Source organism: Sabulicella flocculans (genome assembly GCF_045449635.1).
Lineage (GTDB): Bacteria > Pseudomonadota > Alphaproteobacteria > Acetobacterales > Acetobacteraceae > Roseococcus.
The window spans coordinates 1-44339 of record NZ_JBJJBR010000026.1; the positions used below are offsets into that span (position 1 = coordinate 1).

45 protein-coding genes and 1 pseudogene are annotated in these 44339 nt (G+C 69.2%); 20 read left to right on the forward strand and 26 right to left on the reverse strand.

All coding sequences use genetic code 11. The annotated features are described in order from the left end of the window. Window positions 1–117 (forward strand): annotated as a pseudogene (locus tag ACI6QG_RS17260) (IS5/IS1182 family transposase); the annotation flags it as partial. 217 nt (window positions 118–334) lie between these two features. On the opposite strand, the gene ACI6QG_RS17265 reads toward ACI6QG_RS17260, so the two are convergent. The 11 genes from ACI6QG_RS17265 to ACI6QG_RS17315 form a co-directional block, all read right to left on the reverse strand. After that, window positions 335–2683, reverse strand: a complete 2349-nt coding sequence (locus ACI6QG_RS17265; RefSeq protein ID WP_407025832.1) for an AAA family ATPase — start codon at window positions 2681–2683, stop codon at window positions 335–337. Beyond that, entirely contained in the window at window positions 2680–3447 is a 768-nt protein-coding gene (locus tag ACI6QG_RS17270) for a PD-(D/E)XK nuclease family protein (protein ID WP_407025833.1), read from the reverse strand. The genes ACI6QG_RS17265 and ACI6QG_RS17270 overlap by 4 nt, the downstream gene beginning before the upstream one ends. Continuing rightward, a complete protein-coding gene (locus tag ACI6QG_RS17275) occupies window positions 3447–3656 on the reverse strand; it encodes a DUF6511 domain-containing protein (RefSeq protein ID WP_040613988.1) in 210 nt (69 codons plus the stop codon). The genes ACI6QG_RS17270 and ACI6QG_RS17275 overlap by 1 nt, the downstream gene beginning before the upstream one ends. 165 nt (window positions 3657–3821) lie before the next feature. After that, entirely contained in the window at window positions 3822–5498 is a 1677-nt protein-coding gene (locus ACI6QG_RS17280; protein ID WP_407025834.1) for a DEAD/DEAH box helicase, read from the reverse strand. A 17-nt stretch (window positions 5499–5515) separates the two neighbouring features. Further along, window positions 5516–6148 (reverse strand): hypothetical protein, encoded by a 633-nt coding sequence (locus tag ACI6QG_RS17285; RefSeq protein ID WP_407025835.1) that lies wholly within the window; start codon window positions 6146–6148, stop codon window positions 5516–5518. A 16-nt stretch (window positions 6149–6164) separates the two neighbouring features. Beyond that, complete coding sequence (locus ACI6QG_RS17290; protein WP_407025836.1) at window positions 6165–7040, reverse strand: ATP-binding protein; 876 nt, start codon at window positions 7038–7040, stop codon at window positions 6165–6167. Further along, entirely contained in the window at window positions 7040–7582 is a 543-nt protein-coding gene (locus ACI6QG_RS17295; protein WP_407025837.1) for a hypothetical protein, read from the reverse strand. Before ACI6QG_RS17295 ends, ACI6QG_RS17290 begins: the two co-directional genes overlap by 1 nt. Continuing rightward, window positions 7582–7932 (reverse strand): hypothetical protein, encoded by a 351-nt coding sequence (locus tag ACI6QG_RS17300; protein WP_407025838.1) that lies wholly within the window; start codon window positions 7930–7932, stop codon window positions 7582–7584. The genes ACI6QG_RS17295 and ACI6QG_RS17300 overlap by 1 nt, the downstream gene beginning before the upstream one ends. A gap of 24 nt (window positions 7933–7956) precedes the next feature. Next, entirely contained in the window at window positions 7957–8529 is a 573-nt protein-coding gene (locus ACI6QG_RS17305; RefSeq protein WP_407025839.1) for a sigma factor, read from the reverse strand. A 102-nt stretch (window positions 8530–8631) separates the two neighbouring features. Next, window positions 8632–9606 carry a hypothetical protein gene (locus tag ACI6QG_RS17310; RefSeq protein WP_407025840.1) on the reverse strand — a complete coding sequence of 325 codons (975 nt, stop codon included), beginning with the start codon at window positions 9604–9606 and terminating at the stop codon, window positions 8632–8634. Further along, the gene (locus ACI6QG_RS17315) at window positions 9566–10816 is read right to left on the reverse strand and encodes a hypothetical protein (RefSeq protein WP_407025841.1); all 1251 of its coding nucleotides are present in this window, start codon (window positions 10814–10816) and stop codon (window positions 9566–9568) included. Before ACI6QG_RS17315 ends, ACI6QG_RS17310 begins: the two co-directional genes overlap by 41 nt. Before the next feature lie 329 nt (window positions 10817–11145). Here ACI6QG_RS17315 and ACI6QG_RS17320 point away from each other — a divergent pair, with 329 nt between their 5' ends. From ACI6QG_RS17320 to ACI6QG_RS17400, 17 genes are all read left to right on the forward strand, one after another. After that, a complete protein-coding gene (locus ACI6QG_RS17320) occupies window positions 11146–11646 on the forward strand; it encodes a DUF2924 domain-containing protein (protein ID WP_109873311.1) in 501 nt (166 codons plus the stop codon). Next, window positions 11643–12992, forward strand: coding sequence for a recombinase family protein (locus ACI6QG_RS17325; RefSeq protein ID WP_407025842.1), 1350 nt, complete (start codon window positions 11643–11645; stop codon window positions 12990–12992). The genes ACI6QG_RS17320 and ACI6QG_RS17325 overlap by 4 nt, the downstream gene beginning before the upstream one ends. Beyond that, window positions 12989–13387 carry a hypothetical protein gene (locus tag ACI6QG_RS17330; RefSeq protein ID WP_407025843.1) on the forward strand — a complete coding sequence of 133 codons (399 nt, stop codon included), beginning with the start codon at window positions 12989–12991 and terminating at the stop codon, window positions 13385–13387. Before ACI6QG_RS17325 ends, ACI6QG_RS17330 begins: the two co-directional genes overlap by 4 nt. Window positions 13388–13630: 243 nt before the next feature. Continuing rightward, entirely contained in the window at window positions 13631–16042 is a 2412-nt protein-coding gene (locus tag ACI6QG_RS17335) for a DEAD/DEAH box helicase family protein (protein WP_407025844.1), read from the forward strand. Then, a complete protein-coding gene (locus tag ACI6QG_RS17340; RefSeq protein WP_407025845.1) occupies window positions 16039–17193 on the forward strand; it encodes a restriction endonuclease subunit S in 1155 nt (384 codons plus the stop codon). The genes ACI6QG_RS17335 and ACI6QG_RS17340 overlap by 4 nt, the downstream gene beginning before the upstream one ends. A 2-nt stretch (window positions 17194–17195) precedes the next feature. Continuing rightward, window positions 17196–19127: a class I SAM-dependent DNA methyltransferase gene (locus tag ACI6QG_RS17345; protein WP_407025846.1), complete on the forward strand. Its 1932-nt coding sequence runs from the start codon at window positions 17196–17198 to the stop codon at window positions 19125–19127. Between the two features lie 115 nt (window positions 19128–19242). Further along, window positions 19243–20916 carry a DUF262 domain-containing protein gene (locus ACI6QG_RS17350; protein WP_407025847.1) on the forward strand — a complete coding sequence of 558 codons (1674 nt, stop codon included), beginning with the start codon at window positions 19243–19245 and terminating at the stop codon, window positions 20914–20916. 521 nt (window positions 20917–21437) lie between these two features. After that, a complete protein-coding gene (gene mbhE, locus ACI6QG_RS17355) occupies window positions 21438–23714 on the forward strand; it encodes a hydrogen gas-evolving membrane-bound hydrogenase subunit E (RefSeq protein ID WP_407025848.1) in 2277 nt (758 codons plus the stop codon). Further along, window positions 23714–24121: an MnhB domain-containing protein gene (locus ACI6QG_RS17360; RefSeq protein ID WP_407025849.1), complete on the forward strand. Its 408-nt coding sequence runs from the start codon at window positions 23714–23716 to the stop codon at window positions 24119–24121. The genes mbhE and ACI6QG_RS17360 overlap by 1 nt, the downstream gene beginning before the upstream one ends. 105 nt (window positions 24122–24226) lie before the next feature. Beyond that, window positions 24227–24628, forward strand: coding sequence for an NADH-quinone oxidoreductase subunit K (locus ACI6QG_RS17365; RefSeq protein WP_407025850.1), 402 nt, complete (start codon window positions 24227–24229; stop codon window positions 24626–24628). Continuing rightward, window positions 24625–26136 carry a proton-conducting transporter transmembrane domain-containing protein gene (locus ACI6QG_RS17370; RefSeq protein ID WP_407025851.1) on the forward strand — a complete coding sequence of 504 codons (1512 nt, stop codon included), beginning with the start codon at window positions 24625–24627 and terminating at the stop codon, window positions 26134–26136. The genes ACI6QG_RS17365 and ACI6QG_RS17370 overlap by 4 nt, the downstream gene beginning before the upstream one ends. Next, entirely contained in the window at window positions 26133–26474 is a 342-nt protein-coding gene (locus ACI6QG_RS17375; RefSeq protein WP_407025852.1) for a Na+/H+ antiporter subunit E, read from the forward strand. The genes ACI6QG_RS17370 and ACI6QG_RS17375 overlap by 4 nt, the downstream gene beginning before the upstream one ends. Then, window positions 26471–26761, forward strand: a complete 291-nt coding sequence (locus ACI6QG_RS17380; protein ID WP_407025853.1) for an MrpF/PhaF family protein — start codon at window positions 26471–26473, stop codon at window positions 26759–26761. Before ACI6QG_RS17375 ends, ACI6QG_RS17380 begins: the two co-directional genes overlap by 4 nt. After that, on the forward strand, window positions 26754–27956 hold the full coding sequence (gene mnhG, locus ACI6QG_RS17385) for a monovalent cation/H(+) antiporter subunit G (RefSeq protein ID WP_407025854.1): 1203 nt from the start codon (window positions 26754–26756) through the stop codon (window positions 27954–27956). Before ACI6QG_RS17380 ends, mnhG begins: the two co-directional genes overlap by 8 nt. Window positions 27957–27981: 25 nt before the next feature. After that, window positions 27982–29394: a sensor histidine kinase gene (locus ACI6QG_RS17390; RefSeq protein WP_407025855.1), complete on the forward strand. Its 1413-nt coding sequence runs from the start codon at window positions 27982–27984 to the stop codon at window positions 29392–29394. After that, complete coding sequence (locus tag ACI6QG_RS17395) at window positions 29391–30704, forward strand: sigma-54-dependent transcriptional regulator (RefSeq protein ID WP_407025856.1); 1314 nt, start codon at window positions 29391–29393, stop codon at window positions 30702–30704. The genes ACI6QG_RS17390 and ACI6QG_RS17395 overlap by 4 nt, the downstream gene beginning before the upstream one ends. A gap of 12 nt (window positions 30705–30716) precedes the next feature. Continuing rightward, window positions 30717–31703 carry a calcium/sodium antiporter gene (locus ACI6QG_RS17400; protein ID WP_407025857.1) on the forward strand — a complete coding sequence of 329 codons (987 nt, stop codon included), beginning with the start codon at window positions 30717–30719 and terminating at the stop codon, window positions 31701–31703. A 412-nt stretch (window positions 31704–32115) separates the two neighbouring features. Here the strand turns inward: ACI6QG_RS17400 and ACI6QG_RS17405 are convergent, their stop codons facing one another. The 8 genes from ACI6QG_RS17405 to ACI6QG_RS17440 form a co-directional block, all read right to left on the reverse strand. Then, complete coding sequence (locus ACI6QG_RS17405) at window positions 32116–33945, reverse strand: pectate lyase family protein (RefSeq protein ID WP_407025858.1); 1830 nt, start codon at window positions 33943–33945, stop codon at window positions 32116–32118. Between the two features lie 17 nt (window positions 33946–33962). After that, window positions 33963–35975 carry a phage tail protein gene (locus ACI6QG_RS17410; protein ID WP_407025859.1) on the reverse strand — a complete coding sequence of 671 codons (2013 nt, stop codon included), beginning with the start codon at window positions 35973–35975 and terminating at the stop codon, window positions 33963–33965. A 3-nt stretch (window positions 35976–35978) separates the two neighbouring features. After that, window positions 35979–36329, reverse strand: coding sequence for a DUF6950 family protein (locus ACI6QG_RS17415; RefSeq protein ID WP_407025860.1), 351 nt, complete (start codon window positions 36327–36329; stop codon window positions 35979–35981). Then, entirely contained in the window at window positions 36329–36910 is a 582-nt protein-coding gene (locus ACI6QG_RS17420; RefSeq protein ID WP_027286219.1) for a hypothetical protein, read from the reverse strand. Before ACI6QG_RS17420 ends, ACI6QG_RS17415 begins: the two co-directional genes overlap by 1 nt. An 8-nt stretch (window positions 36911–36918) precedes the next feature. Continuing rightward, window positions 36919–37605, reverse strand: coding sequence for a hypothetical protein (locus tag ACI6QG_RS17425; protein ID WP_407025861.1), 687 nt, complete (start codon window positions 37603–37605; stop codon window positions 36919–36921). A 5-nt stretch (window positions 37606–37610) separates the two neighbouring features. Next, a complete protein-coding gene (locus tag ACI6QG_RS17430; protein WP_407025862.1) occupies window positions 37611–39764 on the reverse strand; it encodes a tape measure protein in 2154 nt (717 codons plus the stop codon). Then, window positions 39754–40014 (reverse strand): hypothetical protein, encoded by a 261-nt coding sequence (locus tag ACI6QG_RS17435; protein WP_407025863.1) that lies wholly within the window; start codon window positions 40012–40014, stop codon window positions 39754–39756. Before ACI6QG_RS17435 ends, ACI6QG_RS17430 begins: the two co-directional genes overlap by 11 nt. Window positions 40015–40091: 77 nt before the next feature. After that, window positions 40092–40469 (reverse strand): phage-derived protein YdaY family protein, encoded by a 378-nt coding sequence (locus ACI6QG_RS17440; protein WP_407025864.1) that lies wholly within the window; start codon window positions 40467–40469, stop codon window positions 40092–40094. A 46-nt stretch (window positions 40470–40515) separates the two neighbouring features. Here ACI6QG_RS17440 and ACI6QG_RS17445 point away from each other — a divergent pair, with 46 nt between their 5' ends. Both ACI6QG_RS17445 and ACI6QG_RS17450 read left to right on the forward strand, forming a co-directional pair. Beyond that, on the forward strand, window positions 40516–40812 hold the full coding sequence (locus tag ACI6QG_RS17445; protein WP_407025865.1) for a type II toxin-antitoxin system ParD family antitoxin: 297 nt from the start codon (window positions 40516–40518) through the stop codon (window positions 40810–40812). Between the two features lie 35 nt (window positions 40813–40847). Further along, window positions 40848–41141: a type II toxin-antitoxin system RelE/ParE family toxin gene (locus tag ACI6QG_RS17450; RefSeq protein WP_407025872.1), complete on the forward strand. Its 294-nt coding sequence runs from the start codon at window positions 40848–40850 to the stop codon at window positions 41139–41141. A 3-nt stretch (window positions 41142–41144) separates the two neighbouring features. Here the strand turns inward: ACI6QG_RS17450 and ACI6QG_RS17455 are convergent, their stop codons facing one another. Genes ACI6QG_RS17455 through ACI6QG_RS17485 form a run of 7 tightly spaced genes read right to left on the reverse strand, consistent with a single transcriptional unit; the run spans window position 41145 to window position 44335 of the window. Continuing rightward, window positions 41145–42101 (reverse strand): phage tail tube protein, encoded by a 957-nt coding sequence (locus ACI6QG_RS17455; RefSeq protein ID WP_407025866.1) that lies wholly within the window; start codon window positions 42099–42101, stop codon window positions 41145–41147. A gap of 15 nt (window positions 42102–42116) precedes the next feature. Continuing rightward, window positions 42117–42569, reverse strand: a complete 453-nt coding sequence (locus ACI6QG_RS17460; protein ID WP_407025867.1) for a hypothetical protein — start codon at window positions 42567–42569, stop codon at window positions 42117–42119. Next, a complete protein-coding gene (locus ACI6QG_RS17465; protein WP_407025868.1) occupies window positions 42566–43285 on the reverse strand; it encodes a DUF6441 family protein in 720 nt (239 codons plus the stop codon). Before ACI6QG_RS17465 ends, ACI6QG_RS17460 begins: the two co-directional genes overlap by 4 nt. Beyond that, window positions 43285–43461 carry a hypothetical protein gene (locus ACI6QG_RS17470; RefSeq protein ID WP_407025869.1) on the reverse strand — a complete coding sequence of 59 codons (177 nt, stop codon included), beginning with the start codon at window positions 43459–43461 and terminating at the stop codon, window positions 43285–43287. The genes ACI6QG_RS17465 and ACI6QG_RS17470 overlap by 1 nt, the downstream gene beginning before the upstream one ends. A 9-nt stretch (window positions 43462–43470) precedes the next feature. Beyond that, entirely contained in the window at window positions 43471–43779 is a 309-nt protein-coding gene (locus tag ACI6QG_RS17475; RefSeq protein WP_407025870.1) for a head-tail joining protein, read from the reverse strand. After that, window positions 43776–44177, reverse strand: coding sequence for a M15 family metallopeptidase (locus ACI6QG_RS17480; protein WP_407025871.1), 402 nt, complete (start codon window positions 44175–44177; stop codon window positions 43776–43778). The genes ACI6QG_RS17475 and ACI6QG_RS17480 overlap by 4 nt, the downstream gene beginning before the upstream one ends. Then, entirely contained in the window at window positions 44177–44335 is a 159-nt protein-coding gene (locus ACI6QG_RS17485; protein WP_407025873.1) for a DUF2190 family protein, read from the reverse strand. The genes ACI6QG_RS17480 and ACI6QG_RS17485 overlap by 1 nt, the downstream gene beginning before the upstream one ends. Window positions 44336–44339 lie beyond the last annotated feature (4 nt).

Here is a 44339-nt window from a genome sequence, read left to right on the forward strand (position 1 = left end):
CGCCTCATTTGCAGGCTCAAGAACTGGCGACGCATCGCCACGCGCTACGACCGCCTCGCCCGAAACTTCCTCGCCGCACTCGCCCTCGTCACTGCCGTCACCGAATGGAGCAAATGAGTCCCCAACCTAACCGATTGATCGGGTTGGATGTTTTGAAGTTCCGCAAGACAGTTCCGCAAAGCGGGTTTGCGGAACTTGCGGAACTTGGCGAACCCGTTGATTTGCTTAGGTAAATCAAGTTCCGCAGGGAAGTTCCGCAGCGCTGCGGAACTTGCGGAACTGCCAAGTTCCGCACCAAGTTCCGCACGGTGCGGGAGCGTTCCGATCGGGCCGATCATGCCTCGACCTCCGGGTCGTTCAGCACCCAGACCTCGGGGTTCTCGACCGGCAGAACGGCGCTGTTGGTGTCGGACTGGAAGTGGCTGGGCAGCAGCCGGACCAGCGTGGGCGTGATTTCGCCGGTCTCGGGATCCACTGTCTCTTCGCCCGTCGCGAAGAGCATGTCCTGCACCAGCAGATAGCCCTTGGAGGATTTGCTGGCAGGAATGCCGTGCTCCGGGGCGGCGCGCAGGAACTTGATGTAGCCTTTGTTGGCGAGGACGTTGATGCGGCGCGCGATGGTGTCGTTGCCACCGAGACCGTGGGTGTTCTCGAACTGCGCCGCGAAGGCGCCGCCCGTGAACACGCGCCCTTCGCGGGCCTCCTGCGCGATGATCTGCAGGATGACGTCGTGGCGACGGCTGCGCTCGGCATCGAGTCGGGCGCCGAGGTCACGCCGCACGATGCGCTCGCCCTTGCGGTCGAGCTCGACCCAGGCCCCGCCGCGCTTGTCGATGAGGAGCGGATTGAGGCCGGGCCCGTTGCGCAGCTCGACATGCAGCTCGCGCGGCGTCTCCTCCTCATCAGGGCGGAAGAGGATCATGCCGGAGGTGTAGAAGCCGCGCAGCGCGGAGGCGCCGGAGAGCGACAGGAAGGGATCGTCCTTCACATGCTGCTTGCTGAGCTTTTTCGTGTGGTGCGCCAGGATGATGCCCGCCTCGGGGGCGACCTGGTCGCGCAGCGCCTCGACGCGGCTCTGCAGGAAGAACAGCATCGCCGCGTTGTCGTTCTCGCCCTCGCCGCCCGGGCCGCCATCGAAGAGGTTGCGGATCGGGTCGATGCAGATCACGTCCGGCGGCGCGTCGGGAAAGGCCTGGCGGATGGCGGCAGCCACCAGCGGCACGCCGTGCTCGTCGAGCAGCATGCGCAGCTTGGGGGTGACGACGAGGGTGTCCCGCGCGCGGGCAACGACGGCGCGGTCGAGGCGCAGCTGCTGCAGGCGCTCGCGGAGATAGTGGTACTGGATCTCGGCCTGGAGATAGAACACGCGCAGCGGGCGCGGCGCGGTGAAGCGCAGGAACGGCGCGCCGGCGGCGGCGTGCACGAGCAGGCTGATCAGGAAGTCGGATTTACCGACCTTCGGCGCGCCACCAAGCACCAGCATCCCACCCGGGGTAAGCAGGCGAGGGCCGATCAGATCGTCGGGCATCGGCGAGGTGTCGTCGAGCAGCGCGCCGAGCGTGTGGGTCGGAACAGCGGACGGGGGCGCGGCATCGCTGCGCAGCAGCGGCGGGCCGTTGCGGTCCACATGCAGCGCCCAGATGGCGTCCGCCTCGGCCTTGAGGCGATCGAGCGGCCAGGGCGGACGCAGGCAGGCGGCGTTGTAGCCGCAGATGGCCTCCCAGCCCTGGTCGGGCGTGAGGCGGCCTTCATGCACCTGGCGGACGAAGTGGCCGATCGCGGCGCTCGCCCCCTGGAAGCGCGTCCAACCGTCCTGGGCGCCCTCCCGCACTGGCGTGGTCAGGACGGCGTCGAGACCGGGACGGTTGGCGCCATGGGCGGCCGGCGCCTCCAGGCCCGGCATGGTGGGCATGGCGGCAACGGCCGCGGCGAAGTCGGGCAGCTCGACCTCGACCCTGGGCCGGTGCTCCCGGATGATGACCCGCCGCTGCACGCCATGCTTCTGGTGAACGGTGCCAGGCACGCGGATCGGCTGGTGAGCGGATCGGAAGTGCAGGTCGCCACCGACCTTCTCCGCGATCTTGCCACGCAGCGCGCAGAGCCGCGCCAGGTCGTCGCCCTCGGCCGGCTCGGTGAGCCGCCACCAGGCGTGCAGCTTGGCGGCGCCCTCGGCAGTGCGGCCGCCGCTCTCGACCAGCATGGTCGGCCCCCCGAGGTGGTGGACTAGGTGCGCCAGCTTGGCGGTGATGTCGCCGGCATCGAGATCGACCACCACGGTCTGCATCTGCAGCACATGCTCGGCGCGGGCCTGGCCCTGCTCGGCGACGGTGCCGGGGATGACATAGACGGCGCTGCCTTCGCGCGCGGCCCAGGTGGCATACGCGCTGAGAGATGCGGCGGCGTGCCGATCGGCCGGCACCCAGATGTTGTGCGGCTTGGTGTCGAGCCCCTGGCCTTGGTCGACGAAGCCGCGGACCGGGATCAGCCCGTCGCAATAGCCGAACACCACGTCGAGGAAGGCGGCGATCTGCTCGATGTCCGGCGCGATGGGGCCATCGGCTTCAGGCGTCGACTGCTGAGCGCCGGGAAGTTGATCGAGGGCGATCTGCCCAGCGCCGGGAAGCTCGCTCGCGCTATCCTCCGGCAGTGGCTCGGCATCGTTGAAGTCGCCCCAAGCCGTCATGCAGGCTGCGTCCAACAGCGCTTGGCCCAGGGGCAGGAGCGGCACTCGAAGTGATCGGCCTGGGCGGCAACACGGGGCAGCAACTCGCCAGCATCGGTCGCGGCCAGGATGCGCACCGCCCGGTCTGACATGCGCTGTGCCAGTTCCGCGTTGAACGGCACCAGCTCGTGGTGCAGCTCCGCCGTATCCTTGTTGATGGCGGTGAATAGCGCCGGGTTGTCCGCCACGCCGGGGACGTTGGCGTCCATGTAGGCTTGGTAGACCGCGATCTGCGCCGCGTAGATCGGCTTGCTGGCTGCCACCCCCTTGCTGGACGTCTCGCGCCAAGCCTTGGCGTTCATGGTCTTGCATTCCCACAGCGCGGGGAACGCCATGCCGGGGATGGTCGGGCCTCCGGCGAAGACGCCATCGACATGGCCGCGGATGCGACCACCCGCGACCGAGAAGCCGAACTGCTCGCCGTCCGGTCGATTGCCCTTGCGCGTGTAGAGATCGAAGCCGGCGGCGCGCAGCCAGGCGACGGCGACATCTTCCAGGGCGTGCCCGATGCCAAAGATGCGTAGGAGGCGCCGGTCGAAGTCGGCGCCCTCGTCCTTCGGGGCCTTCACGAACTCGAACTGCAGTGCCCGCTCGCAGGCATGGCCGAGGCGGGAGCCGCCCAGGTAGCTGCGCGGCGGCGCTGCCTGATTGGAGGCGACCAGCGCCGCGTCGATGGCGGCATTCACATGCGCGGAGGTCTGGCTGCGGCTGTTGAAGTCGAGCATCAGAAGGGCACCTCCGCCGCCATGTCCTGACGCGCGATCGCCTGCATTGCCTCCTGGAAGCCGCCGACGGCGACCTCGATCAGGGTGAGCACCTGCGCCTCGCTCAGCTCCTGGAAGCGGGTGCCCCAGCCGATCTCGGCCATGGTCTCCGCGACGCGGCGCATGGCCGCGCGCATCGCGGCCTTTTCCTGCTCGGTGAGGTCAACCATGGCGGACGATCTCCCCGCCAAGCGCGACCAGAAGCCCTGGCAGGCGATGCAGCAGAAGGAGACCGAGGGCCGCGGCTTCTTCCGCGGTGCCGGGTCGAACCAGCCAAAGCCACGCGCCGGGCGGGAGCAGACGGCGCAGGGCGGTTCCGGAGAGCGGGCCACTGATCATGCCGCCTGCCCCAGCGCCGCGGGCTGGGCGCTGCGCACGAGATGCTGGATGGCCTGGCGGTTGAACTTGAAGGTCAGCAGCGCCGAGGCCTGGTACCGGGTCATGCCGAGATCGGCCCGTGCCGCCGGGGGCAGATGGATCAGCTGGCGTTCGGTCGGCGGCTCGCGCAGCCAGCGCCGGCTCTTGTGGGCGCTCTCGTCCGTCTCGTAGGTGTTCAGCCAGTCATCCGCCGCGGCCAGCGCCACCAGCCGCTCCCCGATGGACAGCAGGCGCGGCCGCTCCTCCTTGGCGCCGCCGACGGCGTGCCAGGCCCCGTTCAGGAAGAAGATGCCTGCCCAGCCGTTGAAGCCGTTGGCCAGCAGCGCGGCGTCATCGCCGAACAGATCGCACCACTGGAAGGCCGAGCGCCGGAGGAGGTCTATCTCCGTCATGATGAAGTCGGTGAGCGGCGTCGTCTCTCGCCCGCGGGGCTCGAAGGCGTGGCCGCAGATCGGGCACTCCATCACCGCGATGGGCACCTCTGCCTCGCAGGAGGGGCAGGTCTTGGTGGGCGGCTCGCCCTCCCCGGGCTGGCTGTCGAGATCGACGTCCTGCTCAAGGCAGCCGTGGATCTGCGAGGAGGTGCCGAAGTCAAGCACGATGCAGTCGCGCTTGACGAAGCCGGGATGCTCGGTGGGATCCACGGTGCGCAGCCCGCGGCCGACCATCTGGATCATCGTGCACTTGAAGGAGCTCGGCCGCAGCAGCACGACGCAGGAGGTGGGCGGGTGGTCCCAGCCCTCCGTCAGCACCGCGACATTCACGACGATGCGCGCCTCACCCCGGGCATAGGCGGCCAGGACCGAGCGCCGCTCCCCCTCCGGCATGTCGCCGGTCACCATGACGGTGGGGACGCCGGCCGCGTTGAAGGCGGCGGCGACGTGCTCGGCATGGGCGATGGTGGAGCAGAAGGCCACCGTCTGGCGGCCGCCGGCCTTCTCCTGCCAGTGCTTCACCACGGCGTCGGTGACCGGCACCGTGTCCATGACGCGGGCGACCTCGCCCATGTCGAAATCGTCGCCGCTGCGCCGCACCGCGCGCAGCTCATCCTGGACGCCGACATCGATGATGAAGGTGCGGGGCGGCACCAGGTGGCCGGAGGCGATCAGCTCGCCGAGCCGGATTTGGTCGGCGACGTTCGAGAAGACCCGGCGCAGCCCGATCTTGTCGCCGCGGTTCGGCGTTGCGGTGACGCCGTAGATCCGGCAGTCGGGGTTGCGGTCGAGGGCGCGATCGATGATGCGGCGATAGCTGTCCGCGACGGCGTGATGCGCCTCGTCGATCACGAGCAGGTCCAGCGCCGGCATCGCCTCGAGGTTCGCTTGGCGGGTCAGCGTCGGCACCATGGCGAAGGTGACCTGGCCGCCCCAGGACTTTTGGCCGGCATCCACCACCGAGGTAGTGACGTCAGGATTCACGCGGCGGAGTTTCGCCAGGTTCTGCGCCGTGAGCTCATCCCGATGCGCGAGGACCGCAGCCTTCGCGCCACTGCCGCCAACGTGCTCGCCCACCGCCGCCGACAGCATGATCGTCTTGCCGGCGCCGGTCGGGGCGACGCCGAGGGTGTTGCCGTGCTCGCCGAGCGCACGGAGGCTGCGCTCGACGAAGAGCTTCTGGCGGGGGCGGAGCATCATGCTGGTGCGGCACTCCCTCAGCGCGCCCAGGCGGGACGCGGGTCGGCGCCGGCGGCGGCGGGCTGGGCGGCAGGGAAGGCGCCCTGGTGGATGGCCGGAGCGGCGGGCGGCGCATAGGTCTGGGCGGGCGGTGCATAACCCGCCGGCGCCGACTGTCGCCCCATTAGCTGGGCGTAGTCCCGATGGTCCGGCGTCACCGCCATGCGGATCTCGTTCTTGGTCTCGCCGCCGGCGTCGGTGCCGTGCTCGATCTTCGCTACGAACTCGAGGCCATCGAGGTCGGCGAAGCCGCCGATGCGGCGCGCTGCCTGCGCCTGGGGCGAGACATCCTTGTCGGAGATGCCGCGCGCGGAGTTCAGCATCCCGCGCAGGAAGCTGCGGCCCATCCCCGCCCACTCCGGCCCCTTCGGGCTGTGGAGGCCTATCAGCGTGAAGATCTTCCGCTTGGCGTAGGGTCCCTCCAGCACGGTGAACTCGCCGTTGAGATAGACGGCGCCGGTGCTGCCGCGCGTGGCGTAGCCACCGGTCCAGCCCTGGCTCGGATCGTCGAAGCCGCCGGGGCGGATGGTGAGGCGGACCTTCGCCAGCGTCCCCTTGGGGATCAGGTTCGGGTTGGACTGGGCGTCGTTGTAGTCGTTCCAGGCAGCCATGGTGCTTCTGCTCCGATCAGGTGTTGGGGTTGGCGGCGGGCGGCGCGATCGACGGCGCTCCGTGCGCGTCGATCGGCGGCGATGGGCTGCGGATTTTCTGGAAGAGCTGCCCGAGATGCGGCGGCTCCAGCATGTCGAGCCGGCCGCTGCGATCCTTCGCGGGATAGCCCCAGGGATTCAGCGTCTGGCAGACCAGGCCGCGGAAGGACGCGACCGCAGGCTGGCCGGGAGCGGCGTCCGGCTTGATCTCGGCCAGCGTCATGACCTGATCGACGATGCCGGGCAGCTCGAGGCCGGTCTTGCTGCCGTCGATCTGCGGCACGAAGACGCGGCGATTGAAGTCGTCGAGCTTCTCGTCAAGGATTCCGACGAAGATCACGTTGCGCCCGCGTGCATGCTGCAGGTGCGTGAGCCAGGCGATCATCTCGCGGCCATGCAGCCCGTAGGCGCCGCGGATGTCGGGCTTGCCGGTCTTTTCGGAATGCGCCTCGGGCTGACCGCGGCACCACTGGAAGCAGAGCCGACCGGCGACCGTGATGCTGTCCACGAAGATCGTGGCGAAGCCGTCCATGCGCGCCGGATCGCCATAGGCCTGCAGGACGCGCGCATACTGCGCGGCGGAATAGGGCTGGTCGTCGCGCAGCGCGGGGTTGGGACCGGCCAGGAACAGCGCGAGGTCGCGGCATTCCTCCCAGGTGCGCGGCCGGATGGATGCGCCACGCCAGTGCTGCACGGCGAGATCGCCTGCCTCCAGGTCGATGAACAGCGTGCTGCCCTCATCGAGCGTCAGCAGGAGGTAGGTCTTGCCGATGCCGCTCTTGCCGAAGATCACGGCCTTGATGCCGCGCGCCTCAGCCTGCCGCTCGTCGGCGGTGATGATGCGCAGCGCCATCAGCGGCCTCCCCGCAGCGGGATGACGCCGGCCCCATGCGGGCTGTCGCGCAGCGCCGTCTCGGACAGGATGGCGAGGCGATAGGTGGCGCGACCCGCGCGCACGGTGCGGGCCGGCTCGAAGGCCTGGCGGATGCGATCGGGCCAGGCGCTATAGGCCCGCTCGGAGACCTTGAAGCTGACCTCGACGTACTGGCCGGGATCCTCACCGCCAGCGCGGATCTGCTCGAACAGCGCGGCAAGCCGCGCCTGATCCCAATCCACCTTCTTCGGCAGATCGACCGCGATCTCCACGGCGCCGTCCTGGAAGCGGACCGTGCCGGTGTCCTTGCCGGCAGCGGCACGGGCGCCGATGGCGCGCTGCTCGTAGCGGAGCGCGATCGCGGCCTCGATCCAGTCCTGCATGCGCTTGGCGGCCTCGACCGCCTCGCGCGCATCGGTCTGCAGCAGCGCCAGATGCTCGGCGGGGAGCGCGATGACGTCGCTCACCGGCATGTGGCGCAGCGCGTCGAGGGTGGGGCGGTTGGTGCGGAGCGCGTCCATCACGCGGCCTCCGCGAGCAGCATCGGCAGGATGGCGGAGGCGGCGCGGCGAGGGCGACGGCGGGCGATGATGAGGTACTCGAAGTCCTCCTCGCCGCGGCGGCGCTGCACCAGATGCGCGAGGCCCTGCTCGCAGAGCATCCAGGCGCGGCCGGCGAGGCGGGCCAGGGCCACACGCTCAGCCGGATCCAGCAGGCCGAGCTGCGGGCAGATGCTGCGGGCCAGAGTGCCGCGGAAGTAGGTGATGGCGTCGCCGGGGGCGGCGGCGCCGAGCCAGCGGCAGAGAGCCGCCTCGGTGAGAGGCACCGCGGGCGCGGTGCCGGTGGGGATGGTTGGCTGCATGTCCATCATTACCCAGCTCCCGTCTGATCCGTATCAGGCGGCGGAGGTGACGCCGGCGGCGAGTAGCCGCAGCCGCATCTCGGTGATGCGGCGGTAAATGCGCGCCCGCGGGATCGTGCCGCCCTTGCCCAACTCGTGGGGCGTCTGCCGGGACAGCGCGCCGCACAGTGGCAGATCGCCGGCGTCCATGGCGGCGCCGGCCCGCTCCAGATCCAGGCGGCGCTCCAGCGCGGCGACGGCGTCGGTGGGCTGGCCGCACCAGGCGCTGTAGCCCTCGCCCTCGGAAATGCCGGCGCCCACCGTCACGCCCTCCTGGCCCGGCAACGGGTCGTCGAGGCCGCTGGGGTGGCGGGCTGCGCGGTCGCGCTTGGCCTTTCGCGCGAGGCGCGTCGCGGCGTGCCGGATGCAGACGCGGGCGAAGGCGCCGAACTCACCGCGCGCCGCATCGTAGGACGGCAGGCGGGTCAGCAGGTCGACAAGGAGGTCCTGGCGCAGGTCGTCGCGCTCATCGGGCGGCAGGCCAAGGCTGCGGCACATCGCGCCCGCGGCGGCATCGACCAGGCGGTAGGCGGGGGTGAGGTCAGGGAAGCAAGGGCGCTGGGCCATCGGCGGTCGCTCCATCGAGGTGATGGAGAGACCCTGACGGCTGGACCGTCCGGCAGGGTGGGTGTGGTGTGGGTGCGGTGTGGGCGGGGAGTGGGCCGCCGGTCAGGGCGAGATCGCAATCTCGGACGCGGTGAGGACAAGGCGGTAGCTTGCCGGAGGTCGGTTCGCGATCAGGTCGCGCACCGCTGCGGCCGTCTCCGCAGGTTGGCTCTGCGCCATGCGGTCCTTCAACACGCGCACGACGTCCCGGACAGGCCGAGATTCCGGTTGGAGGGCGTTGCCGTAAACCGCGGCCTCAAGGTCGCGCAGCGGCACGAAACCGGCGTGTTGGCCAGCCGCCCTCGCCAGTGCCAGAAGGAGCGCGAAGGGCTGGTCGGTCAGGTTCAGCCGCCTGCCATCCAGCATGGCGGTTTTCGCCTGTACCTGGATGACCAGGCGGGCCTCGACCGCGACGGAGGGGATCAGGCGATCGGCATCGAGCTTGAGGACGGCGGCCTCCAGCGCCACTGCTGTCCTCACCACGTGGCACCCTGCATCCCTCAGCCGGCGGCTGGCCGCGGGTGCCGTCGCGTCAGGCACGAGAACCGTGGCGGAAGCCAGCGTCGCGAAGCGCCCGAGGAGCGCGATGGCGTCGGGAGACGCGAGAATCGTGTCGTCGAGCACGAGCATGACGGCCCGCCCGCCCGCCGTGGCGCCGAGGTTCCACGTCCCGCGCGCGATCTCCTCCGTCCCGCCCGTCAGACCCGAAGCCCTCGCGAGCTCCTCGACAAGAACGCGGATCGCAATGGCAAAACTGCGCACCTCGTGGGGCAGCAGTCGCCGCGTCCGGTCGGGGAAGTTCGGGCACTCGGCGACCAGCGCGCCGTCCACCTCCAGCACCTCGCGCTCGCCGCAGGCGCCGTCGCACCGATCGCACACCGGCCAGGACGTGGCCGGCGCGCGCTCCACCAGAAGTCCGCTCGCGAGCAAATAGGCGATGGCGCGCTCGTGCTGGGGCAGGATGTCCCCGCCCCATATCACCGGCGCGGGACCAGCCTCACTCCGCTGCAGCAGGCAATGCGGCAGGTTGGCGGACACGGCAGAACCCGTTGCGGCGCAGCAGTTCCATCACCCGGTCTTCAAAGCGATGGCGCTTGAAAATAGCGTGCGAGGGAGGCTTGACCTTCACCGTGACCTTGGCGGCGCGCCTGCCGCCTGTGTCGAAATGCACCCGCAGGGTCATGTGACCGAGGCGATACCGGCCGGGCGCGAAAGCGGGGCGCTCGCCGCTGAACTCGGCGACCCTTGCCAGCGCATTTCCCCGGAAGCAGCGAATCACGAAGCACGCTTCCACCGGGGGCGGCTCGCCATCGCGTTCCGCCGCACCAAGGCGGTCGAGTTGCACCTCGACGATCTCGACCCGGCGGATGCCCGGATCGTGGGCGTGGTTCACTTCGAAGTGGATGCCTGCGCGCTCCACCGCCTCGAGTGAATAGAGGTCCTGGCAGTCCTCACCGGCGAAGAAGCCCGGGCGGTCGAGAAGGTGCGCCGCGAACATTTCTGCCAGTTCCGCGCGCCGCGCTTTCACCACGCCGGCGACGCCGAGACGCCCGGTGCCGGGATGATAGGAAAGCACCGCCTGATCGACGCTGCGGTAGCTGATCACGCGCTCCTGCCCGCCGTCGATGACCGGGACTACGCTGACCGGCGCGCCGTGGGTGACCACGAGGATGTGCAGGGGCCCGTCGTCATACCAGCCGATCCGGCAATAGGCGCCGCGGTGGTCGCGCTCGAACATGGCCTGTGCGGCCTCTTCGAAGGCGCGGCGGGTTTCGTCGGTCAGGTCGGGCGCCACGCCCTCGTCCTCGCCGACGTATTCCGCGAGGGACGACCGCGCCTCGCGCGCCATCATGTCCGACACGGCATCGAAGACGGTCGGCTGCTGTAGGAAGGCGAGGATCGCGAACTGCTTGGGGTCGAGCGGGATGGGCCGTCCGTCCGCGTCGAGCAGAGGATCGATCCGGAGCCCTCGCGCTTCGGCGCGGGCCTGGATCTGGTTCATGCCTTGCTCGGTGCCAAGCTCGGCAATTCGGTGGGGGTCAGCCACGACGCCCTGCGGCATGGCGTCTTCCGGCCCGGCGAACAAAGCGGCAAGGGTGTCGCGGGCTTCAGCGGCAGGACGGTCGAACACGGCGAGGTCGAAGCCGCGAAGCCCTTCCGGCTGGCGGGCGAAGAGCTCGCGGAGGAGTGCAAGGGGGACGGTGCGGAGGAACTTGGGATTGACGAACTTCTTGAGGTCGCTGGCCATCTAAACTCCATGTAATGTTCGCCGGACGTTCTAGCCAAGCTCACGCGGCCGTGTCGAATCAAAAATGCCCTGCCAAATGATACGGATGGCGGCGCCGATGGGTAATGGCTGGTTGTGCCAGCGCCGCCCCGCCTCCCCACAAACCAGCACATCCCGCCGCACCTGCGTGAGGTCTGCTCCATCCTGGCGCGCGGCCTGGTGCGGCTGCGCAGCCGCGCTGCCGAAGACGATGCGCGGGATGCCGAGATAGCTCGGGGGGCGGGAGACCTTCGCCTACACTCCACCGCCCACCAGCGCCTGCATGCGAACCCCAACAGGAAGGGACTCGCATGACCAGACGATCCACGACCGCGCCCGCGCCGGCGCCCACCATCCCGAAGATCCCGCCGACGCAGGTGCTGCCGCGCCTCGCCGCGCTGCAGACCGCGCCCACCGCGGACCTGAAACAGCAGTGGCGAGAGCTCTTCGGCAAGGAGCCGCCGCCCTGGAACCGAGCCTACATCCAGAGCCGGCTGGCGTATCGAATCCAGGAGCTCGCCTATGGCGGGCTGAAGCCCGAGACGGTCGATCGGCTGGTAGCGCTAGGCGAGCAACTGGACGGCGGCAACGTGGTGCTGCGCCGTATCCGCGCCGACAGCCGCCCGCTGGCCGGCACCCGCCTCATTCGGGAATGGCAGGGCGTGCAGCACGTGGTCACTGTCCGTGCCGATGACTTCGAATACGAGGGCCGGCCGTATCGGTCTCTGTCCGCCATCGCGCGGCACATCACTGGGACGCGCTGGAACGGCTGGACCTTCTTCGGCCTGCGCCAGCCAGGCGGTGGCGCATGAAGACGCGAGCCACCACCACGGCGATGCCCGCCAGCACGAAGAAGCTGCGCTGCGCGGTCTACACGCGGAAGAGCACCGACGAGGGCTTGGACAAGGAGTTCAACACCCTCGACGCGCAGCGCGACGCCTGCGAGGCCTACGTGGCCAGCCAGCGCGCCGAGGGCTGGGTGCTGGTCCGCGACCGCTACGACGACGGCGGGTTCTCCGGCGGCACGCTGGAGCGTCCTGCGTTGAAGCGGCTGCTCGCTGACATCGAAGCCGGGCTCGTCGACGTGATCGTGGTCTACAAGATTGATCGCCTCAGCCGCTCGCTGATGGATTTCGCCAAGCTGGTCGAGGTGATGGACGCGCATGGCGTCACCTTCATTTCGGTCACGCAGTCCTTCAACACGACCACTAGCATGGGCCGGCTGACGCTCAACATCCTGCTCAGCTTCGCGCAGTTCGAGCGCGAGGTCATTGGCGAGCGCATCCGCGACAAGTTCGCAGCGTCGCGGGCGCGAGGGATGTGGATGGGAGGCAAGGTACCGCTCGGCTACGACGTCGTAGCCCGCAAGCTGGTGGTCAACGAGGAGGAGGCCCCATGCGTCCGCCGCGTGTTCGAGATCTTCGCCGAGACCGGGTCGGGCATCGAGACGGCGGCCCGCCTTCGGGCCGAGGGCGCCACCAGCAAGTCCGGGCGACCGCTCGACAAGGGTGATGTCTACAAGCTGCTGAACAATCGGACCTACGTCGGGGAGGCCTCGCACAAGGGGCAGGTCTATCCCGGCGAGCACCAGGGCATCGTGCCGCGGGATCTGTGGGACCGGGCACACGCAATCCTGCAGGTCAGCCCGCGAATCCGCGCCAACCAGAACCGGGTGCAGGCGCCGGCGCTGCTGAAGGGGCTGATCTTCGGGATGGACGGACGTGCGCTGTCGCCGACCCACGCCAGGAAGAACGGTCGGCTCTACCGCTACTACGTCGCGCAGCGCGTACTGAAAGGCAGCACGAACGGCGACGACAGCCTCGTGCGGCGCGTCTCGGCGGCCGAGATCGAGGGAGCCGTTATCGCCCAGGTGCGCGCCCTGCTGCGCCAGCCCGAGATCGTGGTCGGCACCTGGCTCGAGGCGCGGGCGGAAATGCCGGACCTAAAGGAGGGCGAGGTCCGCGAGGCGCTGGGCCGGCTCGACCCGCTTTGGGAGCAGCTATTCCCGGCGGAGCAGGCGCGGATTGTGCGGTTACTGGTAGAGCGGGTCGTCGTCGGCCCGGGGGGCGCGGATATTCGGCTGCGGCTGGACGGGCTCGGCAGCCTCGTCCGCGATCTGACCGCCATTCGGCCCGATACACTGAGGGCTGTGGCATGACCGCTGCTACCAGCATTACGGTCCGGGTGCCGCTGGCGATCCGACGCCGCCCGGGTCGGAAGACGATCGTCACGCCGGTGGCGGTGGGACCTGCGGCAGTTACCACAAGGGCGGACCCGGCGCTGGTGAAGGCTCTCGCCAGGGCTTTCCGGTATCAGCGGATGCTGGACGAGGGGCGTTACGCCTCCATCACCGAGCTTGCCGCGGCCGAAAGCCTCGATCGCGGCTACCTCGGAAGCCTGCTCCGGGCGACCCTGCTGGCGCCGGACCTCGTCGAGGCTGCCCTGGATGGCCGGGCGCCATCCGGCATGACCTCGCCGTCTCTGCTCGAACCAACTCCCGCCGACTGGGTCGGACAGCGCGATCATTTCGCCCGTACCGATGCCCACGAATAACGCTTTCTCCTTCTTCACTATTTAGCGCGGGCCTGTTCCGTGGCACCTTTCGTTTGTGAGCGGCCCCGTCATCGACAACCCGATTCTGAACTCCCCCTCTTCGGAACCCAGCCGCCATTGGGACGAGTGTGGCTTTTTGAGGGACGACGGTGCCCGCGTGGCCATATGCTCAAAGATGGACGTGATTCGCGTGCCTTCCGATCAGCAACTGGAAGCGGCCTGGACGGCGGCAGGAGCCGCCCAATGAGCATGAACGAGGCGGACACCCGCTATCATCTCATTGATCCCGTCCTCAGGGATAAGGGCTACGTGAGCCGCGAGCACATCACGCTCGAAACCGTCCTCACCCCGCCGCCGGTTGAACCCACTGGTCCGAAGGGGCGTCGCCGAAAGGGGCCTGGCCGCACCGACTACCTCCTGTGCGTGACGCTGGGCGACGCGCCGAAGCCACTGCCGGTCGCGGTGCTCGAGGCGAAGAAGGAAGCCGAAGATCCGCTGAAGGGCATGCAGCAGGCACGCGGTTATGCGGACACCCTCCGCTTCGATGTGAAGTACGTCTTCTCCACCAACGGCCATCGCTACGGCGAGTACGATCGGTTCACCTCACTGATCGGTGGGCCATTCCAGTTCACCGATTTTCCGACGCACCCGGACCTCAAGGCCCGTTACGCGAAGGACAGCGGCATCGACCTCACGAAGCCCGAAGCTGAGGTTCTGTTCCAGGCCGACAGCCCTGCCTGGTCGCAAAGCCGCTACTATCAGGACGCCGCCATTCGCGCGGCCTTGGAGAATATCCTGCTTGACCGCCAAGCTGGTGCGTCACCGCGTGTGCTGCTGTCTCTGGCCACCGGCGCCGGCAAGACCATCATCGCCACCAACCTGCTGTGGCGCCTGTCACAGGCGGGCCTCCTGCCCAAGCCCGCGCTATTCCTCTGTGACCGGGACGAGCTTCGCGGCCAAGCTTACACCAAGCTGAAGGCTGCCTTCGGGGACAATGCGCGCATCGTCAGGACGGAAAGCGGCGGCAACGCCGCAGCCAATGCCCGCATCCACATCGCGACCTATCAGACCCTTGGTCTGGACGACGATGATGGCTTCGCCAGCTTCCTAACCGAGCACTACGCCGAGGACGCCTTCAGCGTCATCATCATCGATGAGTGCCACCGCTCGGCTTGGGGTCGTTGGTCGGAGGTGTTGAAACGCAATCCCAGCGCCATCCACATCGGCCTCACAGCCACCCCGCGCAAGCTGCGCGAGTCGCCGAAGGCGTCCCATGAGGACCAGGAGATCACCGCCAACAACCGGCAGTACTTCGGCGAGCCGGTCTACGAGTACTCGCTCATCCAGGCGCAGGAGGATGGGTATCTCGCCGCCTGCGAGATCGTGCGGCGAAAGGCCAGCATCGACAGCGCCGTCTTCACCAAGGCCGAGCTTCTGGCGGCGGGCGCACGCGACATCAAGACAGGCAAACTGCTGACGGCCGACGACCTCACCAAGGACGAGTACACCGGCAAGGATTTCGACGACGAGGTGTTCATCGAGCTTCGCACGCCGAAGATGTGCGCCGACCTCTTTCAGCTGCTCTGCGAGAATGGCGGGCCCGAGCAGAAAGTCATCATCTTCTGCAACCGCGAGATCCACGCCGACCGCGTGGCGCAGCAGATGAACAATCTCTACGTGCGCTGGTGCAGGGAACGCGGGCAGACGCCCAAGGACCACTACGCCTTCAAGTGCATGGGCGGAGCGAACAACGGCGCCGACATGATCGAGCCATTGCGAGGCTCGGGTGAGCGAGCCTTCATCGCGTGCACAGTCGACCTGCTCGAAGCCGGTGTGGACATCGAGCGCCTCAACGCGGTTGTGTTCTTCCGCTACCTGCAATCGTCCATCAAATTCTACCAGATGGTCGGTCGCGGCACGCGCATCCACGAGGAGACGCAGAAGTACAAATTCTGGCTTTACGACTACACCGACGTGACCCTGCTATTCGGTACTGACTTCATCAGCAAGCCGCCGCGCTCCGGCGGCGGCGGTGACGGTGGCGGAGGAGGTGATCCCGGCGGCGACGGCGGCGGCGGGGATGGCCCGGCCGTCGCCGAGGTCGCCGGTAAGTCCGTGCTGATCAACCCGCAAGGCCGCTTCATCCTGAGCCGCCGGGATGGGCGCGACACGCCCATTCCTGTGGACGAGTATCGGCGCGAAGTCATTCAGCGGGTGATCCGCGAGGCGCATACGCTCGACGAGTTTCGTGCCCTCTGGATCGAGACGCAGAAGCGGCGTGGGCTGATCGACCATCTACTCGGCGACAACTTCAGCCCGGAGGTCATCCGTGAGATCGACCAAATGGCTGACTTCGACCTCTACGACTTCTTCGGTCACCATGGATACCACGCGAAGGCGCTACGTCGCCCTGAGCGCAACGCGCTATACGTCTCGACGAATCAGCCCTGGTTCAATGCCATGGATCCGAAGGCTGCCATCGTGCTGAAGGGACTCGGAACTCAGTTTGAAAAGGGCGGCACCGACGCGCTCGAAACCCCTGCGCTGTGGGAAGTGCCGGAGATCAAGCTGGCCGGTGGGTTCGACGCACTACGCGTTCTCGGCAAGCCGACGTCCGTCGTGCATGAGGCGAAGGGGCGTTTGTTCCGCGCATGACAAGTTGGAGCATTCACCCGCTCGAAGACGTCGCCGAAATCGCGGCGGGCATCACGCTTGGTAGAAAGACATCTGAGACAGACCTCATCGAGGTACCTTACCTGCGCGTCGCAAATGTTCAGGACGGGTTCCTTTCGCTGTCCGATGTCAAGACTGTGCGAGCCACACGAAATGAAATCAAGAAGTGGGCTCTACAGGACGGCGATCTACTCCTAACGGAAGGCGGTGATTTGGATAAACTGGGACGGGGGACATGCTGGCGAAAACAGCTGCCCGTTTGCATCCATCAGAACCATATTTTCCGAGTTCGCTTTGCAAAGGACCAATACGATCCCGACTATGTAGCACTCCAAATGGCTTCACCGTACGGCAAAGAATACTTCCTCGCGCGTGCGAAAAAGACCACAGGCATCGCGACTATCAATCAGCAAGTGCTCGGTGCCTTTCCCCTGATCTCGCCGCCGCTAGACGAACAACGACGGATCGCTGAGCATCTGAAGTCGCAAATGAATGAGTTCGAAGCGGCACGGCACGCAGCGGAAACGCAGGCGACGGAAGTTTCGCGCCTCGCAAATGCCCTTATTTATGAAAGTATTCGGACAGGCAGAAGCGAACGCCGTTCGCTTGGCGAAGTCTTGCAGGAGGTCAAATCAGGCATTGGCGAGAGATGGGTGGACTATCCGGTCCTAGGCGCTACGCGGGATGGTTTAGCTCCCGCCAAAGAGTCCCCCGGAAAACACGCTCCGAAGTACAAACCTATCTTCCCAGGCACGGTTTTCTATAATCCGATGCGCATACTCATCGGCTCGATCGCTTTTGTGGATGACGACGACACGGCCGGAATCACAAGCCCCGACTATGTGGCATTGCAGGGTAAAGCGGAGACGGTCGACTCTCGATGGTTCTACTACTGGCTGCGATCACCACTCGGCGCCGCCTGCATCAACTCCTTGGCGCGTGGTGCGGTCCGCGAACGCATGCTGTTCAACCGGCTGGCGGAAGGCGAAATCGAGCTGCCCGCTTTGGCTGAGCAACAACGCGCCTCCGCGGCGCTGAAGGAGTTGAAGCCCCTTAAGCGCGTCCTAGAAGGTCGCCTAAGCGAGATCGAACTGCTCCCGCCAAAAATTCTTTCCCAAGCTTTCGAGAACTAAGCATGGCCCGCCCGACGAAAGCCTCCAAGGCCGCCAAGACGATCGCTTCGACGCAGTCGCTCTCAGCCTTCGTGAAAAGCATTTGCGACGTGATGCGTCGCTCCAACTGCGCGAGCGCGCTGCAGTATGTGCCGGAGCTGACCTGGATCCTGTTCCTCCGTATCCTCGACGCACAGGAGACGCGCGACCAGGAGAAGGCGGAGGCGGTCGGAGCGACCTTCACCCCCGCGCTCCGCAGCCCCTATCGCTGGCAGGATTGGGCCGCCCCACATTCAGACAAACCCGGCCACCCCAAGACGCCAGAAGGCAAGCCACTAGGCTGGAAGCGTCAGGAACTCTTCGCCGCCGGCGACGGCAAGCTGTTCGACTTCATCAACAAGGACCTGCTGCCGCATTTGCACAGCCTGGATGTGGACCCGCGCACCAACCTCCCGCTTCCGGGCGCCACGCCGAAGCAGCGCATCATCGGCCGCATCATGACGGCCGTGGAGCGCGTCCGCGTCGATTCGGAAGCTAATCTGCGCGACATCCTCGACAAGGTGCACGAGATCAGCATCGACCACATCGATGACCGGCACTTCTTCACCCTGTCTCAGGTGTACGAAGACCTGCTCCTGAAGATGGGTGAGAAGAATTCTGACGGCGGCCAATTCTTCACCCCGCGCGAGGTGATCCGCGCGATGGTGCACACTGTTGACCCATCCCTCGGCAAGACGGTCTACGATCCGTGCTGCGGCACCGGCGGCTTCCTGGCGATCGCCTACGAGCATATCGCGCGCAAGCTTGGCTCCGCAGCCCGCAGCACCGACATCGACAAGCTCAAGCAGGAGACCTTCTTCGGCCGCGAGAAGGAGAACCTCGTCTTCCCGATTGCGCTCGCGAACCTCGTCCTGCACGGCATTGACCAGCCAAACCTCTGGCACGGCAACGCGCTCACGCGCCGTGCGACCTATCCTGCCCTGTTCGACAAGGCGCCGAGGCAGTTCGACGTGATCCTGACCAATCCGCCCTTCGGCGGAAAAGAGGGAAAGGACGCGCAGAAGAACTTCCCCTTTGAAACGAGTTCCACCCAGGTGCTGTTCGTGCAGGACATCCTGGGCGAGCTCGCGCCTGGCGGCACCTGCGCCATCGTGCTTGATGAGGGCCTGCTCTTCCGCACCAATGAAAGCGCCTTCGTGGAGACGAAGCGGAAGCTTGTGGACGAATGCGATCTCTGGGCGATTATCAGCCTGCCTGGTGGCGTTTTCTCCACGGCTGGTGCCGGCGTGAAGACGAACCTGCTGTTCTTCACCAAGGGCGGCAAGACCGAGCGCATCTGGTACTATGATCTCTCGCACGTGAAGGTCGGCAAGAAGGCGCCGCTGACACTGGCGCATTTCGGCTTCGCGCCCGACGGCTCCGCGCTGCCGGACGCGAAGCTGCCTGCGAACCTGGTGGTCGAGTGGCGCGCGGACGAGGCCAACGAAGGCCAGCCCTTCCCGAGCTATGCGGTACAGCTTGCGGCGCGGGGTACGGCCGCCGCCGAGAGCCGCTACTCATGGACCGTGGACTTTGCGGCGCGGCGCGCCAAGGCGCGCGAGGAGATGCAGCCGCTGGTCGACCAAGTAGCCGCGCTGAAGGCCGATGTCGTCGACCTGAAGGAGCAGCTGAAGGATCTACGCAGAAGCAGGGCTGACGATGGCGAGATTACCGCCGTCGGCACCAAGATCCGCGAGAAGGAGAAGGAGGCCCGCGAACTCGAGGCTCAAGCGGCAGCCATCGATGCGGCGGTGTTCGACCTGAAGGCCGTGAACCCTAACGCGGTTACCGTAACCGACGAGCGCACGCCGCAGCAGATCATCGCCAGCATCGAGGCACAGGGGCGGATCGTCGCAGACGCGCTAGCTCGGCTCAGTGCCCTGATGGAGGCAGAGCTGAAGGAGGCTGCTGAATGAGGTGGACTCGCCATACGGCGCTGGCGTGGACGTCTGCGCATCGCGCCGACCTGGACCATCACTCTGGCCGATCGGGAAAAGTTCCTGGCGCGGACTGCATGCTGGCAGCCACGGCATGACGCGACACACCATCGAGGCCGCGGAACGCCCGCTGCAGAAGATCCTGTGCGACGACTACCTGTTCCGCATCCCCTCCTACCAACGCCCCTACGCCTGGACGACCGAGCAGGCGGGGGAGCTGTTCGGTGACATCGAGGCCGCTTGGGGGCGCGACCCGCAGCCCGGCCAGGCGGACCCCTACTTCTTGGGCAGCGTCGTGCTCATCAAGGCGCCGCAGAAGCGTGAGGCGGATGTGGTGGATGGGCAGCAACGCCTGACCACCTTGACCATCCTCCTGTGTGTGCTGCGGGACCTGTCGCCCGCCATCGCCGATGCTGCACACGGATTCATCTGCGAGGTGGGTAATGCCTTGCAGGGCACGCAGGACCGCTTCCGCCTTGCGTTGCGCGACCGCGACGCAGCGTTCTTTCGGAGCACGATACAGGAAAGGGGCGCGACCAACACTTTGCCGGACCCGCGCAGCCTCGATGACGCTCGCGCTCGCATGGTGGAGAACGCCAGCCTGTTCCGCGAGAGGCTTTCCGGACTTCCAGACGCAGAGCGTGCCGCATTAGCGATCTATCTGGTCCAGCGATGCTTCTTGGTCGTGGTGGCCGCGTCTGATCAGGAATCGGCGTTCCGCATTTTCTCAGTGATGAATTCGCGGGGCCTCGACCTCTCGCCCGCCGACATCCTGAAGGCCGAAATCATCGGCGCCATCCCGCAGGCGCAGCAGGATGACTACACCGAGAAGTGGGAGGAGCTGGAGGCGGAACTCGGCCGGGTGCGCTTCGCCGAACTGTTCGGCCACATCCGCACCATCCACCGCAAGCAGAAGATGAGCGAGACGCTGATCGCGGAGTTCCGCAAGCACGTACCCACGGCCAAGCAGCCCGCAGTGTTCGTGGACCAGGAACTCATCCCCTACGGCGAGGCCTTCCACGCCATCAGCGATGCGAGTTTCGAGACCTTCCAGCACGCGGACGCGATCAACGCGGCACTCCGCCATCTCGCTCGGATCGACAATTTCGACTGGCAACCTCTCGCCATCCAAGTCTTCGCCCGGCACGGCGCTGATCCGGCCCATCTGCTGCACTTCGTGAACGCGCTGGAGCGCTTCGCCTATGGGCTGTTTCTGACGCGCGCGGATACCAATGCGCGGCTGCGACGGTATGGGGCGGCGCTGGAGGCGTTTCAGCAGGGCGCGGACCTGCTCGCGGCGAATTCACCACTGCAATTGACGCCCGCCGATAAGGCAGGGGTGCGCCAGGCGCTGGCAGGCGACATCTACACCGAGACCCGCATCCGCCTCCCGCTGCTGCTACGCCTCGATTCGATGCTCGCGGCAGGGGGCGCCATCTACGACCACGCGACCATCAGCGTGGAGCATGTGCTGCCGCAGACGGTGCAGGCGGGCGGGCAGTGGGCGGCGGACTTCCCCGATCCCGCGCAGCGCGAGGCCTGGGTCCACAAGCTGGCCAACCTGCTTCTGCTGACCCGGCGAAAGAACGCGCAGGCGAACAACGCGGATTTTGCGGTGAAGAAAGCGAAGTATTTCAGCGCGAAAGGCGGGACGAGCAACTTCGCTCTCACCAATCAGGTGCTTGCGGAGCCTGTTTGGACGCTCGACGTCCTACAGAGGCGTCAGGACGCGCTCATCGCGAAGGTCGCCCACGTCTGGAATCTGTGAGGTACGGGCAACAGAGCCAGAGAAATTCGTCGGCCAGTTGCTTTCTCCCGCCATTGCCGACGCTGAAAACCCACAAGGCAAGCATCACGAAAAGTGTGCAAATTCAGCGCCTTGAACCTTGTAGGGTAAATCGGCCTACCCCCGAGCTTCGGAGACATTCGGCCGCTCGGAGAGAGATTTTTCGGTCTCTCCGCTCTCCCGACCCCCAAGCCAGCGAAGCGAAACCGCAGGAAACCTGCGGTTCACGGCGCCGTCGGCGCACACCAATTGCAAGGTTGGAAGACCGACTGGAGCGGCGGTGGGAACCGGATTCCAACCTTCTCTGGCATTTTTCGCCGTTTGTAGGCGGCTGACATCCCGCCGCCGCACGCAGCGTTTCCCACGTGAACCCCGCGTTCGCAAATGCGAACGGCCTCTCGGATGCATGTCCCGCAATCTGAACGCCGCATGCGACACGGTTTACGTCGCACACCGCTAATCCGGGCCTTCCGTTCTGGCACGCCATATGCACAGCCTCCGGCATGGCGCTCTTGCCCGGACTGATCCTGCTCGCTTTGGTTTCGGTTCCTTTGACCGCGATCGCGCTGCGTCGTGCGCCCGGCGCGGCGCCGGCGCTGGCCATGCTGCCCGCCTTGCTGTTTGTCATGTTGCTGATGATGCCCGACGGCGCCGCCTTCCGCTGGGCCTGGCTGCCCAGCCTTGGCGTCGAGCTTGCCTTCCGCCTGGATGGGCTGTCGCGCCTGATGGCGTTGCTGATCACAGGCATCGGCGCCGGCGTGTTTCTCTACGCCGCCACCTACCTGGCCGGGCACCCGTTGCTGCATCGCTTCCTTGCGGTGCTAACGCTGTTCATGGCGGCTATGCTCGGCGCGGTGCTGGCCGATGACCTGCTGCTGCTGTTCGTGTTCTGGGAGCTGACCAGCCTCGCCTCCTTCCTGCTGATCGGTTTCGATGCGTATCGCGCCGAGGCGCGCCGCGCCGCGCAACAGGGGCTCATGGTCACCGTGGCCGGCGGGCTCGCCATGTTGGCCGGCATCCTGCTGTTGGGCCGCGCGGCGGGCACCTTCTCCATCTCCGCGATCCTGGCCCAGGGCGAGACGCTGGCCGCGCATCCGCTGGCCCCCTGGATCGTGGTGCTGATCGCGATCGGCTGCTTCGCCAAGAGCGCGCAATGGCCGCTGCATTTCTGGCTGCCCAACGCGATGGCGGCGCCCACGCCCGTCTCGGCCTATCTCCATTCGGCCACCATGGTGAAGCTCGGCGTCTATCTCCTGGCGCGTCTCAATCCCGCCTTCCAGGACATGGCGCTGTGGCAGGGCCTGCTGACGGGGGCAGGTGCCGCCACCATGCTGGCCGGCGGGCTGCTCGCGCTGCGCGAGCGGGACCTCAAGCGCAAGCTGGCCTGGTCGACCGTCGTGGCACTCGGCACACTGGTGACGCTGATCGGCATCCGCGACCCGCTGGCCGCCACCGCCGCCGTGGTGTTCCTGCTGGTTCATGCGCTCTACAAGGCGAGCCTGTTCCTCATCGCCGGCATCGTCGACAAGAAGGCCGGCACGCGGGATGCCATGCAGCTGCGCGGCCTCGGTCGGCGCATGCCGCTGACGGCGCTGGCGGCTTTGCTCGCCGGGCTTTCCATGGCGGGTGCGCCAGGCTTCATCGGCGCTTTGGCAAAAGATCTCCTGTTCACGGTGCAGCTTGGCGTGCCGGGGCTGCTGCCCTCCATCGCGCTGGTGGTGAATGCGGCGATGGTGGTGGTGGCCGGAATCGTCGCCACCCGCCCCTTCCTCGGCGTGCCGATGGAAACCCAGCAGACGGCGAAGGACCCCTCCTTCGGGCTTCTCGCCGCCCCCGCGGTTCTGGGCGCGCTGGGCCTGACCTTCGGCATCGCCCCGCAGCTGGTATCGGCCGCGCTCATCGAGCCCGCCGCGGCCGCCATCCTGGGCCGGCCGACCGGCATCGTACTCGGCAGCAAGCAGGGCGATGACTGGGTCTTCGCCATGTCGCTCGCCGCACTCGGTCTCGGCCTGCTGATGTTCCTGGCCTGGCGCCGGATCCAGCCCACGCTGGCCGGCCAGGCCTGGCTGGACGCCTACGGACCCAATGCCGCCTATGGGCGCGCGATGCGCGGCATCGCATCCATCTCGGTGGCCACTACACAGTGGGTGCAGGGCGGCAGCCTGCGCGGCTACCTGACGGCGAGCCTGGCGATCGTCTTCGGCGGCGCGGGACTGGTGCTGGCGTTGCGCGGCGGTCTGGCCTGGCCGATGCCGGGCGCCTGGGCCACCCCGGCGCAGCTCGCCCTGGCGGCGGTGATCGCGACCGGCGCCATCGCGGCGTGCCGGCTGCGCGCGCTCTTCGGCCAGGTGATGGCGGCGGGGTTGGTCGGCTTCGGCGTCGGTATCCTCTACCTGACGCTTGGCGCGGCAGATCTGGCCTTCACGCAGTTCACCGTCGAGATCCTGGCCATCGTGCTGCTGGTCGCGATCCTGGCGCGGCTGCCCTTCCACGCGCTCGATGCGCGGCGCGGCGGCGAACGCAGGCGGGACGCCGCGCTGGCGATCGGCATCGGCGCCGCCGGCACGGCGGTGCTGATGGCCGTGCTGTCGGTCCCGTTCGACACCGTGATCCCGGATTGGATGGGCCAGGCCTCCTGGCCGGAGGCGAAGGGCCGTAACGTGGTCAACGTCGTCATCGTAGATTTTCGCGCGCTCGACACGCTGGGCGAGATCGCCGTGCTGCTGATCGCGGCCCTGGCCGCCACCGTGCTGCTGCGCCGTGCACGGAGGGCAGGCTGATGCAGGACAGCCTGATCCTGCGCGCCTCGGCCCGCTACGTGCTATGGGCGTGCCTCGCGCTTTCGGTGTTCGTCCTGCTGCGCGGCCACAATGAACCGGGCGGCGGCTTCATCGGTGGGCTGATCGGCGCGCTGGGCTTCGTGTTCCACGCCATCGCGCTCGGCCCCGCGGCCACCCGCCGTGTGCTGCGCCTCGACCCGCTGGCCTGGGCGGGTATCGGGCTGCTGCTGGCTGCCGCGTCCGGCCTGCCGGCCTTGTTGGTGCATGCCGAGCCGCTGTTGACGCATCAGTGGCTGGAGGGCCTGCCGATCGGGACAGCCATCCCCTTTGATATCGGCGTCTATCTGGTCGTGGTCGGCTTCGCGCTGGCCTTCGTGCTGCCCTTCGTGGGCGACGAGGCGACATGAGCACCGGCGAATTCCTGCTGCTCGCCATGGGCATGCCGGTGCTGTTGGCCGGTGGCATGGCGCTTGTCTTCCTGCTCGTGCGCTGGCTGGTCGGGAGGCTCTGAGATGGAAATGCTCCTCGCCCTGCTGTTCGGCGTGCTGCTGGCGTCCGCCTGCTACCTGCTGCTGTCGCGCTCGCTGCCGCGGATGATCATCGGCCTGCTGCTGCTGGGCAACGCGGCCAACCTCGCCATCATCGCCGCCGGCCGCGTGCTGGGCACCGCGCCGCCGCTGATCGACAGCGGCGCCGTGGCATTGGCCGCCGGCGCCTCCAACCCGCTGCCGCAGGCGCTGGTGCTGACGGCCATCGTCATCTCCTTCGGCCTGACCGCCTTCGTCATGGTGCTGGCCTGGGCCACCTGGCGCAGCGAGGCGACGCTCGACGCCGAGGCGCTGCGCCGCGCCGAGCCGCCGGCGCTGCCCAGCACCGACAGCAAGGTCGCGGCCGCGGCGGAGGCCCGGCCATGATCGCCTCCCGCGCCGACTGGCTGCTCGCGCTGCCGGTGCTGATTCCGCTCGCGGCCTGCGCGCTGACGGCCGTGCTGCGTGGTCGTCCGCAGGCGCAGCGCGCCATCACCGCCGTCGCCGCCTTGGCCCTGCTGCTGGCCGCCGCGCTGCTGGTGGCGGAGGTGGTGCAGCGGGGCGTGATCGCCTCGCAGATGGGCGACTGGCCCGCGCCTTTCGGCATCACGATGGTGGCCGACCTGCTGGCCGCCGCGATGGTCGCGATCACCGCCCTGATGTACGCCGCGATCGCCGTCTACGCCCATGCCGATGACGGTGTACGCGCCGAGGAAGGGCTGTGGCACCCGCTGCTGGCCGCGCTGGTGCTGGGTGTGGCTGGCGCCTTCCTGGCCGGCGACCTGTTCAACCTCTATGTCTGGTTCGAGGTGATGCTGATCGCCTCCTTCGGCCTGCTGGTGCTCGGCGGCGGGCGGGAGCAGCTGGATGCCGCGGTAAAATACGCCGTGCTGAACCTGGTCGCGACCACGGTGTTCCTGATCGCCGTCGGCCTCGGCTACGGCCTGACCGGCACGCTGAACCTAGCCGACATGGCGCGCCGCATGCCCGAGGTGCCGAACCAGGGTGCGGCCGCCGCGGTGGGCTTCCTGCTGCTCGCGGCTTTCGCCGCCAAGGCCGCCGTGTTTCCGTTGTTCTTCTGGCTGCCGGCCTCCTACCACACCGCCATCGCGCCTGTCGCCGCGATCTTCGCGGGGCTGCTCACCAAGGTCGGCGTCTATGCCATCCTGCGCATCGTCACGCTGATCTACCCGGCGGGGCAGGAGTGGCTCGCGCCACTGCTGTGGGTGGTGGCGGCGGGGACCATGGTGGTGGGCGTGCTGGGTGCAGCGGCGCATTGGGACATCAGGCGCATCCTGTCGTTCCACATCATCAGCCAGATCGGCTACATGATCGTGGGCATCGCAATCGCCACACCCTTCGCGATTGCGGGCGCGGTGCTCTACGTGCTGCACCACATCATCGTGAAGGCGAACCTGTTCCTGGTGGCGGGCGCGATCCGGCGCGCGGGCGGCAGCTTCTCGCTGGCGGCGCTCGGCGGGCTTTGGCGGCGCGACCCGTGGCTCGGCATCATGTTCGCGATACCGGCCTTGTCCTTGGCCGGACTGCCGCCGCTCTCGGGCTTCTGGGCGAAGTTGTTCGTGGTGCAGTCGGGCTTCGATGCGGGCTTCTACGTGCTCGCCAGCATTGCCCTGGCGACCGGCGTTCTCACCCTCTACTCGATGCTGAAGATCTGGCTGGAGGCCTTCTGGAAGGAGCCGCCGGAGGGTGCGCCGGTCCTGCCGCTGGAGGGGCGCGAGCGCGCACTGCTGCTCGGGCCCGTTGCCGTCCTTGGGATCGTGACGCTCACCATCGGCCTCTGGGCCGAGCCCTTCGCGGCCTATGCGCTGGCCGCTGGCGAGCAGCTCGCGGGACGCGAAGCCTACATCGCCGCCGTGCTGGGAGCCCGGCCATGAGCACGCCGCGCCCCTGGAACCTGTTCGCCTGGCTGTGGCTCGCGCTGCTGTTCCTGCGTGAGCTGCTGCTCTCGGCCTGGACCGTCATTCGCGCCACTCTCTCGCCGCGGCTCGAGGTGCGCCCGGGCATCGTCGCGGTGCCGCTGCGCCTGCGCTCGGCCGCCGGCATCACGCTGCTGGCCGACATGGTCACTCTGACCCCGGGCACCACCGCGCTGCACGTGTCCGACGACCGCCGCACGCTCTACGTCCACGCCATGGATGCGGCCGACCCCGATGCGGTGCGCCGCTCCATCGCCGAACGGCTGGAGGCGCCGACCATGCGGGTGCTGCCATGACGCTTCTGCACATCGCGCTCGCGGTCTCGGCGCTGCTTCTGGCCGCGGCCGTGGCGCTGACCGGCTGGCGCATGCTGCGCGGCCCGGGCATTGCCGACCGCGCGGTGGCGATGGACCTGCTCGGGCTGCTGGCGGTGGGCGCCACCACGCTCGTGGCACTCGCCGGCGGGCATCTCGCGCTGCTGGACATTGCGCTCGGCCTCGGCCTGGTGGGCTTCGTCGGCGCCGTCGGCGTGGCCGCCTTCATCGCGCGCGCCGCCCGCCCACCCGAGACGCGCGATGACTGAAGCCCTCGCCGCGCTGCTGCTCGTGCTGGGTGCGGCCATTGCGCTGGTCGCCGCAATTGGCGTCGCGCGCCTGCCCGACGCCTTCCTTCGGATGCACGCCGCGACCAAGGCGGGCGTGGTCGGCGCGGGGCTCATGCTGCTCGGCGCGGGCCTCGCCTTCAACAGCGGGGAGGCCTGGCTGCGCGTCGGGCTAATCGTGCTGTTCCTGCTGGTGACGGTGCCGATATCCTCCCACGCGCTCGGCCGTGCCGCCTATATCGGCGGCGCGCCGCTTTGGCCTGGCAGCGGCGAGGACGCGCTGGCCGACGTGCTGCCGCGCCACGCCATCGACCACCCATCCGCCCGCGTGAACCCGGCCGAGGAGGGCCCCGCCATGCTAGCATCCGCCGTTGCGACAGCGCGCGCCCGCCGCATTCTCGTGGCGCTCGCCCAGGGCGATGCGAGCGAAGCCGCGCTGCTGGCCGCCATCGACGCCGCCGCTGAACAATCGTCCGAAATCACGCTCCTCAGCCTGCTCTGCGCGCCAAGCCTGTCGCGCACCGGGCCGGTGCCGCTTGGCGGTGCGCACTATGCCAGGCGACTGGTCGAGAAACGCATGGCGACGGCGCGGGAAGGCACGGCCGCGCTGGCCGGCCGGCTCCAGGCGGCCTGTGAGGCGCGGGCGCTGGCCTTCTCGGTGCGGCACGAGGAGGGTGACGCCCTGCAACTGCTCGAACGCGCCGCCGCCCATCACGATCTCACATTGCTGCCCCGCGCCGCCTGGTTCGACCAGGCGCTGGTGCTGCCAGCCGGCATGGCGGAGGCGCGCGCGCGCGGCATCGCCGTGTCGGGCCTGCTGATCATCGGGGCAGACTTCAAGGCGCCCCGCGAGCTGCATCTGCTCCACGAGGGCGACGCCGCGTCCGGCGAGGCGCTGAAGCGCCTGCTGGCCGCCGGCACCTTCACCGAATGCCCGCTGACCATCACGGCGCTTGACGTTCCAGGCGCAGCGGCGACGCTGGCGGATGCGGTGGCCCTGGCCGCATCGCACGGGCGGCGGGCGCGGGCAGGCCATGCCCTGCTCCACCCCGATCATCCGGTGCCGCAGGCGGCGTTCGGTGGCGCGACGCTCGCGGTCATCCCGGCACGGTCGGCCAGCGGCTCCGGCGCCTGGCGCAGCCTGCGGGAAGGATCACAAAGCGTCCTGCTGACCTGACGCCGATGCCGGTGCTAGATGCGGCATGATCCTGCGGCTCTGGAACTCGACACCGATCGCCTTGCAGATGCCGCTCCTGGCCGGAGTCTCGGTATTCCTCGCCGCGGTCGCCACCACGCAGCTGGCAACCGTCACTCTGGGACGGGAAGCGCTGCGGGACGCCGCGCGCCTCGGCGCTGTCTACCTAGACGGCCTGTCATCCGCGCTGGCCGAGCCGTTGCGGCGCGGTGACGCGGCCGCGCTGCGTGCCGCCATGCAGGCGGCGATGACCTTCCAGGAGGGCATCCGGGAACGGCGCCTGGAGGTCGCGCTGCCTGATGCCGGCGGGCTCGTCGTGATTGGCACCGAGCCGCACGCGATGCATCCCTCGCCGCGCAGCCTCGGCCGGCCGGACATCGCGTGGGAGGCATCGCCCGATGGCCGCAGCGCCTGGGTGCAACGCGCCTTCGCCCTGCCCGACGGCCGGACCGCGATCCTCGCCGCCGAGCTCGATTTCAGCGAGGCGGTCGAACGGCGCGAGCGGCTCGCCCGCTGGCTGCTGGGGCTGGATGTCGCGCTGGCCGCCATGGCCGGGCTGGTGGCCGCGCTGCTCGCCCGGCGGGCGCTCGCACCGCTATTGGCGGTGGTGGGCGTGATCGGCCGCGCCGGCGGCGGCGACTTCACACTGGCCGCGACGGCAGCCGTGCCGGCCGGCACGGAAGTGGCGCGGCTGATGTCCGCTCTCGACCTCATGATGGCGCGCCTTGACGAGCGCGAGCAGCTCGCGCGGCGCCTCGCGGAGCGGGACCGCGCCGCCGAACTCGGCGAACTGGCGGCCACCGTGGCGCATGAGGTGCGCAACCCGCTCGCGGGCATGCTGACGACCATCGACTCGGCCCGCCGCTTTGGCGACGACGCACAAGTGCGCGTCGAATCCCTCGACCTGCTGGAGCGCGGCCTGCGCCAGATCCAGCACGTGGTGGACGAGACGCTCCTGGCCTATCGCGGTACGGTGGAATTGCGCCGGCTCGAGCAGGCCGACATCGACGACGTGTTGCGGCTGCTCGCACCCGAGGCGGCCATCCGGCGCGTCCTGCTCCATCACGAAGGCTCGTTGCCGGAGCCCTTTGCCACGGATGCCATTCCGGTCCGGCAGGCGCTGCTCAACCTGCTGCTGAACGCGATCCAGGCGACGCCACGCGGCGGCGCCGTGCGGCTGCGCATCGGTGGCGAGGCGGATGGGCGCCTGCTGATCGAGGTCGAGGACCAAGGCGCCGGAATGCCCGAGGCGCAGCGCCGCCACCTCGAGGGCGCGGAGGCCAGCGGATCGGGGCTCGGCCTCTCGGTCGTCATGCGCGAACTGGCGCGGCTTGATGGCGAGATCGGCGTCGACACGCAGCCTGGCCGCGCGACCCGCATCACCATCCGTCTGCCGCCGCGGCGGGATCTTGCGCCGTGAGCGGCTTGGTCGTGCTCATCGAGGATGACGTCGTGCTCGGCGGCGCCTTGCAGCAACGGCTGCGGCTGGAGGGCTTCGCGCCACAATGGGCGCGCACCCTGGCCGAGGGCGAGGCATTGCTGCGCCGCGCCACCGCACCGCTTTGCGTCCTATGCGACATGCGCCTGCCCGACGGCTCGGGCGAGGAGTTGTTGTTGCGCCTGCTGCCGCAGCTTGGCCGCACGCCGGTGATCGCGATGACCGCCTTCGGCGGCGTGGACCAGGCGGTACGGCTGATCCGCGCGGGAGCCGATGACTACCTGCTCAAGCCCTTCGCGGTGGAAGCGGTGATCGCCAAGCTGCGCGCTCTCGCGCCACCGGCCGAGACCGCCGCGCTCGCGTCGGAGGCGGGGTGGGGCTCGGCACCCATGCAGGCGCTCGAGGCCGCGTTGCGGCGCCTCGCGGCCGCCTCCGCCACGGTGCTGCTGCTGGGGGAGAGCGGCGCCGGCAAGGAGGTCGCGGCGCGCCGGCTGCATGCGATGGGGCCGCGCGCCGCGGCGCCCTTTGTCGCGTTGAACTGCGCCGCCATCCCGCGCGACCTGCTGGAGAGCGAGGTGTTCGGCCACGAGCGCGGCGCCTTCACCGGCGCGCATGAACGCCGGATCGGCGCGGCGGAGCGCGCCGGCGGAGGCACGCTGCTGCTCGACGAGGTGGCCGAGCTGGACCTGGCCCTGCAGGCCAAGCTGCTGCGCCTGCTGGAGGATCGTCGCTTTACGCGCGTGGGCGGCGCGCAGGAGTTGCCGCTGCGCGCCCGCGTGGTGGCAGCGACGAACGCGGACTTGGCCGCGCGGGTGGCGGATGGCCGCTTTCGCGGTGACCTGTACTGGCGCCTCGCCGTGGTCGAACTACCAGTGCCGCCGCTGCGCGAGCGCACCGAGGACATCCTGCCATTGGCCGACGCATTTCTGGGAGCGGCCGCGCGCGAGGCAGGTCGGTCTGGGCTAGGCCTGGCGCCTGAGGCGGCGGCGGCGCTCGAAGCGCATGCATGGCCAGGCAATGTGCGGGAGCTGCGCAACCGCATCGAACGCGCGGCCCTGCTGGCGGAAGGCCCGGCGATCGCCCCGCATGACCTGTTCGCGGAGAAGGCGGCGCCGTCACCGGCAGTGACGCTCGCCGAGGCGCGCGACGCTGCCGAGCGGGCCCATATCCGCCGCGTGCTGGCGCGCTGCGGCGGGCGCGTGGGCGACGCCGCGCGCATGCTCGACGTGTCGCGCACGACGCTGTGGGAACGCATGCGGCGCCTGGATCTGACCGGTGCCGAGGAAAGCTGAGGGAGAACACGCATGGACGTCGCACTACCCCTGATTGGCGGGCTTTTGCTGCTGGCGCTCGGCGGGGAGCTGTTCGTGCGCGGCGCCGTGCAGATTGCGGAGCGGCTCGGCGTGTCGCCGCTGCTGATCGGGCTGACACTGGTCGGCTTCGGCACCTCGACGCCCGAGCTCGTGACCAGCGTGCAGGCCTCGCTCGCCGGCTCGCCGGGGATCGCCGTGGGCAACATCGTGGGCTCGAACATCGCGAATACACTGGTCATTCTTGGCTTATCGGCGTTGCTGGTGCCGATCACCGTCGGGCGGGGCGCGCTGTTGCGGGACGGCACGATCGTGCTCGGCGTTGCACTGGCGCTGGCCGCAGTCGCCGTCTTCGGAACCTTGGATCGTGCCGTTGGCAGCGCCTTCCTGCTCGGGTTGGTAGCTTACATCGTCTATGCCTGGCGACAGGAGCGCCGTGCCGGGTCCGGCGACCACACGGCGGCTTTCGAGAAGGCACAGGCCTACGAGGAGACGCATCCGCGTCGCCAGCCGTCGCCGAAGCCCGGCGGCGCGCGCGCATGGGCCATGGCTTCCGGTCTCGCCGCCACGGGCCTCGTGCTGGTGGTCATCGGCGGCGGTCTTCTGGTCGAATCAGCGGTGGCTCTGGCGCGCGGCATGGGCGTCAGCGAGGCGGTGATCGGCCTGACAATCGTCGCGGTGGGCACGTCGCTGCCGGAACTGGTCACCTCGCTGGTCGCCGCCTATCGCCGCCATGCTGATGTGGCGCTGGGAAATGTGCTTGGCTCGAACATCTATAACATCCTGGGCATCGGGGGCATGACCGCGCTGATCGCGCCGACCACCATTCCGGCCGAGATCGTGCGGCTGGATGTCTGGGTCATGGTGGCGGCCTCGGCCCTGCTGCTGCTGGTCGGTCGCAGCGGCTGGCGTGTCGGCCGGCGCGAGGGCGCTGCGTTGCTGGCCGGATATGTGCTGTATGTCTGGTGGATCTGGCCGTAGCGATGCAGTGGGGTGAATGGGCTTCGCCTTAGAGGCAATGCTGCGGATCGCCGATCCAGATTCGCGAAGGCAAGACGGCGGCAATTATGGCCATCCAATCGCGTCGACGACACCACCCATACCTATGCCGATGCCGTCTGGGTTGCCTTCCGCGCGCGGACTTGCATTAGGATTCGTGCGTTGCTGGAAAGGAGAGCCGTTGGTGCATGCCAAGCACAGGTCTGCCGCGCCGAAGCGGATCCCTGGCCGAAAGCCAGGTCTTGATGAGCGGAAGGCAGTTCGCCGCATTGGGACCGTTTCGATGACGACGGCCGCAAGATGATCCTGTTCGGCTCACGGCAGCTGGCGCGACCAGGGACTTGTTTCGGCCGGCACGCCGCGCATTTTCACCGATCGTGTGCTTTGACCGCCCTCACGCCACCCGCCGTTTCACCACCCCCACCGACAGCGTCGCCGCCGCTAAGTCAAACGTCGCACCCGAGATGTTGCGCGCCATCACCCGCACCGTGTTGTTGGACCACACGGCCGCATCGAGCTCGATGAACCGCGTCGACGACACCAGCGACGCCGATGCCAGGTCTCCCTGCCGCGCCCCGCTTACCGTCACGTCGATCAGCGAAGTCGCCCCTGGCGCCAGGCTGGGCAGGTCCCACGACACCTCCGCGGCGAACTCCCGCTGCCCCGACTGCGGCAACAGCGGCGTGCCGTTGAGCACCGCGGGTGCGGCCTCCGACAGCCCGTAGAGCCGCAGCGATTGCAGGTCGATCGACCCGTCGAACCCGGTCACGCCCACCTGCGCATATCCCACCGCCGGCCCCACTCTGATGGTCTGGCGGCGGTTGAGGTTGGCGTCGTCCATCGGCGCCCCAGCATTCCAGCCGCGGGAGTTGCTGTCCCACTGCATGGTGGTGATGGAGGCCAGCACGTCGCCGGGCTGGTTCAGACGGACGTTGCCATTGATGTCGAACACGCGCACGAACAGCCGGCCGCCCGCGGCGCCGATGGTGAGCCAATGGGCGACGGCGAACTCCTTGGCCTGGAAGGTGTCCAGCATCCATCCCAGCCCGCGGCTCGCCGCCAGCGTGACCGCGCGATCGGTTAGCGTGACGTCGCTCAGCCCGTTGAAGCAGAAATCCGCCATGAAGGTCGCGGTGGTGGTCGAGGTGGCGATGGTGATCAGCCCCTCCACGCCTACCTCCGTCGCCGACTGCCGGAACGCCGCGGCTCGGGTGTTCGGGACCCCGGCCAGGAATCGCGTGAACCGCGACGCCGGCGCGCGGTGCCGGTTGATCACCGCATTGCCGCAGCGGGAGGCGGTGGCGGTGTAGTCGATACCAACGAGGTAGGTGTTGGTCCATGCGACATCGTATTCGCAATCCTGCGCCCCGGCGGTGTGCCGCGCCGCCAGCGGCGAGCACGCCTCCATGCGCATGTTCCGCGCGATGATGGCAGAGCCCGAGGTCTGGTTCAGGAAAGGGATGGCGGTATTGCCGCCGGCCTGGCGCAGCTCGAAGTTCGGCGCGTCAAAGACATGGCGGTTGTGATTGGTGTAGGCGCCGGGCTCATTACCAAAACGCACGCCGAAGCGGTCCTGCGCCGCATTGATGCCGGTGGCGCAAGCGAAGTGGCCGCCGTAGTAGCGGATGGAGGTGTTCCAGGCCGTGGCGGTCGCACACCAGACATCCAGCCCGATGCGGCAATTGACGATGCGCCCCAGCGTGAAGGTGCTGTCCTCCACGCCGCGGCCATCGCCCAGCGTGCGCATGCCGATGGTGAACCCCTCGACCCGGCGCAGTTCGATCTGGCTCGCGTCGACATTGCGCACGGTGATGCCGATATCGGCCTCTGAGGACCAATCGGAGATGGTCTGCCGGATCACGTTCAGGCCCGAGTACAGCTTCTCGCCATTCCGAATCGTGCCGCCATCGCCGAGCACCAGCACGCTGGTGGGTGCGGTGCCGGTGTAGCGGATGGTGCCCTGCATGATCAGGCCGCGCGCGGCACCCGGCAGGGTGACGGTGCCGGAGACGTTCCAGGTGCCCGGCGGGATGATCGCCATTTTCTGATCTGTCGCGGCCCGATCAAATGCTGCCTGAATGGCCGCGCGATCATCGGCCACGCCATCGCCGAGCCCGCCGAAGTCGGAGGGCAGCACGGCCTCGCGGTCGCGCAGGTACTTCGCGAGGTCGGTCTTGCTGACGGCGGTGTTCAGCACCAGGAGGTCGTCGATGCGGGCAGGCATTTTCTCCTCGAGCCTCCCTATAGCGCGGTGGCGGTGACGGGGCCGGCGAGCGCCGAGACGTTGCCCTCGGGCGAGACGCTGCGCAGCCAGAGCCAGCGCGCCTGTCCGGTGGCGAGGCCGGAGCGCGTCCATGGCAGCGTCGTGATCTGCGCGTGCAGCACCGTGGCGGCGAGGCTGTTGGAGGTAGCCTCGAACACCTGCAACGCCGTGGCGCCGGTGGGATAGGCGCCGGTCACCTGGATGCCGCCCACCACGCCGACGGCGGCCAGGCCCGAGGGCGCGGCTGGGACGGCGGCCTCCTGCCAGCCCGACACCGCCCCGCTCCGGGCTCGGGCGCGGACGCGAAAGGCGGTGGGCTCCGCGGTGGGGAACACCGCGAACAGCGCCCCGGTGCCGGCCGCCACGGCCAACCAGTTCGCCACCGAGGCGGGCCGCGCCTCGACCTCGTAGCCGGCGAGGTAGGCCGAGGGCACGGCGGCCCAATCCGCACCCAGCGCCGCGAAGGCGGCTGTGGTAGGCGTGCCCACGCGGATGGAGGCGGGCGTGGCGATGCTGCCCGGTCGCGGCAGGATCACGGAGGGGCTGTCCCCCGTGGCGCGCTCGTCCACGGCCGGGTTCCAGTCCCAGACCGCCGCGTCCTCCTCGGAGAGCGTCAGGTCGATCCCACCCTCGGGCGCAAAGCGCCAGCCGGTGATGCGCGCCGGGAAGGGCTCGATGCGGTCGATGGCGACCATCACCCCATCCCAGGGCCGCAGCCGCAGCGCCGAGAGGTTGGCCTGCACCACCACGGCACGCTGGCGGCGGTTGCGCTCCAGCTCGACCTTCATGAGGCGCTGGACGGTGGCGGCGGAGGTGGTCAGCGGGAAGTCGAGATCGCGGTAAATCGCCTCGCCGCCATCCTCGGTGACGTAGTTTGCGGCCAGCAGCGGCGGCGCGTCGGTGGGCTGCCAGTTCTTGCCGGGATCCACGTAGACAGCCCGCACCCCGTTGAAGAGGTCTCGCCGGGGCCGCGATCCCATGACGGAGACGTCGCCGCGCAGATCGGCGGCGGTGATGGTGGCCGCCGGCAGCGCGGGCGCGCCAGCATGGATCACGAAGCGCCCGCCCGAGACCACCATCGTGCCCGCCATGGCGGCGAGCAGTTTTCTGGTGATCGCGATCTTGCCCTCGCCGAGGGAGACGCGGCCATTGACGGTGTAGCGGCGCTCGGCGGTGCCGTCGCGCCGGCCCATGATCTCGTCGCAGATATTGGCCGCGGCGATGAGGGCGGGCATGTCGATCTCGTCCCAGCTAGCCCGCCAGCCAAAGGGCGCGGTGAGGTACCAGGCGAGGCAGAGCGCCGGATTGTCGGACCAGCCAACGGTGCCGCTGCGTGGGTCGCGGACGGTGTCGGCGCCCTCGACGAGCGCGGCCATGTTGGGCGGGCCGGAGGGGAAGGCCTCGGGCGTGATCTTGAGGCGCAGCGCCATATAGGCGCGGCCGGCACCGCGATGCGCCGCGGTCCATTTGCCGCCGGTCTCGGCGATGAGGTTGGTGTTGGCGGCCTGGCCGGGGCCGCCGAGATGACGGTCAATCCGGACCAGGCCCGCGAACTTCGGATCGGTCGCGAGCGCATCGCCAAGCCAGACCTCGCCGATGGCGCGGACACGATGGGCGGCGAGCACCACGACAGCATGGAAGTAGCCATCGGCGCGTCCCTCGTCGTCGGTGCTGCTGTGCACGAAGACGATGGGGCCCGAGACCTTGCAGCGGCCGAAGACCAGGGCGTGCTCGGTGATGGCCTGACGGAAGGATTGGGTGCGGGCCTGGGCCTCGACGGCGGTGGTGGTGGTGCCGCCGGAGCCGCTGTCGTTGAAGCTGGCGCTGCTGCCGCGGGCGGCAGCGGTGTTCTGCGGGAAGACCTGGCTGCCGATGAAGGAGACGGCGATGGCAGCCCCCGCGCCGACGAGCGCGCCGATGACGCCGCCGCCGACGGCCGCGGAGCCGACGGCGCCCGCGACCACGGCGATGATGGGGATGGCAGCCGGCATCTGTCAGCCAATCCTCCAGGCGATGGCGCATTCTGTGAGCGCCGCGCTGAGCAGGCCGCGCGGCCCGACGAAGGCGACGCGGCCGGTGTCGAGGACGACACCGAGGCGGGCGGGATCGGGTGCGAGCACAACGTCGCCGCAGCGTGCGAAGGCGGGCGCGACGCGCGGAAAGCCCGCGCTGTCGGCCGAGGCGGCGAGATCGGGCAGCACGCGCACGTGCGGGTACTGCCCCGTCACAGCCTCCACCGCCGCGATGGCGAAGATCGCGCAGTTCCAATGCCGCGCATCGAAGGTGCGCGTCTCCGCCTCCCGCAGCAGGGCTGCGAGCCGGGCAACCCAATCGGGATGGCGCATTACCGCGCTGGCAGCCGAATCTCGGCGTCCTGCAGCGCGGGCACGAACTCGAAGAATCGGTCGCCCGGGAACTCGGCCTGCTGGTCGGCGTCGGTGTAGCGCCGCACCTCAGCGCGCTCGAGGTCCACGAGGCGGCTCTCGCAGGCGAGCGTCACGCGCGGCTCGGCGCCGTCCACCACCTCCATCGTGTCCATGATGCCCGCCCAGAGCGGGAACGGGTCCGCCACGAAGGCGCCGTCCTCGTCCAACAGCGCGAGCCACACCCGCGCCGGGCGCAGCCGATAGGATCGCTCCGACAGCGCGATGTCGATGACCTCCTGCGGCACGGGCGAGAGGGCGAGGGTCAAGCGCACGGCGCGCAGCTCGACCGTTTCTTCCACCTCGCCCATGGCGCCGATGTCGCCGATGCCCTCGAAGCTGCGCCCGGCCCAGTTCAGCGTGCCGAGGCCCGACCACACCCGAAACGCGCCGGTGGCGAAGTCGAGCTCGCAGAGGATGACGGGGGCGACGACGGGCGCGGTGGCGGCGGCGGCGGCCTGGACGGAGAGGCGTGGCGTGGCGCGGATGGCAGGTTCGGTCATGGCGTTGCCTACAGGGCCTCCTCAAATCGGCAGGTGATGCTGGTGAAGCGCCCCGGCCGGGTGGGGTTGATGCCCTCGTCGTCGGAGACCAGGCGCATGGGCGTGCTCACGTTCGAGAAAAACAGCGCCTCGCCGACCGGGGCGGCGGCGCGCAGCGGGGGTGCGATGGGGATGGAGGCCGTGCCGGTGCCTGAGGCCATGACGCGCGCGGTGGCCATGTAGAGCCGCCCGCCGAGGCCGATATGGTCGCCCGCGCCGACGGCCAGCGCGTTCGGCCACCAACCTTGCGTGGCGAGCGACAGCGCGCCACGCGGCGCCCCGGCCGCGAGCGCCGGATTGCCCGACCCCACCACCAGCCCCGTCCCGTCCGTGAAGATGGTCGCGTCGTTGAAGCTGTATGGCCCGCTCGGCACGTCCCCCTGGCTGCGTGGATCGCCGGAGCGGAACTCGCGCCGGAAGTCGCGCAGACGGACCGTGTTCACGGAGCCGGCGAGTGCGGCCACCAGGCCTTCCAGCACACCGGCCAGGCGCGAGTTCAGCGGGTCGAAGGTCAGCTCCGCCATCCAGCGCGCGCCCTCGCGCCGCAGCACCTGGGTCTGGCGGGTGAGCGGGGAGACAAAGCGCAGCGTGTTGGGCTGAAGATAGAAGACCTGCCGGGAGGGGCGCAGCTCCGGCGGCCAGGCGTATTCTGTCATGGGCCCTACCTCCTGACCGTGTCGTAGGCGGTCCCGCCGCGTCGGATGGCGTCCAGCGTCATGGCGGTGGCTTGGCGCGCGATCTGCTGGCCCATCAGCCGCAGCCGCGCCTCCACGCCGGCGTCCGCCCCACGCGCGTCGATGTTCAACGTCGTGTGGATGGTGCGGCCGCCGGCCGGCGTGGTGCCGTTGGGCAGCACTGTGCCGGACTGCTGCGGCACGAACCATTCCGGCCCGCGCTCGCCCACGATGTAGGGCTGGCCTGCCGTCACCGGCCCACCCTCGGCGCGGAACAGCCCGCCGAGCCACGATCCGATCCCGTCGAAGATGCCCCCGAACGAGAAGCCCGACAGCGCGCCGGTGAGCGCATTGCCCAGCGGCTCGGTGATGGTGCGCCGCGCGATGATGCGGGCGATGTCCTGGCCGATGCCCTGGAGCACCTTGGACAGGCTCTCGCCGCGGATCACCGCGTCCTCGAAGGCCGACGAGAAGGTCAGGCCAAGTTCCCGGGCGGTCTCGGATGCGCGCTCGGTGGCGCGCTGCACGCGCTCGCTGCCGCGCTCCAACTCCTCCAGCGCCGCCTGGGCCTCCCGCGAAATGGTTTCGTCGGGGATTGGCTGGCCGATGCGCTCCGCCCGCTCGACCAGCGTGCCCAGGCTGGAAAGGCGGCGGGCGTAGCGTTCATAGGCGTTCTCGTTCTGCTGGATGAGGCGCTCGCGCTCGCGCAGCACCTCATTGGCCTCACGCTCGGCATCGCGGTTGTCGCGCTGGGCAGCGGTGACACGGCGGACGGAACCTTCAAGGCGGCGGAGCGCCTCGTCGCGTTCGCGGGTGGCCAGCGTTTCCAGACGCTGGCGCTCGGCGGCATCGATGGCGCCGGAACCCTCGGCCTCGCGGAGGCGACGGACGCGGTCCTCGTGCTCAGCGTTGATGCGAAAGCGGTCGTCGAGCTGGCGGCGAAGCTCCTCGGCCTGTTCGGCGCCACGGCGACGGCGGGCCTCGGCGGCGCGGGCATCGGCGTCGCGGCGCTCGGCCTCACCGCGCTCGGCGGCCTCGCGTTCGCCGCGCGCGACCTCCTCGGTGATCTCAGTATAGGCTTGGCGAAGTTCGGCCAGGCGGGCGGTGCGGTCCACGCCGGCCTGCTGCTCAGCAGTGCCGACGAGGCCTGGGCGGATCGAGCCGCGGCGCGGCGTGCGGGCGGCGGCGCCCTCGGCCTCCGCCTCGAGCCGTGCGATCTCCGCGCGCAGTGCCTCGGCGGTGCGGCGCTGGTCGGCGAGGCGCTCCTCGCCGGTGAGGAGGCCGGCGCCACGGCGCACGCCGTCCAGCACGCGCGCTGCGCCGGAGAGCGCGCGGGCAAGGCCGTTGGAGAGGCCGATCGCTTGGTCGAGGCGTGCGAGGAACTGGTCGGCCGCGGCGGTGAGCTGCCCGAAGGCGCGGCCGACGGACAGCGGCGCGCGCTCGAACTCGCCGTTGACCCGCTCCACGGCGCGCAGCAGGGCCGGGAAGACCACGTCCGCGGTCAGCTTGCCCTCGGAGCCCAGCTTGCGCAGCTCACCGATGGAGACGCCCAGCTCACCGGCCAGGGCCTGCGCGAGCGTCGGCAGGCCCTCCAGGATGGAGCGCAGCTCATCGCCTTGCAGGACGCCCGACGCCAGCGCCTGCGCCAGCTGCTGGGTGCTGCCCTGGATCTCGGCGGTGCTGGCGCCGGACGAGATGGCGACGCGCTGCAAGCCGGCCACCAGGCGCAGCACCTGGTCGGAGGTGGCGCCGATCTCGCGCGCGGCGATCGAGAAGCGCTGGAAGGCATCGACGCTCTCGCGGACGGCCACGCCTGTCTGCAGCGCGTCGCGATAGAGGGCCTCATAGACCTCCCCGGCGCGTTCGACATTGCCGACAGCGGTGGTGAGCCGGCCCATAGATTGCGACAGCGCGTCGCCCGCCATGACAAGCGCGCGCAGGCCCGCGGCCACGCCCGCGAACTGGATGCCGCGGACGGCGACGTCCATGAGGGACAGAGCGCGGGAGGCGCGGTCAGCACCGTCCTGGATGCGGTCCAGGCTGCGGCTCCCGGTCTCGCCGACCTCGCGCAGCTCGGACTTCACGCGCGCGGCGTCGTCCAGCGAGAGGCGGACGGAGACGCGGCGGGTGCTATCCGCCATGGGGCGCGCCTCCGGGATCGGGTGTGGGGGTGCGCCTGGCTGCCGTTCCCGCGGCGAGGCCCATGCGCAGCGCGGTCAGCAGTTCCGCGACCGCCCAGCCGGAGACGCCCATCTCCCGCGCTAGCGCCAGCGCGCCGGCGGTGTCGAGTTCGAGGCCCGCCATGCCGGCCGAGACGCAGGCGGTGCTCGCGGCCCACAGGGCGGCGCCCTGGGCGCTCGTGGGCGCGTGGAGGACGTAGGGGCAGGCCATGCCGCAGTCGCGGTCGAGCGCGGCACAGCCGCGGCAGTAGTCGGGGCCCTGGCCGAAGTGCCAGGCGGCGCGGGCCCTCAGCCGTTTCCCTCCAGCGCCACGGCGGTGACGGGGGCGGTGGCGCGGTCCCAGAAGGCGGCAGCAATGTCGTCGAGGTCCATCAGGCGCTCCACCGCCTCGGGGCAAAGGGGCAGCGGCTTGCCGGCGGCATCGCCGACGCCCTCCCAGCCGGTGACGGCGTGGCGGGCGAGCGCCTTGACCAGGAAGGCGAAGGCCAGGCCTCGGGCGAGGTCGGGGTCGAGGTCGGGCGAGGCAGCGCGCACGGCGCCGAGGCGCCGGGACGCGGCGGCCTGGGCTGCGGCCATCAGGGCGGTGGTGACCGGCAGCACCTCCACGCGCACACCACGGGGGAGGTCCAGCCAGACGGCTTCGGTGGGAAGGTCGAGGGTGAGCATGGGGCCTCCGGACTTGAAATGAGGGGCGGGTATGTCAAACTCTGACATGACCGATGGCGAGGAGGGTGCGATGCCGAATGTCAGCCTGACGCCCGAGTTGGAGGGCTTCGCGGAGACCTGCGTGGCCTCGGGCCGCTACGGCAATGTGAGCGAGGTCATGCGCGCCGCGCTGCGGCTGCTGCAGCACCAGGAAGAGAAGCGCGCGGCTTTCACGCGCATGCTTGAGGCGGCGGAGCGCGAGTCCGATGAGACTGGCTGGTTCGATGTTGAGCAAGTCGCAGAAGAGATGGACGCCATCATCGCCGAGGCAGAAGCGAAGCGCGAGCGGGAGCGGGCCCGCTGACACCTGGAGCCCAACGCCCCGCCATCCTCTCTGCGCTGGCACGTCGAGATCTCGCCGAGGCGGCGGCGTTCATCGCCGACGACAATCCGGGTGCGGCGCGCAGGCTTCGTGAGCAGGTCGTGGCTGCCGCCATGCGGATCGGAACCTATCCGCAGATCGGCGTTGCGCGGCCCGCTCTCGCGCCGGAGGAGGTGCGCTTTCTGGTCCTCGCGGAGTTCCAGTTCGTACTCGTCTACCGTGCCACCGCGACGCCGCCGCGTATCCTGCGGGTCCTGCATGGCGCCCGCGACTTGCAGGGCGCACTGCGCGACATGTTCGGGGGCGGATAGCCTTTACGCGTACTCGGTCCCCGCCTGCTGGTTCCGCAGCGCCACGGTCATCATGCGCGTGGCAGTCGCGTTGAAGGCTGCCCTGAAGTCGAAGCTCGCCTCGACGCCGGCCGGTCCCTCGATCGGGGTCTTGGCCAGCGCGAGGTAGACCTCGTGCAGCGCCACGGTGAGGCTGCGGTTGGCGTCGATCGTGTAGGCGAAGGCGAACTCGGCGGCGGTGCCGTTCTGCGCCTGGGCGAGCAGCGTGGTGTTCTCGAAGCGCACCGTGACCTGCCCCGTGCAGCGGGCGACGCCCGGGTCCACACCCTCGATGCGGCGATCGGCGCGGATGGTGCGGACCATCTCCATCCCGTTGCTGTAGGTCATGCGCGCGCCAGTGACCTGCGCCAGCGCCGAGCCCGCGCGGGTGATAGAGCCCTGCGCCTTGTTGAAGGCGGTGTAGGCCGCGCTGGTGGGCGTGCCGCCGCTGCTGGAGCCACCGCGCAGCGAACCCTGGCCCATCAACCCGAAGGTCGCGGTCGCTGGACCCGACGGCGAGAAGTCGATCTCCAGCGTGTCCGCACGCACGCCGGTACAGACATCGAAGCTCGGCACGTCGGGATAGCCGATCTCGACGCTGTTGGAGGGCAGCGCCGCGGCGCCCGAGCCGAAGGTGTGGATGAAGTTCGGGTTGGTGCCGGTGGTGGTCGGCGCGCCGAGCAGCAGCCGCAGCCAGTGACCGATGTTCACGAGATCGACGGGCACCACGACCTGGCCCTGCACTGTCACTGTGTCGAGGAAGGGCGCGGCGGGATCGCGGTTGCTGCCCACGCCGATCACGTCGGCATCGAGCAGCGGCTGCTCGGCGCCGAGGTCGCAGGACAGGAACGGCATGCGGCGCCAGTTGCCGGTGGGCGCGGTGCCGTAGGTGGTTTCGGGCAGCGTCAGCAGGCGGCAGTTGGCGCCGATGGCACGGGGCATGGGATGTCTCCGGGATCAGGCCAGCGGCGAGCCGGCGACGGTGTAGAAGAGCGTGACAGGGATGGAGGCGGCGCGGGCCGGCGCGGCGCCCTCGAACTCGACGTCGTCGAAAGTGGGCGCCCCGGGGGCGGCCCATTCCACCGCACCGCCGAGGGTCCGGTTGCTGGCGATACCGGCGGCGATGTCCACGAGCAGTGCGTCGAGGAGGGCGTTGCGCGCGGCGGGTGTCGCACCCGCAACGGTCACCTCGATCTCTGCGCGATGCTCGATGGCATAGGTGAGCGGGGAGAGGATGGCGGTCTCCTCCACCGTCTCGCCATCGCGCAGGACAACGAGACCACCTTGCGGGATGCGCTGCGGCGTGGTCTCGCCGCGCAGCACGATCGGCGGTGGGCTTCTGCTTGCCATCGAAGTGGTGAGGCGGCTGTGCAGCGCGGCCAGCGCGTTCTCGCGCATGCTCATGCTCATGCAGCGCGCCTCCCAGCCTCACGCTCCCAGGCCTGCACAAAGCGCCCCGGCAGCCGGCGCAGCCCGCGCTCGGCCGCACCCTTCACATCCAGCCGCTTGCGCAGCGCGACCTGCGGCAGCAGCAGGAACATCGGCACCATGCCGCGCTCCAGCATGCCGCGCGCCCAGGCCTCACGGCCCTTGCGGTTGCCGGTGCCGATCTCGGTCAGGCCGCCGGCATTGAGGCGCGTGCGTCGGCGTCGGCCGGTCTGCTCGCCTTGGCGCAGCGGCAGGCACCACACGAAGCCCAGCCCGGACTTGAAGGGCCGCAGGAAGGCCTGACCCGACGCCACCATCTGCGCCGGCGTGACGCGCGGCTTGGCACCGCGGCGCCCACCCTGCCGGTTGAGGCTGGTCGGGATGGCGAGGAACTTCCGCCCGCCCCTGGCGCGGATCACAGCCCCACGCTCGAAGGCGTCGATGACGTTGGGCACCTTGGTCCAGACCAGTCCCGCCGGCCGCAGCGACTGACCCGAGCGGGGGAACACCTGCGAGCGCCAGGCATTGGCGATGCCGCGCGCATTGCCGCCCAGCGCATCCGTCACCTGCCGGCGCAGCTCGGCCTTGACCTGCTCGGTCTCGCCACGGATCGCCTGCATGGCGGCGCGCTCGCCGGCCCGCACCTCCGCCGCGAGCACCTGGCGCAGGTCGCCAACAATGGTGGCGGCGAGGCGCATCAGCCGTCGCGATCGTCGCGGCGGCGATGGCCGATCTCGGTCTCCATGAGGGTGGAGAGCCGCTCCAGCAGCACGCGCACCTGCTCGAGGCGGCTGTCCACGCGCCAGACCAGCAGCAAAATGGCGACGAGGCCAGCGCCGTTCTCGGCGATCTGGAGGATCTGAGGGAGGTCCATGGGTGGCTCCTATCGCTGGCAGAGGACGCGCCAGGCGGTGCCGGTGGCGTCGCGGGTGGCGGAGGTGACGGTGAGGAGGTCGGGACCGACGGTGAGGGTGTCGCCGGCCGTGAGGTTGGGCAGTGCCGCTATGGCCACCGAGAGGATGTCGGTCACGGCGATGATCTCGGTCGCGAAGGCGTCGGCCACACGGTCGGGCGAGGAACGCAGCACGCGCAGGGCGATGGGCACGCCCGTGCCGGCCTGCCGGTAGACAGCCTCCACGCCGAGGTTCGGGTCGGCCACCAGCGCGGCCATGGCCGCGGCAAAGGCGCTCACGCCGGGTGGCTCCGACGATCAAGCTCGAAATGCGGCCCATCGCGGAACGACGTCCAGTCGCCACCCCAAGTGATCGGCACGCCGAGTTCCTTCGCCGCGGCCTTCATCGCCGCGCCGATCTGCTCGTAGAGCGGCCAGTCCCAGCGGACCTCGCCCTGCTCGACACCCCCATCACCGTCGTCCAGCCAATAGGCGAGATCCACAGCGTGCCCGGTGAGATGCCGGCTGTTCTTGGTGCGCGAGGCGCCGATGGCGACGAGCTGCGCCTGGCGCTCGCGCGTGCGCAGCCCCTCCGTCACGATGAAGGGCACGGCCTGGCGCGCGCGCTCGACGACGCGCACCAGGTCACGATGCACGCCCTGTAGGCGCTCGCGATCGCGCGGCAGAAGGCTCGCCATCACGCCCCCGAGGCCGGCACGCGGGCCAGCATGGCGCGCACCGTGGTGTCGGCGGCGAGCGCCGCGGCGGTGGCGATGCCGACCTGGAAATTGCCGGTGGCGGTGGTGGTGAGGCGCCGGTTCGCATTGTCCCAGAACAGCCGCGCGCCGGCGGTGATGGCC

Coding starts and splice junctions, on each gene's coding strand:
- ACI6QG_RS17265 (WP_407025832.1), bottom strand. CDS start 2,683: ATGACGGCTTGGGGCGACTTCAACGATGCCGAGCCACTGCCGGAGGAT.
- ACI6QG_RS17270 (WP_407025833.1), bottom strand. CDS start 3,447: ATGCTCGACTTCAACAGCCGCAGCCAGACCTCCGCGCATGTGAATGCC.
- ACI6QG_RS17275 (WP_040613988.1), bottom strand. CDS start 3,656: ATGGTTGACCTCACCGAGCAGGAAAAGGCCGCGATGCGCGCGGCCATG.
- ACI6QG_RS17280 (WP_407025834.1), bottom strand. CDS start 5,498: ATGATGCTCCGCCCCCGCCAGAAGCTCTTCGTCGAGCGCAGCCTCCGT.
- ACI6QG_RS17285 (WP_407025835.1), bottom strand. CDS start 6,148: ATGGCTGCCTGGAACGACTACAACGACGCCCAGTCCAACCCGAACCTG.
- ACI6QG_RS17290 (WP_407025836.1), bottom strand. CDS start 7,040: ATGGCGCTGCGCATCATCACCGCCGACGAGCGGCAGGCTGAGGCGCGC.
- ACI6QG_RS17295 (WP_407025837.1), bottom strand. CDS start 7,582: ATGGACGCGCTCCGCACCAACCGCCCCACCCTCGACGCGCTGCGCCAC.
- ACI6QG_RS17300 (WP_407025838.1), bottom strand. CDS start 7,932: ATGATGGACATGCAGCCAACCATCCCCACCGGCACCGCGCCCGCGGTG.
- ACI6QG_RS17305 (WP_407025839.1), bottom strand. CDS start 8,529: ATGGCCCAGCGCCCTTGCTTCCCTGACCTCACCCCCGCCTACCGCCTG.
- ACI6QG_RS17315 (WP_407025841.1), bottom strand. CDS start 10,816: ATGGCCAGCGACCTCAAGAAGTTCGTCAATCCCAAGTTCCTCCGCACC.
- ACI6QG_RS17320 (WP_109873311.1), top strand. CDS start 11,146: ATGACCAGACGATCCACGACCGCGCCCGCGCCGGCGCCCACCATCCCG.
- ACI6QG_RS17325 (WP_407025842.1), top strand. CDS start 11,643: ATGAAGACGCGAGCCACCACCACGGCGATGCCCGCCAGCACGAAGAAG.
- ACI6QG_RS17330 (WP_407025843.1), top strand. CDS start 12,989: ATGACCGCTGCTACCAGCATTACGGTCCGGGTGCCGCTGGCGATCCGA.
- ACI6QG_RS17335 (WP_407025844.1), top strand. CDS start 13,631: ATGAGCATGAACGAGGCGGACACCCGCTATCATCTCATTGATCCCGTC.
- ACI6QG_RS17340 (WP_407025845.1), top strand. CDS start 16,039: ATGACAAGTTGGAGCATTCACCCGCTCGAAGACGTCGCCGAAATCGCG.
- ACI6QG_RS17345 (WP_407025846.1), top strand. CDS start 17,196: ATGGCCCGCCCGACGAAAGCCTCCAAGGCCGCCAAGACGATCGCTTCG.
- ACI6QG_RS17350 (WP_407025847.1), top strand. CDS start 19,243: ATGACGCGACACACCATCGAGGCCGCGGAACGCCCGCTGCAGAAGATC.
- mbhE (WP_407025848.1), top strand. CDS start 21,438: ATGGCGCTCTTGCCCGGACTGATCCTGCTCGCTTTGGTTTCGGTTCCT.
- ACI6QG_RS17360 (WP_407025849.1), top strand. CDS start 23,714: ATGCAGGACAGCCTGATCCTGCGCGCCTCGGCCCGCTACGTGCTATGG.
- ACI6QG_RS17365 (WP_407025850.1), top strand. CDS start 24,227: ATGGAAATGCTCCTCGCCCTGCTGTTCGGCGTGCTGCTGGCGTCCGCC.
- ACI6QG_RS17370 (WP_407025851.1), top strand. CDS start 24,625: ATGATCGCCTCCCGCGCCGACTGGCTGCTCGCGCTGCCGGTGCTGATT.
- ACI6QG_RS17375 (WP_407025852.1), top strand. CDS start 26,133: ATGAGCACGCCGCGCCCCTGGAACCTGTTCGCCTGGCTGTGGCTCGCG.
- ACI6QG_RS17380 (WP_407025853.1), top strand. CDS start 26,471: ATGACGCTTCTGCACATCGCGCTCGCGGTCTCGGCGCTGCTTCTGGCC.
- mnhG (WP_407025854.1), top strand. CDS start 26,754: ATGACTGAAGCCCTCGCCGCGCTGCTGCTCGTGCTGGGTGCGGCCATT.
- ACI6QG_RS17390 (WP_407025855.1), top strand. CDS start 27,982: ATGATCCTGCGGCTCTGGAACTCGACACCGATCGCCTTGCAGATGCCG.
- ACI6QG_RS17400 (WP_407025857.1), top strand. CDS start 30,717: ATGGACGTCGCACTACCCCTGATTGGCGGGCTTTTGCTGCTGGCGCTC.
- ACI6QG_RS17405 (WP_407025858.1), bottom strand. CDS start 33,945: ATGCCTGCCCGCATCGACGACCTCCTGGTGCTGAACACCGCCGTCAGC.
- ACI6QG_RS17410 (WP_407025859.1), bottom strand. CDS start 35,975: ATGCCGGCTGCCATCCCCATCATCGCCGTGGTCGCGGGCGCCGTCGGC.
- ACI6QG_RS17415 (WP_407025860.1), bottom strand. CDS start 36,329: ATGCGCCATCCCGATTGGGTTGCCCGGCTCGCAGCCCTGCTGCGGGAG.
- ACI6QG_RS17420 (WP_027286219.1), bottom strand. CDS start 36,910: ATGACCGAACCTGCCATCCGCGCCACGCCACGCCTCTCCGTCCAGGCC.
- ACI6QG_RS17425 (WP_407025861.1), bottom strand. CDS start 37,605: ATGACAGAATACGCCTGGCCGCCGGAGCTGCGCCCCTCCCGGCAGGTC.
- ACI6QG_RS17430 (WP_407025862.1), bottom strand. CDS start 39,764: ATGGCGGATAGCACCCGCCGCGTCTCCGTCCGCCTCTCGCTGGACGAC.
- ACI6QG_RS17435 (WP_407025863.1), bottom strand. CDS start 40,014: ATGGCCTGCCCCTACGTCCTCCACGCGCCCACGAGCGCCCAGGGCGCC.
- ACI6QG_RS17440 (WP_407025864.1), bottom strand. CDS start 40,469: ATGCTCACCCTCGACCTTCCCACCGAAGCCGTCTGGCTGGACCTCCCC.
- ACI6QG_RS17445 (WP_407025865.1), top strand. CDS start 40,516: ATGACCGATGGCGAGGAGGGTGCGATGCCGAATGTCAGCCTGACGCCC.
- ACI6QG_RS17455 (WP_407025866.1), bottom strand. CDS start 42,101: ATGCCCCGTGCCATCGGCGCCAACTGCCGCCTGCTGACGCTGCCCGAA.
- ACI6QG_RS17460 (WP_407025867.1), bottom strand. CDS start 42,569: ATGAGCATGAGCATGCGCGAGAACGCGCTGGCCGCGCTGCACAGCCGC.
- ACI6QG_RS17465 (WP_407025868.1), bottom strand. CDS start 43,285: ATGCGCCTCGCCGCCACCATTGTTGGCGACCTGCGCCAGGTGCTCGCG.
- ACI6QG_RS17470 (WP_407025869.1), bottom strand. CDS start 43,461: ATGGACCTCCCTCAGATCCTCCAGATCGCCGAGAACGGCGCTGGCCTC.
- ACI6QG_RS17480 (WP_407025871.1), bottom strand. CDS start 44,177: ATGGCGAGCCTTCTGCCGCGCGATCGCGAGCGCCTACAGGGCGTGCAT.